Source organism: Thermomonas sp. (assembly GCF_047606765.1).
Lineage (GTDB): Bacteria > Pseudomonadota > Gammaproteobacteria > Xanthomonadales > Xanthomonadaceae > Thermomonas.
The window spans coordinates 1-56386 of the sequence record NZ_JASGED010000011.1; the positions used below are offsets into that span (position 1 = coordinate 1).

Below are 56386 nucleotides of genomic sequence, written 5' to 3' on the forward strand. Positions count from 1 at the left end.
CGACGCGCCCCTGCATTCAACGTCGTCATTCCGGCTTTCGCCGGAAAGACGAAACTAATGCCTCCGCCCACGGCGCGGGGCTTCCCAGCAGGAAACCCTGCGCATATTCGCAACCCAGTTCCATCAGGCGCTCGCGCTGGCGCTCGGTTTCCACGCCCTCGGCAATGATCTCGATGCCCAGGCTGCCGGCCAGCGCGATGATGGCGCGCACCACGGCCACGCTGCTGGCCTGTGCATCGCCATCCAGCCCGGACACGAAACTGCGGTCGATCTTCAGGCAGGCGATCGGGAAGCGGTGCAGGTAGGACAACGCCGAAAAGCCGGTGCCGAAATCGTCCAGCTGCGCCAGGATGCCGCGCGCACGCAGGGTGTTGAGGATTTCGCTGGTGCGCGGCGCATCGTCCAGCAGCGCCACTTCGGTGATCTCGATGCGCAGGCGCGAAGGCGATACCCCGACGGCATCCAGCAGGCCCAGCAGGCGGTGCGCGAAATCCGGCACGCGGAAATGGCGCGGCGACACGTTGATCGCCACGTAGCCCGTGTCCGGGTGGCGCGCCATGTCGGCCACCACGCGCGCGTACATCAGCCAGTCCACCTGTTCGATCAGGCCGCTGTCTTCGCCCACGTCCAGGAACTCGCCCGGTGCCAGCACGCCGCGTCGTTCATGCCGCCAGCGCAGCAAGGCCTCGCTGCCAACCTGCCCTCCATCGCCCAGCCGGACGATGGGCTGGTAGTACGGCTCGAATGCCTCGGCATGGATCGCGCGGCGCAGGTCGGACTCCATGTCGAGGGTGCGCGTGGCTTCCTCGCGCATGGCTTCGTCGAACATCGCGCAGCGGTCGCGGCCCTCGCCCTTGGCGCGGTACATCGCCGCGTCGGCATCGCGCAGCATCTCCTCGCCGCTGCCATAGCGCGGATGCCAGACCGCGATGCCGATGCTGGCCGTGGGAAACAGTTCGCGGCCGGCCACCCACACCGGCGCGCCCAGCGCGGCCAGTACCCGCCGCCCCAGTTCCATCGCCATCTGCGGGCCTTCCAGGTGTTCGGCGAGGATGGCGAACTCGTCGCCGCCCAGCCGCGACACCACGTCGCCACCGCGCACCGCACCAACGATGCGCCGCCCGGCCTCGATCAGCAGTTCATCGCCCACCGCGTGGCCCACGCTGTCGTTGACCAGCTTGAAGCGATCCAGGTCGAGGAACAGCACCGCGAAGCAGGTCTCCGGCCCACTGCGCGCCTGCGCAATGTCCCGGCCCAGCCGCTCCAGCAACTGCACGCGATTGGGCAAGCCGGTCAGCGCGTCGTGCATGGCCTGATGGGTGAGCTTGCGCTCGGCACTGGTGCGCTCGCCAATCTGTTCGACCAGTTCGGCATTGGCTTCGGCCAGTTCACGGGTGCGCTCGCGCACGCGCTGCTCCAGGCTGGCATGCGCCTGCACCAGCCGGTCCTGCGCCTGCTTGCGGGCCAGGCTGCTGCCGATGTGATACGCCACGAAGGTGAGCAGGTCCTGATCGCGCGAGGTAAACACGATGTCCGGCGAATAGCTCTGCACCGCGATCACGCCCACCACCTTGCCCTCGTGCAGCAGCGGCACGCCCAGCCAGCACTGCGCCAGCGAGCCGAAGGTGCGCACCTTGCCTTCGCGCTGCAGCGCATCGATGCGCGCGCGATCCGCCAGCAGCGGCGCACCGGTCGCCAGCACGTACTCGGTCAGGCCTCCGCCAAGCTTGCGCGACACGCGCGTGCTGTCGTACTCGTCCACCGAATACGGGAACTCCAGCATGCTGCCGTCGGCGGACAGCATCGCGATGTAGAAATTGTGCGCGTACAGCAGGCCCCCCACCACCCGGTGGATCTCGCCATAGAAGCGCTCCAGCGTTGCGCTGGTCATCGACAGCTCGGCGATGCTGAACAAGGCCCGCTGCAACTCCTGCGCGCGCTGGCGCTCCTGCACCTCGGCATGCAGGTTCTCGACGGCGTGCTGGAGTTCGGCGGTGCGTTCGGCCACGCGACGCTCCAGTTGCTCGTGCGCATCGTGCCGGTCCAGCGCAACCAGGATGTGCTGGGCGACGTAGGCCAGCAGGATGCGGTCGTCTTCGCTGTACAGGTCGTCATCGTGGTAGCCCTGCACCACGATCGCACCCACGACCTGGTCGCCACGCCGCATCGGCACGCCCAGCCAGTCGGCACTGTCCGGGCCGTTGAACATGCTCAGCGGGATGCCCAGGCGCGCGCGCAGCTTCGCCGACGGGCCGCGCATGGCCTCGCCGCTGCGCAGCAGGTACATGGTCAGGGTGTTCTCGCCATCATCGACCGGGATTTCCTGATCCGGGTCGTTCTTCCAGTCGTCACGCTGGTCAACGAAGTACAGGAAGCGCATCGTCTGCCGGTGCGCGTCGTACAGCGCGATGTAGAAGTTCTCGGCATACATCAGCTCGCCGACGATGGCGTGCAGCCGGCGCAGCATGTCCTGCAGCTCGCGGCCGCTGCCGGCAAGGTCGGCGATTTCGTACAGCGCCTGCTGCAGGCGTTCTGACCGGCGCAGCGATTCGATCCTGCGCCCGGCCAGTTCAAGCCGCACGGCGGCATCCGCCAGTTGCCGGGCAAACACCGGCCAGTGGCTTTCGATGCCGGCGGGCCACGGCTGCGGATGCGCCGCTTCAATCGCCAGTTGCGCGCCTTCGGGGCCGGCCCAGTGCAACCTGAATCGCGCAGGCACCGATGCCGGCAAGCCCATTTCGCCACCACAGCCAAGCCCCAGTTCCGGGTGGTGCCATTCCACCCGAACCTGCGCGCCCGCCGGCAGGCTGCGCCTCAGTGCCTCCGCCAGCCCGGCAAGGTCGAGCGCCTCCGTCGCCGGGTCGGCAACGGATTCTGCGGGCAGCGCTGGCAGCGGAACGCCATTCATCGTCGTCAGCATAGTGCCTTGAACGCAAACCGCACGCACGAACGGCAACCCCGTTCCCGGCCTGCATACGTTGGCATCGGCATGCGCATGGCCTGCCCCACCCCCTTTCCGCTGGCCGCGCCAGTCCGTAGGCTGGTGGCCGTGGACACCACGGTTGCCGACGACAGCGACGAAACCCTGATGCTTGCCTACGCGGCGGGCGATGCCGGGGCGTTCGCCGCGCTGTACGCGCGCCACCGGCAGAAGCTGTACCGCTACCTGCTGCGGCAGTTGCGCGACAACGCGCTGGCCGACGAGTGCTTCCAGGACGTGTGGCAGCGGGTGATTGCGGCGCGGGCAGGCTGGAAGCCGGAAGCCGGCTTCGCCACCTGGCTGTACACCATCGCCCACCACCGGCTGGGCGATCACTGGCGCAGCCTGAAACACCGTCCGTCGGCACCGCTCGATGCCGACGAGCGGCTGGCCCGCGTGGCCGACCCCGACACGCCCGAGCGCGTATTGTCGGAGTTCCAGCGCCGCCGCGAGTTGCAGCTTGCGCTGGACGACCTGCCCGAAGAACAACGCGAGGTGCTGCTGTTGCGGCTGGAACAGGAACTGACGCTGGAGGAAATCGGCGAAATCACCGGCGTGGGCCGCGAAACGGTCAAGTCACGCCTGCGCTATGCGATGGACAAACTGCGCGCGAGGTTGCCGGCATGAACCCGCACCCGCAGCAACCACTTGATGCCGAAGAGCGCGCACTGGCTGCCGCGCTGCCGCGCCTGCATGGCCGCGACCAGCCGGATAGCGCGCTGGACGCGCGCATCCTTGCCGCCGCACAGCAGGCCGTGCAGGCGAAGCCCAAGACCGCAGGCAAGCGGCGCAGCTGGATCGTGCCGATCAGCCTTGCGGCCTCGGTGACATTGGCCGTCGGCCTGACCTGGCAGTTGCAGCAACCCACCGCAGCACCCGAAGCGGCGCACGAGCAGGCCAGCTTGCATGAATTGCCTGTCGCAACCGTTGCCGCCATCGAACCTGCCGATGCTGCCGCCGCGCCTGCCATTGCACCGGCGGCTGCACCCGAAACGCTGCCCGCGCCGCGCGTGGCCGCAACGCCGGCAATTGCCGCCGCTGCGCAGACGCATGAAGCCGCGCCGCCTCCCGCACCACCGGCACCACCATCGCCCGCTGCTGCACCCGCCATCGCAATACCGCCACCTGCGCCACAGGTCGCCACCGCAACGGTCGCACGCGAGGACGCCATCGTGATGCAGCGCGCGAAGACCGCCGGCGCGCCGCCAGCGGAAAGCCTCGACCGGAGCGCCGCCAGCGCCAGCACGCAGTCCACCGCGAAGGCGCAGGCCACACGCGCCGAAGCCGCCAGCGTCACCGATGCGCCAGACGAAGACATCCCGCCCGCCACCATGGACAGCCCCGCCGCGCGCGATGCCTGGCTGCAGCGCATCCGCAGCTTGCAGCAACAGGGCGAACTCGACGCCGCCCGCGCCAGCCTGAGCGAGTTCCGCCGCCGTTATCCGGAAGCGAAGCTGCCGGATGACCTGCGCCCGCTGGAACAGCCCGCGCCCGAATCGGTGCCCTGAACCACAACGAGTACATCGACATGCGGAGCAAGCTCCGCATCTACCAACTTCGCCCCGCATCCGCCTTCGGCACCTTCCCCACAAGGGGGGAAGGAACAGCAAAAACACCACCACGCGAGATGGCGTGAACAACGGCTCACCGGCGCGCGACGCTAAAATGCGCGCATGAACTCCCCCGCCCCGGCGTCCAAGGCGCCGACACGCCCTCCATTGGGTTCCCTGCGCGCGCTGTGGCCCTTCGTCCGCCGCCATCTTGGCCTGTTCAGCGCATGGCTGGTCGCGCTGGCTTGTTCGTCCGCCGCCACCCTCAGCCTGCCGGTGGCGTTCCGGCAGATGATCGACCACGGCTTCAGCAGCGGTGCCAACATCGACCGCACCTCCGGCTTCGTGCTGGTGGTGATCGTGGCACTCGCATTGGCGACTGCCGCCCGCTATTTCTTCGTCACCCTGCTGGGCGAAAAGGTCGTCGCCGATCTGCGCAGCCGGCTGTACGCACACCTGCTGGGCCTCGACGCCGGTTTTTATGATCGCAGCCGCAGCGGCGAACTGGTCTCACGCCTGACTGCCGATGCCGAACTGCTGCGCAGCGTGATCGCCTCCAGCATGTCGGTGGCCCTGCGCAGCAGCGTGACCGTGATCGGCTCGCTGGTAATGCTGTTCATCACCAGCCCCAAGCTGGCGGCGTGGGCGCTGTTGGGCATCCCGCTGGCGGTTGCGCCCATCGTGATTGGCGCGCGGCGCATCCAGAAGGTTTCGCGCGCCAGCCAGGACCGCATCGCCGATGCCAATACCCTTGCCACCGAAGCACTCGGCGCGGTGCGCACGGTGCAGGCGCATTCGCGCGAGGCGCATGAGCGCGCTCGCTACGCGCTGGCGATGGACACCGCCGTTGCCACCGCGCGCAAGCGGATCGGTGCGCAGGCGCTGGTGACGGCGGTCGCCATCAGCCTGATCTTCGGCGCGGTGATCGTGGTGCTGTGGTCGGGCGCGCATGACGTGATCGCCGGTCGCATGAGTGCAGGCGCACTCGGCCAGTTCGTGATGTACGCGCTGATCGGCGGTGGCTCGGTGGGCGCGCTGGCCGAAGTCTGGAACGAACTGCAGCGCGCCGCCGGCGGCATGGGCCGCATCCACGAACTATTGGAGCAGCGCCCGGCCATCCTCGCGCCCACACAGCCGCGTGCATTGCCTGCGCCTGTGCGCGGCGAAATCGTGTTCGAGGACGTGAGCTTCCACTATCCGCAGCGCCCGGACACGCCGGCGCTCGCAAACTTCAGCCTGCGCGTGCAACCCGGCGAAACGGTGGCGCTGGTCGGGCCATCAGGTGCCGGCAAGAGCACGGTGCTTACGATGCTGCTGCGCTTCCACGACCCGCAGGCCGGGCGCATTTTGCTGGACGGCATCGACCTGCGCGAACTTGACCCGGCGCAGCTTCGCGAAGCCATCGCGCTGGTGCCGCAATCGCCCACCATCTTCGCCGCAAGTGCCATCGACAACATCCGCTACGGCAGGCTGGAAGCCAGCGACGAGGACGTGCGCAAGGCAGCGGAATCGGCCGAGGCCGACGACTTCCTCGATGCCCTGCCCGACGGCTTTGCGAGTGAACTCGGCGAACGCGGTGCGCGCCTGTCCGGTGGCCAGCAACAGCGCATCGCCATCGCCCGCGCCCTGCTCAAGGACGCGCCGGTGCTGCTGCTGGACGAGGCGACCTCCGCACTTGATGCGCAGAGCGAACGCGCGGTGCAGACCGCGCTGGAACACCTGATGGAAGGCCGCACCACGCTGGTGGTGGCGCATCGGCTTGCCACCGTGCTGCGCGCCGACCGCATCGTGGTGATGGATGCAGGCCGCATCGTTGCCGAAGGCACGCATGCGCAACTGCTGGCACAGGGCGGGCTGTACGCGGAACTCGCAAAGCTGCAGTTCCTCGACTGAGCATAAATGAGCATAAAAAACCCCGCGCGAGGCGGGGCTTGAAAGATTGCGGCGGTTGTCGCGACTCACTCGACCGGTTTGACCCCGGCGGCTTGCGCGCCCTTTGCGCCCTGCTGCACTTCATAGCTGACGCGCTGGCCTTCCTGCAGGCTGCGGAAGCCCTTGGAATCAATCGCGGAGAAATGCACGAAAACGTCTGCACTGCCGTCCTCGGGCGAGATGAAACCGAAGCCCTTGGCGTCGTTGAACCACTTCACGGTGCCGTACTGCATGGATGCGAGACCTCTTGCGGGAACGATTGCGGTGGCGTGCCGCACGCGGCACGGCGCGAGTATGCATCAAGCGCGGGGCCGCGCAATCCCCGTGCTCATTCCGTCTGGTTGGCGGGCGATGCCCGATGCAGCGCATCGACAAAGCCCGGCTCCAGCCGGTAGCGCCCGAACCAGCCCTGCTGGGTGCCGGACAGCACCCGCAGCATGTGTCCACTGGCAAATGGCAAGCGGCCCGCCGGCAGGAAAGCGGCATCACGCAGGCGGGCGATGCCGTCGTGGTGCGACTGGAACAGCGGCGTCAGCCAGCGGCTGTAGCGGTGATAAGCCGCCAGATGCGCGCGGCGCGCGGTTTCGTAAGCGGCAAAAGCATCGGTGGTCGATGTCGATTGCCCAAGCTGCTTCGCCAGTTCCAGCGCATCCACAAGCGCCATGTTCACGCCCTGCCCCAGTTGCGGGCTCATTGCATGCGCGGCGTCGCCCAGCAACACCGTGCGCCCGCGCCACCAGCGCTTCGGAATGGCATCGCGATAGGCCGCGCGCGCAAGGCAGGACACATCGAAGTCCTCGCCCATGCGCGCATGCGCCTCCGGCCACAGTGCCTGCAACTGCTGCATCCAGGCATCGCGGCCCGCCGTGCGCCAGTCACCGAAGCCGTTGACCGGCAAACTCCAGAAGAAACTCAGCCTGCGCACCGGATCACCGGGCATGCAGCCCACCGGCAGCATGCCGGCCATCTGCCGCGCCAGCAGGTAGCGCTGGCGCAGTTCGGTGGGCCATGACCAGTCGCCCTCGGGCAGCAGGCACCACAGCGCACCCCACGGATACGGTTTGTCGATGCGGCTTGCGGTCACCTGCGCACGCAATGCGGATGCCGAACCATCGGCAACCACCAGCACATCGAACGGGCCATGCCAGCGCCAGCGCGCATCGCGCAGGCGTCCGGCATCGCAATCCAGTTCCTCGACTGCATGATCGACATGCAACTGGATGCCGACCTGCGCGCCGATTGCCGCATGCAGCAATGCGAACAACGCACCACGCTGCATGCCGATGCCGGTCAGCCGTGCATCGAGGTCGGCATAGCGCATGTCCATGACCGCACGGCCACACGGCGTTTCGCCATACAGCCGCGCCACCGGTGCGCCGTGCGTGCGCACTGCATCCAGCAGGCCCAGCCGCCACAGCGCCTGCAAGCCGGTGGGTTGCAGCAGGAAGCCGGCACCGACCGGGCCGGGATTCGGCACGCGCTCGAAGACTTCGACTTCATGACCATCACGCGCCAGCGCCAGCGCAGCAGCCTGCCCGCCGCTGCCGTAGCCGACGATGGCAACGCGCAGGCGGCGCGTCATTCGCCCAGCATCGTCCGCAGGATGCGCGGCACGCCGTCCATCGCCGCCGCCACGTTGTCCAGCACGTCCTGCAGGGTGATGACTTCATCCACGTCCGGCCCTGCACCCGCCGCCCAGTTGGCGACGATGGCGAGACAGGCATAATCCAGTCCCAATTCGCGCGCGATGCCCGCTTCCGGCATGCCGGTCATGCCGACCAGATCGCAGCCGTCGCGGCGCATGCGCGCGATCTCTGCCTTCGTCTCAAGGCGCGGGCCCTGGGTTGCGCCGTAGCAGCCGCCATCGACCAGCGCCACGCCTGCGCGGGCGGCGGCATCGACGATGTCGCGCCGCAGCGTTTGCGTATAGGGATCGCCAAAATCGACGTGCAGCACATCGGTTCCCGGTTCTTCGCAAAGCGTCGAAACGCGGCCCCATGTGTAGTCGATGAGTTGATCCGGGCAGGCCAGCACGCGCGGGCCGAAGTCCGCCGTGATGCCGCCAACGGTGTTCAGCGCCAGCACGCGGTTTGCACCGATGCTTTTCAACGCGGCCAGGTTGGCGCGGTAGTTGATCTTGTGCGGCGGCAGCGAATGGCCTTCGCCATGACGGGCAAGGAAGGCGACACGATGGCCGGCAACCATGCCGATGCGGATCGGCCCGGACGGTGCGCCGTAGGGCGTGTCCGGTTGCCGGGTTTCGACATCGGCCAGTTCGCCGAGTGCATACACGCCGGTGCCGCCGATGACTGCGAGTTCAATGCTCATCTTTTGCTCTGCCCTTCGACCAACTTTCCATGCATGTCCGTGCCGGAAACACTTTGCCGGACTCTCGGCGACACGGATGTCGCCGAGAAGCCTACATGGACGTATTTACGGCGTGTCCGGCAAAGCGTTGCCGGCGATGGGCATGCACTCATCATTCCCCCAACGCATAAATCGCCGGCAGGTTGCGCCCCTGCTCGTGGTAATCCATGCCGTAGCCGAACACATAGGCATCCGGCACCTGCACGCCCACATGGTCGGCGCAGATGCCATCCACGCAGCGGTCGTGCAGCTTCTCTGCCAATACCGCGATGCGCACTTCGTCAGCGCCCTGGTCTTCGCACCAGTGCTTGACCGCCAGCAGGGTGTGGCCCTCATCGAGGATGTCATCGGCCAGCAGCACCTTGCGCCCGCGCATCGGCGTGGCCGGGCGATGCAGCCACGCAAGCCCGGAGCCACTGGTCTGGCCGCGATAGCGGGTGGCGTGCAGGTAGTCGAACTGAAGATCCAGCCCGCGCTCGCCCAATGCGAACGCCAGTTGCGCGGCAAACGGCAGGCCACCATTCATCACCGTGATGAACAGCGGCACTTCACCATCGGCATAAAGTGGGCGGATTTCATCCGCCATGCGCACGATCGCCGCTTCCAGCGCAGGCTTGTCGAACACCACATGCGCGGTAGCCAGCGCATCCGCCAGTTTCGGTGCTGTCATGCCACGTCTCCCACGTTGATGGCACCCGATTGCAACCCGGCATCCACCGCCGATTCGCGCACATGCCCAAGCCGCGCCTGCGCGGCATCGCGTCGCCCGTCGGCCAGCAGCGCATCCCAACCCAGCGCACCGCGCCCCATCAGGCCGGTCAGCGCCATGGTGTTGGCGCTGCGCCCTTCCATCGCGCGCAGCGCTTCTTCCACCATCTGCGGATGGCAGACCAGCACCACGTCGCAGCCGGCATCCAGATGTGCGTCGATGCGTGCCTTCACGCCACCAACCGAATGCGCGCCAGCCATGCCGATGTCGTCGGAGAACACCACGCCGCGAAAACCCATCTCGCCGCGCAGAATCTCGCCGATCCAGCGCGGCGAATAACCGGCAGGCTCCGGCGCGGTCTGCGGATAGATGATGTGCGCCATCATCACCGCGTCCGCACCGGCGGCGATGCCGGCCCGGAACGGAATCAGATCCGTGGCACGCATCGCATCCAGCGAACGGTCATCGACGGCCACGTCGAAATGGGTGTCTTCCGGGATCGAACCGTGGCCGGGGAAATGCTTGAGCGTCGCCGCCATGCCGGCTTCGTGCATGCCCTCGACATAGGCGCGTGCGAACGCGGCGACGATCTGCGGATCGTCCGAAAACGCACGATTGCCGATGGCGCGGTTGCCGCGCCCAAGATCGATCACCGGCGCGAAGCTCAGGTCGATGCCGGTGGCGCGGATTTCGCTGGCCATCAGCCATGCGTGTTCACGCGCCAGCGCCAGCGCGGCGTCGGCATCCTCGCGATACAGCGCATCAAACCCCTGCAACGCCGGCAGTACGGTATAGCCGTCGCGGAAGCGTTGCACGCGGCCACCTTCCTGATCGACGGAAATCAATTGCGGGCGCGGGGCGGCTTCGCGAATGGATTGGGTCAGCTCCGCCACTTGCGCACGGCTGGCGAAGTTGCGCGCAAACAGCACCACCCCGGCGCAGGCATCGTGTTGCAGCCAGTCGCGCTCCTGCGCGGTGAGTTGGTGCCCGGAAACGCCGATTTGCAGCATTTATTTTCCTTCGATCAGGTCAAGCGCCATGCGCTCGTCATCGCGCCATTGCGAATACGGGCGCGAGGCCAGCGCCAGATTGTAGTAGCGCGGCGCATCCGTGGCTTGCACGCCCGCCCATGCCGGCATGTCGAATGCTTCATCGGCACTGTCCAGTTCGATCTCGGCCACCACCAGCCCGGCGTTGTCGCCAAGGAACTCGTCCACTTCCCAGATGTGCCCGGCGTGTTCGACGTAATGGCGACGCTTGTCGATCAGCCCGCCCACCGCCAGTGCCAGCAGTGCGCGCGCATCGCTGACCGGGATCGGATATTCGAACTCCTGCCGGCTTGTACCCAACTCGCGCGACTTGATGTTGAGGAAGGCGGCATCGCCTTCGATGCGCACCCGCACCGAGGTGTTCATCGCGCCGCTGTCCACCATGCCGATGTCGTTGAGGTAGCCCTGCGCCATCGGCACCACCTTGTGCGCAGCGCTGCGCCAACCGTCGCCGGTGACGAGATATTTGCGTTCGATTTCGATTGCCACCAGTCGCCTCCGTGCCGTCATTGCGGCGAAAGCCGGAATCCAGCTTTTCAAGCTTGATCAAAGAAATTGATTCCGGCTTTCGCCGGAATGACGAGCGGGATCACGGCTCGAACACCGCGATGGATTCCACATGCGCGGTATGCGGGAACATGTCCATCACACCGGCCTCGCGCAGCGTCCAGCCTGCTTCATTGACCAGCCAGCCTGCATCGCGCGCCAGCGAGCCCGGATGGCAGCTCACATAGACGATCCGCTTCAAGCCTTTCAACGGCAATTGCTTCAGCACTTCGATGGCACCGGAACGCGCCGGGTCAAGCAGCAACTTGTCGAACCCGGCCTTCAGCCACGGTTGGCCAGCCAGATTCTGCGCGAGATCGGCAGCATGGAACTGCACATTGCCCATGCCGTTGTGCTCGGCGTTCAGGCGCGCACGTGCCACCAGACCTGTATCACCTTCGACACCAACCACTGCGCCATCGCCGGACGCGCGCGCCAGCGGCAGGGTGAAATTGCCAAGACCGCAGAACAGGTCGAGCACGCGCTCGCCCGGCTGCACGTCCAGCAGTTCCAGTGCGCGGGCGATCATCGCCTCATTGAGCTTCGCATTGACCTGGATGAAATCCAGCGGGCGGAACAGCAGTTCCACATCCCACTGCGGCAGGCGGAATGCCAACTTCGCAGGCTCGCCCGCAAGCGGATGCACCGAATCGATGCCGCCCGGTTGCAGATAAATCGTGAAGCCGTATTCCTCGCCGAATGCCGCCAGCTTCACGCGGTCGGCATCGGACAGCGCTTGCAGATGGCGAAATACCAACGCAGTGGCATCGTCCCCGGCAATGAACTCGATCTGCGGAATGTCACGGCGCGCATCCAGCGCATCCACCAGCGCGCCGAGCGCAGCGACCTTGAAGCCAAGCTGCGGCACCACGACATGGCATTCGCCGATGTCGGCGACGAAGCGTGGATCCTGCTCGCGGAAGCCGACCAGCGTCTTGTCCTTCTTCTCCACCCGCCGCACCGAGAACCGCCCCTTGCGCCGATAGCCCCATGCATCACCACGCAGCGGTGGCAGCACCGTGCCCGGCGCGACGTGGCCGATGCGTTGCAGATTGTCCAACAGCACCTGCTGCTTGTAGGCGATCTGCCGATCCTCGGCCAGATGCTGCAACACGCAGCCACCGCACACGCCGAAATGCGGGCAACGCGGCTGCACGCGATCCTTCGATGCTTCCAGCACCTCCAGGGTCCTGGCTTCGTCGAAATGCCTGGAGCGCGCGGTCTGCTGCGCCATCACCGCTTCGCCCGGCAGCGCGCCCGCCACGAACACGGCCTTGCCGGCATGCGCATGGCCTTCCGGCCAGCGGGCAACGCCGCGTCCGTCATGGCTCAGGTCATGGATGTCAAAACGCTTGGGAGATTGGTCGAGTCGGGCCACGTGGCGAAAGGCTGCGGGGTGGCCGCGTATTGTCGCAGATGCGCCACGCTTTCCCGCAAAGAACACCCCTCATCCGCCTTCGGCACCTTCTCCCCGCAAGCGGGGAGAAGGAAAAGATGGATTTCTTCCCGCTTGCGGGAGAAGGAAAAGATGGATGTCCTCCCGCTTGCGGGAGAAGGAAAGCTGGATTTCTTCCCGCTTGCGGGAGAAGGAAAAGATGGATGTCCTCCCGCTTGCGGGGAGAAGGGAACACATGCCTTATTTCTGCTTCCAGCTTCCGCCCTGCTCATACCACCAACCAGCACGCGCACTGGCGATCCACTGCTTGGCGAACACGTCGCGAATCTGGCTTTCCCATTCGGGATGCCCATTGGCCACCGCCACTTCGCGATACACCGCCTTGCGGTCGCGATTGTCGTCGGCCACGGCGGCGTTCATCGCCACGCGGTCCTTCAGTTCCAGCTTGCCGGCATCGCGCACGGTAATCAGACCGTCGCCGGTGAAGCCCAGTGCGCCGCTGTCGAAGCCCTTGCGCAAGGTCGCATTGAAGCGCGACTCCATCCGCGACTGGATGGCCTGAATAGCCGGCGTCTTGATGGTGATGTCCGGCGCGGACTGCGCCTGCGCGCTGCCGAAGCCCAGCAGCATCCACGGGTCGAATCCGCTGACATCAAAGTCGAAGCGCTTCTCAAGCCGAGCCATGCCGCCACCAGCGGGCGCGGGCTGCTCCTCGGTCTTGATGTTGACCTTGTCGGTCTCGTTGATGATTTTTTCGACGAACTCCTTCGCCGCTTCCTTGGCCTCGGCCGCGGGGAAATAGACGTTGATCGTCACGCATGCGCTGAGCAGCAGCGCCCCCACCACCGGCATTCCGAACCACTTGCTCATCGCATCGCTCCTGTTCGCGTCCTCAATCCACCACCGGGGCCACATCGCCCTTGCCGATCGACACCAGCCGTTCAACCAGCGTGGGCCAATCCACCATGCGGTTGTAGCCCACCACGGAAAGGCGCGGCACGCCGGCACCTTCAACGATAGTAAAGGCGTTGTTCGCTGAATGCAGGCCCGACATAGCACAAACCTCGTTCGCCAGTCGACAACCGATGCCGATGCGCTGGTAGCCGAAATCGTCGAACAGGCCGATCAGCCGCCCCTGCAGGCTGGTGATGAAGCTGGCGTCGCCCACGCTGCCGATGTTCTGCACCGCGCGCTGGCTGATCCGCTGCTTCACGCCGCGCTTGCCATCGGTGATGAAACGCGCGTTGAACGCGACCGGCGTCCAGTCCACCAGTCGCAGCCCTTCGATGCGCCCGTCCAGCCTGCCGGTGATGCTGCCGAAGCCCAGCACCTCGGTCAGCCGCAGCAGGTCCAAATCGTCGAAGGCGATGTCCGCGCTCAGGCTGGGCGCGGTGCCGAAGGGGCGTTCCAGCGCCAGCGAGGAGAACGCCACCCGGCCATCGAACAACTGCATCGACAGGCCACCATCGAACACGATGCGCTCATCCGCATAACGCGCATCGGGAATGCTGCCGCTCAGTCGCCCCTGGAACGCAGGCAGGCCCAGCGCCTGCGAGACACGCCCGAAATCCACATCGGCAAGCTGCAATCCAAAGCGGATGTCTGCACCGGCATCGCCACGCGGTGGTTTCAGGGTGAAATCGCGGAAACTCGCGCTGCCACCCATCAGCGGTACTGTCACATCGCCGGGAATGCGCAGCACGCCGTCCGCGCTTGCAAACGGCAATCGCGCCGCGCCGAACTCCAATCCATACAACTTGCCGCCACGCCATGTCAGTTCGCTGCGCACCGGCGCACCCGCCGAGTAGCGCACTTCGCCCTGCAAGCCTTCGAACACGAAGCGCTCGCCCGGATCGCGCAGATCAACACCGCGCATACGCGCTTCCATTTTCGAGAGCGCGCCATTCGTCACTTCGGCATGCAAATCCAGCGCGCCGTGCAGATCGACTTCGCCCAATCCGAACAGGCCCATCCAGCCGGACAGGTAGCGCGCCTTCAGTGGCGTCATGTCGCGGCTGCCTGCCTCCACCGCCAGCGCAGACAACGCGCCATCTTCCGCAAACTGCATGCGTGCCGTGGCCTGCAGCACATCGCCATCGCGCCATTCGATGCGCGGAAACGCCCAGCCGCTGCCTGCCTGCTTCGTTCCTTCGATGCGCAGGGTGACCGGCACTTCCGGCATTGCCACATAGGTATTGCCGGCAAGGAACTCGCCGCCCTGCAACGCGCCATCCACCGTGAGCGAGGTCAGCGCCGGCGTGCTGCGGTAGTCGATGCGCAAATCGCCGCCCATGTTTTCGCCGACGATGCTCGCGTCCGCAGTTTCAAGACTGGCACCGCGCAGACGCAGCGGGCCGTCGATGCGCAGGGGATGCGCCTTCGAGGTTTCCAGCGTGAGGCTCCCGTCCAGCGTGCCGGCCTTCAGCCGCGCAGCGGGCCATGCCTGCATGAGCAGCGCCTGCACCCAAACCAGCGGCACGGCGGTCAGGTCGAAGCGGGTCAGGCCGGGCGAGCCCGCATTGCGACGCAGCGCGAAACGCGCCTTGCCCTGCGACAACGAGGCTTGCGTGGTTGCGGCATCGAAACGCACCGCGAGTTGCAACGGCACGCCCTGCCCGGAGCGCAGCGGCCCATCGCACTGCCAGCCGCCATTCGCCACGCGCCGAAGCGGGCAGCGCCAATGCAGGTCGCGATAGCGATAACCAAGACCGGGCGCATCCACCCGCCCTGCCCAGATTTGCAATTCGCCGGACTCGGCATCCGCCTGCCAGTCCAGCCGCAGGCGCACCTGTTCCAACGTTGCGACGCCGGTTTCCATCCTGGCGATGCGTGCCTGCGCCGTGCGCGCATGCACGGGCGATGCGGCGAACATCGCCATCATGCACAGGCAAGCGGCTAACATCATCCGGAACGACATGCCGCCAGCATACAAAGCCGGAGCCGCACTGCGATGAACACTGCCCCGCTTCCCCGCATCCTGCTGGTGGAGGACGACCCGGTCAGCGCCGCCTTCCTGCGCGAGGCGATCGCCGCACTGCCGGCACAGCTGGACGCCGCCGCCAGCATCGCTGAAGCCGAAGCGCTGCTGCGCGCCTCGCGGCATGCGCTGCTGCTGGTTGATGCCAACCTGCCGGATGGTCGCGGCGAAACGCTGCTGCAACGTGCGCGCGATCTCGGCATCACTGCACCCGCGCTGGCGCATACCGCCGATGCCGGTGCTGCTGATGCATTGCGCGCTGCCGGTTTCCTCGATGTGCTGGTCAAGCCGCTGGGCGTGACCACACTGCATGCCGTGTTGCGCAAGCACTTGCCGTCACTGGCATGCGCGGACTGGGACGATGCTGCGGCACTGGCTGCGGTCGGTGGCCAGCAGGCGCATGTCGATGCGCTGCGCGGCCTGTTCCGGCAGGAACTGCCCGGTCAGTGCGCACGCATCGCGGCCGCGTTCGATGCGCGCGACCACGCCGCGATGCGTGCGGAACTGCATCGCCTTGCTGCCAGTTGCGGCTTCGTGGGCGCGGCGCGATTGGGTGAAACGGTGCGCGGATTGCTGGCCGCACCCGATGATGGCGATGCGCTGGGTGCCTTTCTGTCCGCAGTGGATGCCCTGCTCGCCTGAGATCAGGACGAGGTCGGCATCGACGACAACGGTATCGACAGCCGGCCCAATTCGCCCAGCATGTCCCATGACTTCAGGCCGCGCCCGCCAAGGTGGTGCAGCAACACCAAGCGCAGCGGCACGCGCAGGCTGGCAAGGTCGTCCGCTTCCGGCATCGCATCACCGGCCAATGCCAGCAGCGCGCGCCCGGTTGCGGCTTCGCGACGTTCGCCGGCACGTTCGCTGAGCAGCCGGCGCGGGCCGTGTTCGGGATCGAGGCGATAACGCGCCGCCGGGTCGATCTCCCCGCCATCGCCATCCATCGAAAATGCCAGCCCGAAACCCAGCGCATCCAGCAGGTCGCGCTCGAACCGGCGCAGCGTCCACGCCAGCGCCTCGCCCGCGCGCAGGCGTTCGCGGGCCTGCGCGTAGGCCATGTGCAGCTCCGGTTGCGGGGCCAGGCGCGGTGCCAGGCGCAGGCACAGTTCATTGAGGTAGAACGCCGCCATCGCCGCATCGCCATGCAGCAGCGGCGCGGCATCCACCGCCTCGGCAGCAGTGAGCTGGGCCAGCTCGCCCTTCTGCACGGCATCGAAACGGATCGATTGCAGCGGTTGCAGGGCGGCACGCAGCAGGTGCCGCTTCGGCCCCTGCACGCCGCGCGCCACCAGTCCGACGCGGCCATGCTCCGCGCTCAACACTTCCACCAACAGGCTGGTTTCGCGCCATGGGCGCGCATGCAGGATGAAAGCGGGTTCGGCTGTGTAGCGCATCTGCCGTCACTGTAGATGCGGAGCTTGCTCCGCATGCTTGTTCGCGGGTTGTGCCGAGCAAGCTTGGCACCTACGGATGCTCTGGATCAATCGTGATATCCGAGCGCGCGCAAGGCCGCTTCGTCATCACTCCAGCCCTCGCGCACGCGCACCCATGTCTGCAGGAAGACCTTGGCATCGAACAAGCGTTCCATCTGCTCGCGGGCGCGGCTACCGATCTCGCGCAGGCGTTCGCCGCCCTTGCCGATGACGATGGCCTTCTGGCCGTCGCGTTCCACCCAGATCACCGCGTCGATGCGGTACATCACGCCGGCCTTGGGCGAAGGTTCTTCCTCGAACCTCTCCACTTCCACCGTGGTCGAATACGGCAGTTCCTCGCCCAGCTGGCGCATCAACTGCTCGCGCACCAGCTCGCCGGCAAGGAAGCGCTGGCTCTTGTCGGTGATTTCATCCTCGCCATACATCGGCGCAGCTTCCGGCATCAGGCCAAGCAGGGTCTGCACCAGCGGTTCCAGCCCGCTGCGCTTGAGTGCGGACAGCGGATGCACGGCGGCGAACTCGCGGCCTTCGGTCACCTTGGCGATGAACGGCAACAGCACGGTCTTGTCCTTCTGCTTGTCCACCTGGTTCACCACCAGCACCACCGGCAGGCCGGCGTCGCGCAATGCATCGAAAGCAAGACCGTCTTCGTTGTCCCAGCGGCCCGCCTCGATCACCAGCAGCGCGGCATCCACGCCTTCCAGCGCACCGCGCGCGGCGCGGTTCATCATCCGGTTCATGGCCTTGCCGGAGCGCTTGCCCTGCTCGCCATGGATGCCGGGCGTATCGACCAGTTGCAATTGCCCACCGGGAAAGGTGGCGATGCCCAGCAGCCGGTGTCGCGTGGTCTGCGGGCGGTTGGAGGTGATGCTGATCTTGGCGCCTACCAGCGCGTTGACCAGGGTCGATTTGCCGACATTGGGGCGACCGATCACGGCGACAGCGCCGCTGCGTTGGGTTTGCGTGTTCATGCTTCGATGGCCTGCATTGCGGCCTCTGCCGCCTGTTGTTCGGCGGCGCGGCGCGAACTGCCTTCGCCGATGGTGACCAGCGCCGGCTCGGCCAGCGTGCAGCTGGCACGGAAGATGCGCGCATGGTCTTCGCCGCCCTCTTCCAGCACCGCATACACCGGCAGCGGCCTGGCGCGCGCCTGCAACCATTCCTGCAGGCGGGTCTTGGCGTCCTTGCCGACCTTGTTGGGCGGCGGCAGCGCGGCCAGCATCGCATCAAACCACGGCAGCACCACGGCACGGCAGGCGTCGAAGCCGGCATCAAGGTATATCGCCGCGACGACCGCCTCCACCGCATCGGCAAGGATGGAATCACGACGATGCCCACCGGTCTTCATCTCGCCCGGCCCCAGCACCAGATGCGTGCCCAGCTCGAGCGTGCGGGCGATGCCGGCCAGCGCGGATTCGCGCACCAGCTCGGCGCGGGCGCGGGTCAGCGCGCCTTCGTCGGCCTTGGGCCAGCGCAGATACAGGGCTTCGGCAACGAACTGGTTGACCAGCGCGTCGCCGAGGAACTCCAGCCGCTCGTTGTTGGGGCTGCCGGCGCTGCGATGGGTCAGCGCCTGCGCGAGCAGTGCCGGTTGCGCGAATGCATGGCCGGCAAATGCCCGCGCACTCACGGCTTCACTGTGCGCCTGCACCAGCCGCCAATGCCTGTTCGGCGCGGAACTTGCCAACCACGTCGAGATTGGCGATCAAGGGCTCGCGGCGCTCGTAGTCAACGACCAGGTTGTAGCCGCCATCGCCACCTTCGATCTTCAGCATCTCCGGCTTGATGGTGGCGACGTAATCGATCTGCAGGTGGCGCTTGAACGACTCGCGGATCTCCGCCTTCGAGACCGCGTCCTTCTGCTCGGCGATGCTCGCCAGCGTCTTCTTGACCGTGTAGTACTCGATGTACATCGGCACGATCTTCATGCCGCAGTAGGCGAACAGGATCACCACCGACAGCGTGATGAGGAACCCCAGCATGGTCATTCCGCGTTGCATGCGCTTCATTGGTGCATCCCCTTCTTGGTTGTGTTGCTCAAGGAATCCGGGTACCGATCCTGGATGTGTCCACCCAGTCATCGGCGTGCCGGTCGAAGTTCATCCAGATCAGGATCGCCTTGCCGCGCAGGTTGGCCTCCGGCAGGAACCCCCAGAACCGGCTGTCCTCGCTGTTGCCGCGGTTGTCGCCCATGACGAAATAATGCCCTTCCGGCACCGTCCAGTCACCCTCTGCGGCACTGTATCCGCGTTCCAGCACGTAATGCGGTCGCCCGGGCAGGCCTTCGGTCAGGCGTTCGGAGCCGGTGGCGTCCACACCCTGACCCACGCCGCTGTAGATGCCCTCCACCCGGTATGGCAGTGCCTGCCCGTTCACCGTGACCTTGTGGTCGTGGTAGCCGATGGTGTCGCCGGGCACGCCAATCACCCGCTTGATCCAGTCCTGGCGCGGCTGGTGCGGCGGACGGAACACCACCACGTCGCCGCGCGCGGGCTCGCCATTGGCAAGGAACTTCTTGTTGGTGATCGGCCAGCGCAAGCCATAGGCGAACTTGTTGACCAGGATGAAGTCGCCAATCAGCAAGGTCGGCATCATCGAACTGGACGGAATCCGGAACGGCTCGGCCACGAAGCTGCGCAGGCCCAGCACCAGCGCCAGGATCGGGAAGAAGGCCTTGGCGTAATCGACGACGACCGGCTCCTTCCCTTCGTCCAGCAGGCCGGCGGCTTGTGCGCGGCGCTTGGCGAAGAACAGCTTGTCCAGCAGCCAGACCAGGCCGGTGAATGCGGTCAGGACGACCAGGATTGTCTCGAACCACACCATCATGCCGCGTTCTCCATCGGTTTCAGCCCCTCTCCCTCCGGGGAGGGGTTGGGGTGAGGGTTCGGCACGGGAGTGATGCCGCATCGCTACGGCGTACCCTCATCCGGCCTTCGGCCACCTTCTCCCGAAGGGAGAAGGAAAAGCAGCTTACTTGCTGTCCACTTGCAACACCGCCAGGAATGCTTCCTGCGGAATCTCCACCCGCCCAACCTGCTTCATCCGCTTCTTGCCTTCCTTCTGCTTCTCCAGCAGCTTCTTCTTGCGGGTGGCATCGCCACCGTAGCACTTCGCCAGCACGTTCTTGCGCAGCGCCTTGACCGTGGTGCGGGCGATGATCTGCGCGCCGATGGCGGCCTGGATCGCCACGTCGAACATCTGCCGGGGGATCAGATCCTTCATCTTCTCGCACAGCTCGCGGCCACGGCGATCCGCGTGCGAACGATGGACGATGATCGACAGCGCATCCACGCGATCGCCGTTGATGAGGGTATCCACGCGCACGAACGGGCCGGCATCGAAACGCAGGAAGTGGTAGTCCAGCGAGGCATAGCCACGGCTCACCGACTTCAGCTTGTCGAAGAAGTCCAGCACCACTTCGGCCATCGGCAGTTCATAGCTGATCTGCACTTGGCTTGCCATGTAGGTGATGCCGATCTGCACGCCGCGCTTGTCCTCGCACAGCTTGATGATGTTGCCGATGTAGGTTTCCGGGGTGAGGATGTTGGCGCGGATGATCGGCTCGCGGATTTCCTGCACCATGTTGGCCGGCGGCAGCTTGGCCGGGTTGTCCATCGGCACGATGGCACCGTCGGTCTTGAGCACCTCGTAGATCACCGTTGGCGCGGTGGAAATCAGGTTCAGGTCGTACTCGCGCTCCAGCCGCTCCTGCACGATTTCCATGTGCAGCATGCCAAGGAAGCCACAGCGGAAGCCGAAGCCCATCGCTTCCGAGCTTTCCGGCTCGAAGCGCAGCGCGGCATCGTTCAGGCGCAGCTTTTCCAGCGCCTCGCGCAGCGCCGGATAGTCCTCGGCATCGACCGGGAACAGGCCAGCGAACACGCGCGGCTGCATTTCCTGGAAGCCGGGCAACGGCGCAGGCGCGGGATCGTTCGCCAGCGTCAGCGTGTCGCCCACCGGCGCGCCGTGAACGTCCTTGATGCTGGCGGTGATCCAGCCCACCTCGCCCGCGCGCAGTACCGGCAACACCTTGCGCTTGGGCGTGAACACGCCGACCGCGTCAACCTGATGCGCGCGGCCCGTGCTCATCACCAGCATCTTGTCGCCGGGTTTCAGCTCGCCCTGCATCACCCGCACCAGCGAGACCACGCCGAGGTAGTTGTCGAACCACGAATCGATGATGAGCGCCTGCAGCTTGTCGGTGTCGCGCGGCTGCGGTGGTGGGATGCGATGGACGATGGCTTCCAGCACGTCGCCGACGTTGAGGCCGGTCTTGGCGGAAATCGCCACCGCATCGGCGGCGTCGATGCCGATCACGGCCTCGATCTCTTCCTTGACCTTGTCGATGTCGGCGGTGGGCAGGTCGATCTTGTTCAGCACCGGCACCACTTCCAGCCCCTGCTCCACGGCGGTGTAGCAGTTGGCGACCGATTGCGCTTCCACGCCCTGCGCGGCATCGACCACCAGCAGCGCGCCTTCGCAGGCAGCAAGCGAGCGGCTGACTTCGTAGCTGAAGTCAACGTGGCCGGGGGTGTCGATGAAGTTCAGGAAGTAGGTATTGCCGTCCTTCGCCTTGTACGGCAGCGAGACGGACTGCGCCTTGATGGTGATGCCGCGCTCGCGCTCGATCGGGTTGGAGTCGAGCACCTGCGCTTCCATCTCGCGATCCTGCAGGCCACCGCACAACTGGATGATGCGGTCGGCCAGCGTCGATTTGCCGTGATCGACATGGGCGATGATGGAGAAGTTGCGGATGAACCGCATCGAGTCGTGCTGCATGGAGCGGGCCATCCAAAAGCGGCTGCGGGCTGCGACGGCAGCGGGTCGCGGCCAGTCGGGAATCAAGCCGTCCATTATCGCACAGCGCCGCCCGCGCCTTGTCCCGGCACGGGCGAACGCCGATGCAGACCGGCGGATCAGTCCTCCGCCGGGTTCACCGTGACGTACTGGGTGCCGCCGCCGCGACGGACAAGCAGCATCACCGGCTTGCCTGCGCCGGCTGCCTTCAAGCGGGCATCCAGCGCGGCAGCATTGCCCACATCAACACGGCCCACCGCCAGGATCACGTCGCCCGGGAGCAGCACCTCGCGCGCGGCCTGCCCTTCGATCCTCGCAACCAGCACGCCTTCGCCCGGCCGCAAGCCCAGCCGTTCGCGCTGCTGCGCGGTCAGGTCCTGGCCGATGATGCCCAGCGGGTTGCCCTTGGCTTCGGTGGGCGCGCGCGGTGCCTGCTCGCTTTCATCAGCGGAGGCAACGCCCTCGGTCAGCGCATCCAGTGTTGCGGTCAGGCTGCGCGGCTTGCCGTCGCGGATCACCTCCACCTGCACCTTGGTACCCGGCGCCATCGCGCCGATGATCGGCGGCAGGTCGCTGGAATCCTGGATGGCCTGTCCGTTGACACTGCGGATCACGTCCTGGCGCTGGATGCCGGCCTTGTCTGCCGGACTGCCCGGCTCTACCCGCGCCACCAGCGCACCGCGTGCATCGGGCAGGCCCAACGCCTGCGCATCATCGCGCGTCATCTGCTGGATCTGCACGCCCAACTGCCCGCGCGTCACCTTGCCGCTGGCCTTGAGCTGCTGCGCCGCGTTCATCGCCACATCGATCGGGATGGCGAAGCTCACGCCCATGTAGCCACCGGAATTGCTGAAAATCTGCGAATTGATGCCGACCACCTGCCCGCGCGTATCCAGCAGCGGGCCACCGGAATTGCCGCGATTGATCGCCACGTCGGTCTGGATGAACGGCACGTAGCGCTGGCCGGAATAGGGATTGGCGCGGCCCACCGCACTGACGATGCCGGCAGTGACCGAATGGTCGAAGCCAAACGGCGAACCGATCGCCACCACCCACTGGCCGGGCTTGATCGCGCTGGAATCGCCGATGCGCAAGACCGGCAGGCCGCTGGCGTCGATCTTCAGCAGGGCCACGTCGGATTGTTCGTCGCTGCCAATCACTTTCGCGGTGAACTCGCGGCGATCAGCCAGGCGAATGCGCACCGTGTCCGCGCCATCGACCACATGATGATTGGTGAGGATGTGGCCGTCGGCGGAAATGAGGAAGCCTGTCCCCTGCGAAACGCCACGCGGACGCGCTTCCGGCATGCCCGGCATCGGCGACATGCCGGGGCCGAAGAAGCGGCGGAAGAACTCGGGAATGTCCGCCTCATCCGGCAACTGCTGGCTGCGCTGCGCGGTCGAAGTGGATTTGCTGCCAATCTCGGCCTGCACGCTGACCACGGCTGGGCCAACCTGCTCCACCAGCCGGGTGAAATCAGGCAGTCCGGCCACCAGTTGCGGCGCGGGCGTGGTGGGTTGTGTCGCCAGCGGCGTCTGCGCATTGGCGGTGTTCTGGCCGCTGCAGGCAACAACGCCAACCACCGCCAGCGCGGCGGTCAGCAACAGGGGGCGCAGGGTGAATTGCTTGGGTGCAGGCATCTTCGACGAATCCTTGTTCGCGTGGATGGAAAGTGGATGCAGCGATGCGCGGCTCAGGGCTGATCGCTGCCGGACAGTTGTTCGGGCGTGGGCGATGCCGATGTGTCATCGTGTACTTCCGAAGCCGGATCGGCAGCCGGGGATTGCACAGGCGTGACCGGCGCTTGCAGCGGCGCATACACCGGCAGCCGATGCACGGGCTCGCCAAAGCCCACCGTCAAACCGTCATTGCTGTACTGCGGCAGCACCGAACGCGGCCACGGGCGGGTGGCGATTTCCGGCTGCGGCACCACGACCGGCAGCACGGCGACCGCATGGTCTGCAACCGCTACATCTGCAACCGCCACGGCCATGGGAGCGTGCGTGGCATCACGCGCAGCGCGGCGCGCGACACGCGGTGCAGGCGCAGATTGCCGCACGGTATTCGCCGCCAGTGTCTGTGGCGCAACATCGACCGCAGCGACCGTAACAGGCTGTGGCTGCGGCGCGGGCACATCAGCGATCACGGGCGTCGTGACCGGCGCTGCCGCGACGGTTGCAGCAACAGATGCGGGCGTTTCGTGCTGCGGCGTGCGCACGATCAACGCCACCATCGCCAGCGATGCGGCCATCGCCGCACCGCCACCCCAGCGCAGCCACTGCGGCATGCGCGATGCCTGCTGCGCCTGCGCCGGTGCTGCAACGGCATCGCCATGCAGGGCAGCGGACACGCGCGCTGCGAAATCCGCCGGCATGCGTCGCGTCGGTGCCAACCCGCGCATCACTTCGCCAGCGGTGCGCCAGCGTTCCCAGGATTCGGCCAATGAGGTGTCGTGTTGCAGGCGGCGCAGCAGGAAGCGGGTCTCATCCGGCGGCAGCGCGCCGTCCATCAGCGCAGACAGTTGTTCGCGACTGCTCAATTGGGTGAGGTCATTGGCCTGCAGATCGTTGTCGGTATTCATGGCTGTATGCCTGTCATGCGTGCGAGCGTTTCGGCAGATCGTCGTGGTCAAGCAAGGGCTTCATGCGGGCGTCGATGGCTTCGCGGGCGCGGAAGATGCGTGAACGCACCGTGCCCACCGGGCAGCCCATGCGTTCGGCGATCTCCTCGTAGCTCATGCCTTCCATTTCGCGGAAGGTGATCGCCTCGCGCAGTTCCTGTGGCAGGTCTTCGACCGCGCGCAACACGGTTTGTTCCAGTTGCTGGCGCATCAATTCGCGCTCGGGCGTGTCGTTGTCGCGCAGGCGCAGGCCGGATTCGAAGTGCTCGGCATCGTCGATGTCGATGTCATCGCCGGGTGGCCTGCGGTTGTGCGCCACCAGATGGTTCTTGGCGGTGTTCACCGCGATCCGGTGCAGCCAGGTGGAGAACTGCGCATCGCCACGAAAACCGCCGATGGCGCGATAGGCGCGGATGAAGGTCTCCTGCGCCACGTCCTGCACTTCCGCCCAGTCATGCACGTAGCGGGAAATCAGCGCACCGACCCGGTGCTGGTACTTGCGCACCAGCAGGTCGAAGGCCGTGTTGTCGCCGCGCTGCACGCGGGCGACAAGATCCTGATCCAGCGCTTGCGACACCCGATCCTCCGTCATTCGCGCCGTACCTCGGTTGCTCGGGCCCGGTCGCGTCCGGGCGTTATGACAGGGGCGGGCCGCGAAAGTTCCGTGCCGGCCCACCCGGCATGGTGCCGATTAGACACGTATTCAAGTTTTCGCGGGCTACGATAGCCGTCTCCCACCTGTATGGATGGCATGTACATGGCCGAATCGACCATCACCAGCTTCGACGGACTGCACCTGCGCCACTGGAAGGCCGAGCGCCGCGACGACGGCGTGCTGGTGCTTGTTTTCGACCGCGCCGACGCGCCGGTCAACGCCTTCTCGCAGGACGTGCTGATCGAACTTGGCGATGTGGTCGAACGCATCGCCATCGACCCGCCCAAGGGCGTGGTGCTCGCGTCCGGCAAGGCCAGCGGCTTCATCGCCGGGGCCGACCTCAAGGAGTTCCAGCAGTTCGACATAAAGGGCACGGTGGACGACGCCATCCGTCGCGGCCAGTCGGTGTTCCAGAAGCTGGCCGAACTGCCCTGCCCCACGGTGGCCGCGATCCACGGCTTCTGCATGGGCGGCGGCACCGAGATTTCGCTGGCCTGCCGCTACCGCGTTGCCAGCAGCGATGCGTCCACCCGCATCGGCCTGCCCGAGACGCAGCTTGGCATCTTCCCCGGCTGGGGCGGCAGCGCACGCCTGCCGCGTCTGGTGGGCGCACCGGCTGCGATGGACATGATGCTGACCGGGCGCGCACTGAGCGCGAAGGCTGCACGCGCCATCGGGCTGGTGGACAAGGTGGTGGAACCCGCCGTGTTGATCGATGCCGCGGCGACGCTGGCGCTGAAAGGCACGCAGCGCCCGTTCAAGCAGCGCGCACTCGGCTGGCTCACCAATACCTTCATCGCGCGCAAACTGCTAGCGCCGCAGATGGTCAAGCAGGTCGCACGCAAGGCGAAGAAAGACCACTACCCCGCGCCCTATGCACTGATTTCGACGTGGGAGCGCAGCGGCGGCAAGGGCATGCAAGGCAGGCTGGACGCCGAGCGCCGCGCGGTGGTCAAGCTGGCCGGCACGCCGACCGCGCGCAACCTCATCCGCATCTTCTTCCTGACCGAACGCCTGAAGGGGCTGGGCAAGGGCGAATCCGGCATCCAGCGCGTGCATGTGGTCGGCGCGGGCGTGATGGGCGGCGACATCGCCGCGTTCGCCGCCTACAAGGGCTTTACGGTGACCTTGCAGGACCGCGAGCAACGCTTTATCGACGGCGCATTGCAGCGCGCGCGGGCGCTGTTCGAGAAACGTGTGAAGGATGAAACCAGGCGTCCGGAAGTTGCCGCGCGGTTGAAGTCTGACCTCGACGGCACAGGCGTACCCGAGGCCGATCTGGTCATCGAAGCCATCATCGAGAACCCCGATGCCAAGCGCGACCTGTATCAGTCGGTGGAGCCGCGCCTGAAAACGGACGCACTGCTGACCACCAATACCTCGTCGATTCCGCTGGATGAACTGCGCGAACACATCGCCCGCCCGGCGCAGTTCGCCGGCCTGCACTACTTCAACCCAGTGGCGCAGATGCCGCTGGTGGAAATCATCCGCCACGACGGCATGGCCGCCGAGACCGAGCGCCGGCTGGCCGCGTTCTGCAAGGCGCTGGGCAAATTCCCGGTGCCGGTGGCCGGGACGCCCGGCTTCCTCGTGAACCGCGTGCTGTTCCCGTACATGCTGGAAGCCGCCACCGCCTATGCCGAGGGCATTCCCGGCGCAGCCATCGACAAGGCGGCGGTGAAGTTCGGCATGCCGATGGGGCCGATCGAGCTGATCGACACCGTGGGCCTGGACGTGGCCGCAGGCGTAAGCAAGGAACTGGCGCCTTTCCTCGGCCTTGACGTACCGGCGGCGCTGGCGACCGTCGAAAAAGACAAGCGCGGCAAGAAGGACGGCCAGGGCATCTACAAATGGGAGAACGGCAAAGCCGTGAAGCCCGAACTGCCCGCCGGCTACACCGCGCCCGACGATCTGGAAGACCGCCTGATCCTGCCCCTGCTCAACGAAGCCGTGGCCTGCCTGCACGACGGCGTGGTGGCCGATCCCGACCTGCTGGACGCCGGCGTGATCTTCGGTACCGGCTTCGCCCCATTCCGTGGCGGCCCGATCCAGCACATCCGCGCCACCGGTGCCGATGCGCTGCTGGAGCGGTTGAAGGCGCTGCAGGCGAAATACGGCGAACGCTTCGCACCGCGCGCGGGCTGGGACAACCCGGCGCTGCGCGAGCCGGCATAAGTCATCCGCCACCCGCATTCGTAGTTGCGGAGCTTGCTCCGCATGTTTTCTCCCTTCTCCCCGCGCGGCGGGGAGAAGGTGCCGAAGGCGGATGAGGGGTAATCGGCAACAGCGCCCTCACCCACCTTCGGCACCCTCTCCCGCAAGCGGGAGAGGGAAAAAGCACGGCGCGTCGAACTCCCGCAATAGGATCAAGCACAACTCGGCACCTGGGCTGCGCATCACATCGTCTGGGTCGGCTTGTCCGCGTTCAGGGTGCCGGCCAGCGTGGTTTCGATCTTGCTGCGCACTGCTTCGCCTTCGGCGGTCTCGGCGAACTGCACGCCGATGCCGGCGGTGCGGTTGCCCTGTGCGCCGGTCGGGGTGACCCAGCAGACCTTGCCGGCCACCGGCAGACGCTCGGAGGAATCCGGCAGGGTCAGCAGCAGGAAGACTTCGTCACCAAGGAAGTAGCGGCGCGCGGTCGGCACGAAGATCGCGCCGTGCCGGATGTACGGCATGTAGGCGTTGTAAAGCGAGGCCTTATCCTTGACCACCAGCGACAGGATGCCCTGTCGTGCGCCTCCGCCCATCGGACTGCTCATGCGTCTTTCCCCATCGGACTTACTGGTTTCGATACCACGTCATCAGTGATTCGGCCACCGCCAGATCGGCCCGCACCGTGCTGCGCAGCAGCTCGCGGGCGCGGTTGGCGGCGTCGAATCGCGCGGCCAGCCTGCGGGTTGCAGCCGCATCGGTCAAGCCCGCCGCCTCATGCAGGGCCAGTTCGGCCAGATGCTGGAGGCGTTCTGCGGCACGCCCGTCGGCCACCCAGCGCTGGGCGACCTCAATCGGCGTGCCCTGCGCACCCTGCAATGCCTGCGCGTCCTGCGCCACCGAGCGGCGCAGTTCCAGCCCGTCGCCTTGCAGCCAAGCATCGGCCAGACCGGGGTGTCCGCGTGCGGCGTCCAGCGCTTCCTCCGCCAGTGCCGGCGCATGCCCGCGTCCACGCAGCCAGTCCAGCGCTTCGGCGCGCGGCGGCAGGCGCAGCTCCAGCCGCTGACAGCGGCTGCGAATGGTCGCCGGCAGTCGCGCCGGGTTGGACGACAGCAACCACAGGTAACGGCCCGGCTGCGGCTCCTCCAGCGTTTTCAGCAGCGCGTTGAAGGCGTTCCAGTTGATCGCATCGACCGGATCGACGATCACCACCTGCGCGCCGCCAAGCTGGGCGGTCAGGCCCATCGACTCGGACAGACTGCGGATCTGCTCGATGACGATTTCACCGCGCGGCTTGCCGGTCTTCTGGTTGACCTCGTAGCCCAGCAGTTGCAGATCCGGATGCGCGCTATGCCCCCACGGATGCGACAGGCTGCCGTCCGGGCGCGTTTCCACCGGCTCGTACTGCGAACGCGCCGCGAACAGGGTGCAGCTTTTGCACACACCGCAGGCCTCGCCATCCGCACGCGGCGACAGGCACAGCACGCGCCGCGCCAGATGTTCCGCCATCGCCCGCTTGCCGATCAGCGGCGGGCCGACGATCAAGGTGGCATGGCCGAAGTGGCCGGCGGCGATGGCATCGGCGGCCTGCGCGCAGGCGCGCTGCTGCCACGGTGCGAGCGGTGGCAGGTTCATGCCTGCGCCTTCCTGTACTCGGCCAGCGCGGCCAGTGCCGATGCCGCAACGGTGGCCGCATCCGGACTGGCATCGATCACGCGGATGCGGTGCGGGCATTGCGCAGCGCGCGCGAGGAAGCCTGCGCGCACGCGCTCGAAGAAATCGTCGCGCTCGCGCTCGATGCGGTCGGGCGATGCGCCGCCAAGCAGGTCGCGCCCGCGCGTGCGTTCGCGCGCATGGGCAACGCCAAGGTCGAGCAGCAGGGTCAGGCCCGGCTCGATGCCCACCGCATGGCGCTCCAGTTCGGCGATGAATGCCATGTCCATGCCGCGTGCCGCACCCTGATAGGCGTAGCTGGAATCGGTGAAGCGGTCGCTGATGACCCACGCGCCGCATGCCAGCGCCGGCAGCACCACTTCCTGCACATGCTGCGCGCGCGCGGCGAACATCAGCAGCAGTTCGGCCTGCTGATGCACGGGCTCATCGCCCGCCACCAGCAGCAGATCGCGGATGCGCTCTGCCAGCGGCGTGCCCCCGGGTTCGCGGGTGCTGACCACATCAAAACCCTCGGCCAGCAGCGCATCGCGCAGCGCATGCAGCACCGTGCTCTTGCCCGCGCCCTCGCCGCCTTCGATGGTCAGCAGCCGTGGCTGGCGTTGCAGCATGCCCGTCACTTCGGCGTGGCTCCCTCGCGCTCGGCCTGCCGCTGCGTGCGGTAGCGTTGCACGTAGTCACGCACGGCGCTGTTGTGTTCGTCCAGCGAGCGACTGAACACATGCCGCCCGCTGCCATCGCCGACCGCGACGAAAAACAGCGCGTCGCCGCGCAACGGCTGGGTCGCCGCACGCAGCGCCGCCTTGCCCGGCATCGCAATCGGCGTGGGCGTCAGCCCGGCGCGGGTGTAGGTGTTGTACGGCGTGTCGGTGGTCAAGTCACTGCGACGTATGTTGCCGGCATAGGCCGCGCCCATGCCATAGATCACGGTGGGGTCGGTCTGCAGGCGCATGCCGGTTTCCAGCCTGCGCACGAACACGCCAGCAATCTGCGGGCGTTCCTCGGCGATGCCGGTTTCCTTCTCCACGATGGACGCCAGGATCAGCGCCTCGTCCTTCGTCTTCAGCGGCAGGCCATCCGCGCGCGATTCCCACGCGGCATCCAGCGCCTTCTCCATTGCCGCATGTGCGCGCTTGAGAATGTCGAGGTCGGTATCGCCCTTCGTCCAGGCATAGGTTTCCGGCAGGAAGCGCCCTTCAGGATGCTGGCCTGCATGGCCCAATGCCTGCATCAGCGCGGCATCGTCCATCGCCGCTGTTTGCTGCCCCAGCATCGGCACGTTCTTCAATGCCGCGCGCAGGTCGCGGATGTTCCAGCCTTCGACGATGGTGAACATGCGCCGCACCACCTTGCCGTCGCGCATCGCAAGCAGGAGCGTGCGCGGCGAGGTGTCCTGCGCCAGCGCGTATTCGCCCACCTGCAACTTGCCCGCGGCCTGTGTCTGCCGCGCCAGCACGCGCCAGTAGAAGGACTCGCCGGTAGCGACGCCCTGCGCCTGTAACTTGCCCAGCACCTTGCCCAGGTTGTCGCCACGCTCGACCACAAGACTGGCATCGGGCGCGATGCCGGCCAGTGGCGCATCGACGAACGCCTGATAACGCTGCCACTGCCATGCCGCAGCAGCCACGGCAAGCAAAAGCAGGAACATCACGAAGCGCAGGAATGCGCCGCCGGCAGCGCCACGCTTCATGCAGCCTCCACGGATTCGGAAAACATCGGGTACGCCATGGCCAGTCGCGCCTGCAGGTCGGTGATTGCCGAATGCGGCGACCATGCGCGCGCACCCAGCGTCGAGACCGGCAGGATACCGCGCACGGCGTTGCACAAGGCCAGTGCGTCGGCAGATTCGACCTCGCTCATCGACAGGTCGCGGGTTTCCGCCAGCCCATGCTCCAGCAGCCAGCCACGCAGCACGCCGGCCACACCGCAGCGTTCCAGCGGCGGCGTCAGCCAGCGGCCATCGCGATGAACAAGCAGATTCGCGGACGTCGCGGACACCACACGACCTTCGGCATCGCACATCAGGCCCTCATCGCAACCGGCGCGTTCGGCCTCGGCGCGGGCCAGCACCTGCTCCAGCCGGTTGCAGTGCTTGATCCCGGCCAATGCAGGCTGTGCGGCCAGACGGGTGTCGCAGGCATGCAGGCGCAGACCGGCAGGCGTCGATGCAGGCAGCGGATGCAGCGCCAGCATCCACACCGGCGGCGCCTCGGCAGGCGGCGCGTAGCCACGCCCGCCGTCGCCGCGCGTGAGCAGGAGTTTGAGGACGCCGGCATCAACGCCATGGATGACTGCTGCAATGCGCGCTTCGACGAAGGCCACATCCGGCAATGCGATCCCGAGCCGATCGGTGCCTTCGCGCAGGCGTGCGAGATGCCGTGACCACAGCGGCAACGCGCCACGATGCACGCGCATGGTTTCAAACACGCCGTCGCCGTAGTTCAGGCCGCGATTGGATGGCGCAATCGCATCAATGCGGCGGAGCCCCATGAAAACAGCGCACTGCAAGCCCCTCTCCCCTCGGGAGAGGGGTTGGGGTGAGGGTACGGAGACATCGTGATGTTCCGCCATCACCGAACCCTCTCCCCCGCCCCCTCTCCCGAAGGGAGAGGGGAGAAAAGCAACGCTGCATTCATGCCTCGACCCCCAATGCCCGCAACATCCCGCGCGCCTTGGCCCGCGTCTCGTCCAGCTCGCGCTGCGGGTCGGAGTCGATCACGATGCCCGCGCCGGTGCGGAAGCGCAACGCATCGCCTTCCACCTCCGCGCTGCGGATCAGGATGTTCAGATCCATGTCGCCATCGCGGCCCAGCCAGCCCATCGCGCCGGTGTAGGCACCGCGCCCCACGCCTTCCAGCGCCGCCACGATCTGCATGCAGCGCACCTTCGGGCAACCGGTAATCGTGCCGCCGGGAAACACGGCCGCGATCACCTGCCCCGGCGTCGTGTCATCGCGCAGGCTGCCGCGCACATTGCTGACGATGTGGTGGACGTGGGCATAGCTTTCCACCGTCATCAGTTCATCCACCTGCACGCTGCCGGCTCGGCATACGCGGCCAAGGTCGTTGCGCTCCAGATCGATCAGCATGACGTGTTCGGCGCGCTCCTTGGGATGACCGACCAGTTCACGGATGCGCGCGGCATCGTCATCCCCATCGAAACGCGGACGGGTGCCGGCAATCGGGCGTGTGGCGACTTCGCGCCCCTGCACCGCCACCAGCCGCTCAGGAGAAGCGCTGACCACGCTGCCATGCGATGTGCGGAAGATGCCGGCGAACGGCGCAGGGTTGTGCATGCGCAGGCGCTGGAACAACGCAGCGGGATCGACCGGCGCATCAAATGCCACATGCCAACCACGCGACAGGTTGACCTGGAACACGTCGCCAGCGGCGAGGTAGTCCAGCACCTTGGTCACGCCGTCCAGATAACGCTGCGGATCGTCCTCATCAATGCGCGCAGGCGTTGCCCATGTGGGCAGTGGCGCAAGCGCATTTGCACGTTCGATATCGTGTTCGATGCGCGCCAACCACTGGCCCTCCTCTTCCTCGGCCACCGCGATGCATTCGCCGCGCACGCGGTCGCGCAGGATCGTCGCCCGGCAACGCAGCGCCACTGCCACCGGCAAGCCGCCTTCGGCATCCGGCAGACGCAACACCGGCTCCACCTGCGCGGCGAGTTCGTAGCCCAGCAGCAGCGCCCAGCCGCCGCGGAACAGTGGCGCGGCATCGTCATGCTCGATGCGCGCGGCCCGCCAATGCGCATCGAGCACGTCGAGGAATGCGCCTTCCAGCACATTGCCGGATTGATCGCGCACCTCGCCGTCGCGATGCAGCGCGACGGCTTCGCCATCGTGTACCAGCAGCATGTCGCGCTGCCCATGCGCGCCGGTGGCGCTGGATTCCAGCAGGACTGGGTAGCGCGCCGGGTCGAGGCGGTGCAGGGACAGCAGGTCGAAGTTGGCGGGAAGCGGGTGGATCAGCACTTTTGATTCCCGTCATCCCGGCGAAAGCCGGGATCCAGTTTTTCCGATGTCTCCAGCAAAAGGCTGGATTCCGGCGTGCGCCGGAATGACGGCATGACTCAAATCCGCCTGAACACCAGCGTGCCGTTGGTGCCGCCGAAGCCGAAGCCGTTGGACACCGCCACGTCGATCTTCGCCTCGCGCGCCGTGTTTGGCACGTAATCCAGGTCGCAACCTTCGCCCGGATTTTCCAGGTTGATGGTCGGCGGAATGATGCCGGTCTGCAGCGCCTTGATCGTGTAGATCGCTTCCACGCCGCCGGCAGCGCCCAGCAGGTGGCCGGTCATCGATTTGGTGGAGCTGACCATCGTCTTGTGCGCGTGGTCGCCCAGCGCGCGCTTGATCGCCAGCGTTTCGGCAAGGTCGCCCAGCGGCGTGCTGGTGCCGTGCGCGTTGAGGTAGCCGACGTCGGTCGCGTTCACGCCGGCATCGCGCAGCGCCATCGCCATGCAGCGCGCGGGGCCTTCGCCGTTCTCGCTGGGCGCAGTCATGTGGAAGGCATCGGACGATGCGCCGAAGCCGGCCAGCTCGCAGTAAATGCGCGCGCCACGGGCCTTGGCGTGTTCGTATTCCTCCAGCACGAGGATGCCGGCGCCGTCGCCCAGCACGAAGCCGTCGCGCTGTGCATCCCACGGCCGCGAGGCGCGGGTCGGATCGTCGTTGCGGGTGCTCATCGCCTTCATCGCGCAGAAGCCGCCCATCGAGGTCGGCGAGCTGCCGCGTTCCGCGCCGCCGGCGAACATCACGTCGGCATCGCCGTGCTGGATCATGCGCATCGCCATGCCGATGCTGTGGTTGGCGGTGGCGCAGGCGGAGACGGCGGAGAACGTCGGCCCCTTGATGCCGGTCATCAGCGAAAGCTGGCCCGGCAGCATGTTGATGATGGTGCTGGGGATGTAGAACGGGCTGATCTTGCGCACCCCGCCCTCGTGCAGCTTGATCGCGGTTTCCTCGATGCCCCAGATGCCGCCGATGCCCGCGCCGATCAGCGCGCCGATGCGCTCGGCGTTGGCGTCGGTCACCTCCAGCCCGGCGTCGTCCTTCGCCATCAGCGAGGCGGCCATGCCGTAGTGGATGAAGTGGTCCATCTTCTTCGCATCCTTCGGATTCACCCAGCGGGTGATGTCGAAGTCGCGGATTTCGCCGGCGATGCGGGTTGGATAGGTGGACGCATCGAAACCCGTCACCGCACCGATGCCGGAACGGCCATTGACGATGCCGTCCCAGTTGCTGGGCAGGTCGTTGCCCAGCGGCGAGACGATGCCCATTCCCGTTACCACGACGCGACGCTTCGACATGACGATTCTCCGAAAACTGCGGTGACACAAACGCACGGGGCCGCGATCTGCGGCCCCTGCGGCACTACGGAATGGATCAGCGATGCGCCTTCATTTCGCAGTGCTTTTCCTGTTGAAAGTCCGGCCATGGATGGCCGGGCTTTTGTTCAGGGATGAACGTTATGACTTGACGTGGGCCTTGATGTAGTCGATAGCAGCCTGCACGGTGCTGATTTTCTCGGCTTCTTCGTCCGGGATCTCGCACTCGAATTCTTCTTCCAGCGCCATCACCAGCTCGACGGTGTCGAGCGAGTCCGCGCCGAGGTCGTCCACGAACGACGCGCTGGTGGTGACGTCTTCTTCCTTGACGCCCAGTTGTTCGACGACGATCTTCTTGACGCGCTCTTCGATGTTGCTCATGTTGCTCTGCTCCTCAGGGGGCTGTTATCGGGGTTAGTGTACGGGAAAGCGGGGCGGCGCAAGCGGCGACTCGACAATGCCGAGCACAGCAGGCCAGACCAAGGCACTCATGGCATGTACATGCCGCCATTGACGTGCAGGGTCTCGCCGGTGATGTAGCTGGCGGCGGGGCCGGCAAGGAAGGCCACCGCGCGGGCGATGTCGGCCGGTTCGCCGAGGCGACCCAGCGCGATCTGGCCCAGCATGGCTTCCTTGGCGGCTTCCGGCAGGTCGGCGGTCATGTCGGTGGCGATGAAACCGGGGGCCACCACATTCACGGTGACCCCGCGCGAGCCGATTTCCTTCGCCAGCGACTTGCTGAAGGCGATGATGCCGGCCTTGGCCGCGGCGTAATTGGCCTGCCCGGCATTGCCGGTGACGCCGATCACCGAGGCGATGTTGACGATGCGGCCCTTGCGCGCCTTCATCATCCCGCGCAGCACGGCCTTGGAGGCGCGATAGACGGAGGTCAGGTTGGTGTCGAGGATGGCCTGCCAGTCCTCGTCCTTCATCCGCATCAACAGGTTGTCGCGGGTGATGCCGGCATTGTTGACGAGGATGCCGATGCCGCCGAACTCCGACGACACGGCATCGATCAAGGCCTCGATGGCACCAGCCTCGTTGACGTTGAGGCGACGCCCGTGGCCACCCACGGCAGCGAGCCGATCGGCAATCGCCTGCGCGCCGGCATCACTGGTGGCGGTGCCGATCACGGTTGCGCCCTGCGCCGCCAGTTCATCGGCAATCGCCGCGCCAATCCCGCGCGATGCGCCAGTGACCAGTGCGACTTCGCCCTTCAACGGCCCGCTCTCAGACAACACGTTACTCATGCGTTCCATTCCTCGATGGCACCGGCGAACTCCGCCGGCGTGCCCAATGCGCGTGCATCGAGCGATTTGTCGATGCGCTTGACCAACCCGGCCAGCACCTTGCCCGGGCCGCATTCGCCGATGCGGGTGATGCCGCGCGCGGCCAGCGCCTGCACGCAACCCGTCCACTGCACCGGCAGGTAGAGCTGGCGCACCAGCGCGTCCTGAATGGCGGCGATACTGTCATGCACCTGCGCGTCCACGTTTTGCACCACCGGCAGCGACGGCTGCGACCAGTGCATGCCGGCCATCGCCTGCGCCAGCCGGTTGGCGGCTTCGCGCATCAGCGGCGTGTGCGAAGGCACGCTGACCGCCAGCTTGACCGCCTTGCGCACGCCCTTTTCCTGCAACAGGGCCAGCGCGCGATCCACCGCCGCAGCATCGCCGCCAATCACGATCTGCCCCGGCGAGTTGTAGTTGGCCGGCACGACGACTTGCGCGCCGGATGCCTCCACACACACGGCTTCAACCAGGGCATCTTCCGCGCCCAGCACGGCCGCCATCGCGCCGGTGCCGGCGGGCGCGGCGTCCTGCATCAACTGGCCACGGATGCGCACCAGATGCGCGCCATCCTTCAGCGACAGTGCGCCGGCTGCGACCAGCGCGGTGTATTCGCCCAGGCTGTGGCCGGCCAACACTGTCGGCTGCATGCCGCCCTGCGCCTGCCACAGCCGCCATACCGCAATGCCTGCGGCCAGCAACGCCGGCTGGGTGTATTCGGTGCGGCCCAACATGTCCTCCGGGCCGGCCTGCGCCAGCGCCCAAAGATCAACGCCGGCACCGTCCGAGGCTTCCTCGAAGGTGGCCTTGACCTGCGGATGCAGTTCGGAGAGTTCGGCCAGCATGCCGACCGATTGCGACCCCTGGCCGGGAAAGACCAGGGCAAGTTGTGCGGGATTGGTTTCGCTCACGCAGTCTGGAGGGCGGCAAGCGCCTGATTCATGGGGGTTTGCATGATACGAGCAATTGCTCTAGCGCGTCTGTACCGGGGCGTATTGGGCGCGCGATGCCTTGCTGGCATGGCCTTGTGCCGAGCAAGCTCGGCACCTACGGGACGCGAGCCGTATCCAATGTAGATGCGGAGCTTGCTCCGCATGCCGGCCACTGAAACCATCGCGAGCGCAGTTGGTTCCGATCAGTAGCGCAGCAGCGCCGAACCCCAGGTAAACCCGCCGCCGAACGCTTCCAGCAGCAGCAATTGGCCGCGTTGCACCTTGCCGGAGCGCACCGCTTCGTCCAGCGCCAGCGGCACCGAACCGGACGAGGTATTGCCATGCTTGTCCACGGTGACGATGACGCGATCCATCGGCATTTCCAGCCGCTTGGCGGTGGCTTCGATGATGCGCAGGTTGGCCTGGTGCGGAATCAGCCAGTCCAGTTGGCTGCGATCAAGGCCATTGGCTTCCAGCGTCTCCTCGACCACCGCATCCAGCGCCTTGACCGCGTGCTTGAATACCTCGTTGCCGCTCATGCGGATACGCACGCCGGCCTTGGGCTCATCGTCCTTGAAGCCCGAGGACACGCCCACCGGGCACCACAGCAGCTCCTTCTTGCCGCCATCGGCATGCATATGGGTGCTGATGATGCCGGTCTCTGCATCGGCCTTGAGCACCACCGCGCCGGCACCGTCGCCGAACAGCACGCAGGTGGTGCGGTCGTTCCAGTCCAGCATCCGGGTCAGGGTTTCCGCGCCGATCACCAGCGCGGTTTTCGCCGCGCCGGAACGGATGAACTTGTCGGCCACGGTCAGTGCATAGACGAAGCCGGAACAGGCGGCGTTGACGTCGAACGCCGGGCAACCGTCCGCACCCAGCCGATGCTGGATCAGGCAGGCGGTGGACGGGAAGATCAGGTCGGGCGTGGTGGTGCCGACCACGATCAGGTCGAGCTCCTTCGCATCGACGCCGGCGGCTTCCAGCGCACGCACGGCAGCGTGGTAGCCAAGGTCGCTGGTGGTTTCGCCTTCTGCCGCGAAATGCCGCTGGCGGATGCCGGTGCGGGTGGCGATCCACTCGTCGCTGGTTTCAATGCCGCGTGCGGCCAGGTCGTCATTGGTCAGCACCTGCGCGGGCAGGTAGCTGCCAGTGCCTGCGATGCGGGCGAAGATGCTGCCTTCGGTCTGGCTCATTGCGGCTGGAACTCCCGTGCGAATCCGTCAAGGGTAGCCGATCGGGCCGGATCAGCCGAAATACGGTTTCAGGGACGCACTATCCTGAAGCACACTCCCCGGAACTGGCTTTCCCAGAAACGCCAACGGCCGCGCCAATGGCGCGGCCGGGCGTGATGCGATGACGCGTGCCTTGCGGCCTGCGATCAATCCTCTTCGACCACCTGGGTCTTCGGCGCGATGACCTGCTTGCCGCGGTAGTAACCGTCAGCGGTCACATGGTGGCGCAGATGGGTCTCGCCGCTGGTCGGGTCGGTGGCCAGCTGCTTGGAGGAAAGGGCGTCGTGCGCGCGGCGCATGCCACGGCGGGACGGGGAAACGCGGGACTTCTGGACGGCCATGGGAACAACTCCAAATGAAATCGGTAACTGCCAACTCAGTGCGACATTGTCGCATCTATTCCTTCTTCCAACCCGCCAGTGCCGCAAACGGATTGGCTTGTGCGGTTTCCTCCACGGTGGGTGCGAAGTCGCGCTCGACCGCTTCGGCATCAGGCGCAACCGGCACCACCGGCAACGCCAGAATCAACTCGTCCTCCACCAGCGAGGCCGGCGACAGCATGCCGTCGGCTTCCACCGGCAGTGCCTCGTAATCCGGCGGCAGGGCCGCTTCATCGGCCTCGTCGCGGATCAGCCCCAGCCGCTGCACCAGCTGCACCGGTAGCAGGAAGCGACGCAGGCTGCTCTGGCATTCCAGCGGCAGCTCCGCCTCGATCCGCAGTTCGGCGAACGGCACCTTCAGCACGTCGGTTCCGAACGCGATGGTGTAGCGCACCTCACCTTCCGGATCGAACAGGCTGTCGCGCAGCCGGGTCATCGCCGCCAGCGGAATCCGGCCTTCGAATTCACGCCGCGCCGCGACCATGCGCCAGGCATCCACGCATTCGGGCACCCGGCTGGCTGGCTGGTCGGACATAAGCTGGAGAATGCTACGCGCACCACTTCTCCCTGTCAAATCAAGATGATGCACGGCATCCACGGTTTGCCCTGCTCGCCCGGCTCGCGCAGACTGCGGTGATGAAAACCGCGCTCCCCCTGATCCTCATCCTGCTTGCCTGTACCGGGCTGTGGCTGGCCTTTCGCACGCGCCGGCGCAGCCTTGGCCGGCAACGGGCGATCCACGAATTGCTGAACGCCGCCGACGCGCTGGAAGCCCGCCTGCGCACCGCACGCGGGGAAATCGAAGCAGTCGCAGGTGACCACGAAAACCCGGTGCGCGGGGCGATGCAGGATCTGTTGCGGCAACGCCTGTGGCTGCAGGAACACGCGCGGGACGCCAGCCTGGAGCAGTTGCATGGCGTGCGCGCCGGGCTGGACGCCGCCCGCGCCAGTTTGGAGACGCAGTTGCAGCGGATCGCGCAGGCCCGCGCCGGAGCCGCCTGAATGCCACGCCTGCTGCTGGCTTCGACCTCGCGCTACCGGCGCGAACTGCTGGAACGGCTGCGGCTGCCGTTCGACGTGGCCCGCCCGGAGGTGGATGAAACCCAGCAGCCCGGCGAAACGCCTGTCACGTTGGCCGCGCGACTGGCGCGGGCCAAGGCGCAGGCAGTGGCCACGCAGCATGCCGATGCGTGGGCGCTGGGTTCCGACCAGGTGGCCGAAGTCGAAGGCCGCGCGCTGGGCAAGCCCGGCACGCGCGACATGGCGATCGCGCAACTGCGCGCCATGTCCGGGCGCACGGTGCGCTTCCATACCGCGCTTTGCATCGCACATGCCGATGGCCGCGCGTTCGATGCCATCGACCTGACCGAGGTGCGCTTCCGCGCGCTTCACGATGCCGAAATCGAACGCTATGTCGATGCCGAGCAGCCGCTTGACTGCGCCGGCAGCTTCAAGTCGGAAGGACTGGGCATCACCCTGTTCGAGGCCATCGACAACCGCGACCCGACTGCGCTGATCGGACTGCCGCTGATCGCCACCTGCGCACTGCTGCGGCAAGCCGGGTTTCGCTTGCCCTAGCGCACCAGCAGAGGCTGCTCCGCCCAATCCTCGACGCTGCCATCGCCACCGGTGATGCGCAGGCCCAGCCAGTGCCGCCCCGGCGGCAGGCCGCTTGCATCCACCTCGGCGCGGAACTGCACCTGCGGCATGCGCGGGTCGCGCGAGGCACCGCGCAGGAAACCGCGTAACCACTGGTTGTCGCCGGCAAGCGCAGCGCGTGCGATCACGCGGCCATCCAGCGTCACATCGATGCGGCGCACACCCACCACATCCTTGACCGCCCAGCCCTGCACCACGAATCGCGCCGGCACCAGCGCACCGGCAGCGGGCGCATCGATATTTGCCAGCACAGGCGTCACGCACGGCCCATCGCTGCGCGTTGCCTGCAATGCAAACAGCAGGAAGCGCTGGCGACCACGGTCGATGTTCAATACCTGCGGCGCGGGCAGCGGCCCCACCTGCCGGCACAGTTGCTGGTAATACGGCAGCAATTCACTGAACTTCACGTTGCGCGCCGCCACCGCCAGCAGCATCGGCGCAGCGCGCGCGCCATCGTGCTGCAAGCCCCACAGCGCAAGCTGCGGGGCGCGGCCATGCTGGTGGTTGAGCGGATGATCGAGCACGGCGATGTCGGCATCGTCCAGTGCGAAGCCCAGCTCCGCGCCCAGCTTGAAATCACCGGCCAGCACCCGTGTTCCGGGCGGCATCGTGCGAAGCTGCGTGCGCACGGCATCAGCCAGTTCATTCCAGCCTGCGAAGTTGACCGGATGAAAGCCGCGCGCTGCCATCTGCACGCGCATGACCGGCGATGATGCAGCGGCATACCACGCCAGCACCGCTGCCAGAGCCAACCCTGCGCAGGCCCATGTGGCGATGCGCCAGCCACGCGACCAGCGCGCCAGCACTGCCGGCACCAGCGGCAGCAGTGCGAGATAACCCGGCAGCGGCCAGTGGAAGCTGACCCGCTCGCGGTCGGCGAAGAAACCCAGCGCGATGAAACCCAGCACGATCACCGCGCCACCGATGGCCAGATAGCGCGCCGCAGCACGCGCATCGCGCAGGCCACGCCACGCGGCAAGCGCCATCGCCGCCAGCAACAGCGGCGTGGCAAGCAGCAGTTGCACTGCACCCAGCCGCAGCCCTTCGCCGCCACTGAAACTCCATGGATGCCGATCCATCAACTGGAAGCGCAGGCCGGCATCGGCGTTGTGCAGGTTCCACAGCAGCAGCGGCAACCATGCGAGCGCACCGGCAACCACCGCGCCCCACACCAGCGGGCTGCACAGCGCGCGACGACCCTCGCGCAGCAGCAGCAAGGCGACCAGGCCCGCCGCAATCACCGCAGCGAAGCGGTAATGCGTCAACCCGCCGATCACCAATCCGGCAGCAAGTTCGGCTGCTGCAAAGGCATCGACCTTGCGCAACACACGCAACCCGGCATCGAGGCAAAGCACGCTTGCCAGCAGCATCGGCACGTCCGGCAGCGCCATCAACCCAAGGCTTCCGCTCAGCGGCAGCAGCAACGCCAGCGTGCCAGCCTGCCAGCCGCTGCGGGCATCGAACTCGCGCGCGGTCATCCGCACGATGAGCCACGGCACCAACATGCTGATGGCGATGAACGGCAGCCGCATCGCAAACGCACCCTGCCCCAGTGCATCGCCAACGCGCGCCAGCCACGCGGTCAGGCCGGGCAGGTCGGAATACGCCCATGCCAGGTGCCGGCCTTCCTGCCAGTAGAAGGCCTCATCGACGAACAGCGGCAGGCGCGCGGCATGCGCCAGCTTCAGCGCCAGCACCGCGACCCACAGGCCGATGAACCAGCGCCTTGCGGAGTTCACTTCCAATTCCATTTGTTGCCGTTCGTCCCGCATCCGCTTGCGACCTCGTTACACTGCCGATGACATCACCATCGAGGCACGCATGTCCGCACCCCCGGCAACCGACGCGATGCTACCCGAAGCCCTGCGCGATGCACTGCAAGCCTCGCAGGCACAGGTCAACCGGCTGGTGCTGGGCAAGCAGCAGCAGGTGCGGCTGGCCTTCGTTGCACTGCTGGCCGATGGCCACCTGCTGATCGAGGACTTGCCCGGCCTGGGCAAGACCACGCTGGCGCACGCGATGGCGGCCACGCTTGGGCTGGGCTTTGCCCGCGTGCAGTTCACCTCCGACCTGCTGCCGGCGGACATCCTCGGCGTGTCGGTCTATGAAGCACAGGCGCGGCGCTTCGAGTTTCATCCCGGCCCGGTGTTCACCCATGTGCTGCTGGCCGACGAGATCAACCGCGCGCCGCCGCGCACGCAAAGCGCGTTGCTGGAAGCGATGGCCGAGCGCCAGGTCACCATCGACGGCCAGACCCGCGCCCTGCCCGATCCGTTCTTCGTGATTGCAACGCAGAATCCCGTCGATCTGTCCGGCACCTATCCGCTGCCGGATTCGCAACTCGACCGTTTCCTGCTGCGGCTGGCGCTGGGTTATCCGGATGCGGATGCAGAGCGCGCACTGCTGGCTGGCGATGATCGCCGTGGCCTGATTGCGCAGGCCACGCCGTTGCTGGACACGCAACGCATCCTTGAACTGCGCCACGCGGCGGTGCAAGTGCATGCATCCGAACCATTGCTCGCCTACGTGCAGGCGCTGGCCGCACGCAGCCGCAGGCATCCGGGCGTGCGCGTGGGCCTGTCCCCCCGCGCCGGGCTTGCCCTGCTGCGGGCGGCGCGTGCGCATGCGCTGCTGCTGGGGCGCGGGCATGCGATCCCCGAAGACGTGCAGGCGCTGTTCCCGGCGGTGGCCGAGCATCGGCTGGTTGGCGAAGCGGACAACGCGGCATCGACATTGGCGAAGGAAATCCTGCACGCGGTGCCTGTCGATTGAAATGATCGAAGCATTGCGCCGCCGCATACGCGCATGGACGCGGCCACGCGGCCCGGAAACGCTGCCGGTGCGGCTGCTGCGCAACCGTATCTATGTGCTGCCCACCGCCACCGGGCTGTTCTTCGCGCTGCTGCTTGGCGCGATGCTGATGGGCGCGCTGAACTTCAACAACAATCCCGCGCTGCTGCTGGCACTGCTGCTGGCCGGTGCATCGCTTGCAAGTCTGATCGCCGCGCACATGCAGTTGTCCGGGCTGCGGGTGGTTGCCATCGCCGCCGACCCGATAGCGGCCGGCGAAGACCTGCGCCTGCGCATTGCGCTGGATGCTGGCGACGCGCGTGTGCGGCGCGGCCTGCGCATCGGCCATGACCACGGCAGCATCCACGCCACGCTCGACGCACAGGGCAGCACGGTGGAACTGCCGCTGCCCACACGTCGGCGCGGGCTGCTGCCGTTGCCGCGCATCGAACTTTCCACCGTGCAGCCGCTGGGGCTGGCACGCGCATGGGCCTATGCGTGGCCGGCGCAATCGGTGCTGGTGTATCCCGCGCCGGAAGCACAGGCACCGCCGCTGCCGGTGCCAGCGGGCGGGCAAGGCCATCCGCAGGTGACGCGCGCCGGCGACGACCCGCACCACCTGCGCGATTACCGCCCCGGCGATGCGCCGCGCACGGTGGCGTGGAAGGCATCCGCGCGCCGCGATCATCTGCTGGTGCGCGAATACGAACAGCAGCGCAGCGGCGAGCTGTTGCTCGATTGGCAGCACACCAGCGGCCTGCCCTACGAGCAACGCATCCGCCGGCTTGCGCGCTGGGTGGACGATGCCGAACGCCAGGGTCGCCGCTACGCATTGCAGTTGCCTGCAACGCCGCCGATCCCGATGGGGCTGGGTGCGCAGCATCGGCACCTCTGCCTGCGCGCACTGGCGCTGCTGCCCGGCGAGGCCGCGCATGACTGAAGCCAGGCCACGTTCGCCGGTGATGTCGCCCGCCGCACGCGCGCAGGCGCAAGTTGCGGCATCGGCCTGCCTGTTGCCACTGCTGTTGCAACTGCCGATGTCACTCGGCATCAGCTTCGGCATCGGTGCGGTGGTGGTTGCCGTTGCATCGTGGAAGAAACCCTTGCCAGCGCTGTTGCGCCTGCTGCTGGGGCTGGGTGGATTGCTGGCCGTGGCGACCGTGCTGCCCGGCATCGGGCGCGATACCGGCTGCGCGGTGCTGGCAACCATGCTGGCGCTCAAACCCGCGGAAACCACCAGCCTGCGCGATGGACGCAGCCTGGTCGGCTTCGGCCTGTTTGCGCCATTCGCCACCTTCCTGCTCGACCAGGGGCCGGTGAGCCTGCTGCTGGCACTGCTGGCCGTGTTGCTCACCCTGCTTGCACTGCAACGATTGGCAGCAGACGAAGCCGGCATCGGCAGCGAAGGCGACCGCCTGTTCGCATGGCCTGCCGCCACCGGTGTGCTGAAACTGGTCGCGCTGGGCCTGCCACTGGCACTGGCCGCGTTCTGGCTGTTCCCGCGCCTGCCCACGCCGCTGTGGGGGCTGCCGGAACGCGCCATCGCGACGCCCGGCCTGTCCGACAGCATGACGCCGGGTGGCTGGTTCGACATGCTGCTGGACGACAGCCCTGCCGCGCGCGTGCAGTTCTTCGGCCCGGCACCGCCGCCGCAACAGATGTACTGGCGCGGCCCGGTGCTGCTGGATTTCGATGGCCGCACCTGGACGCGCCCGCGCGGGATCGAGTTCTTCCCGGCGCCGCCGATGCAGCCGGCGAACGCAGGCTGGGATTACCAGATCGATCTGGAAGCCACCGAGAACCGCCAGCTCATCGCGCTGGATCTGCCCACCGAAATGCCGCAAGGCGCGAAGATCGTCAGCGACTTCAGCGTCTGGTCTGAAACGCCGCAATACAACGTCTCGCGCTGGCGGATGCGTTCGGCCCCGCCTGCGCAGGCGGACGTGCAGTTGCATCCTGCGCTGCGCGACCGCGCATTGCGGCTGCCGGCCGATTACAACCCGCGCACATTGGCGCTGGGCCGGCAATGGCGACGCGAAGCAGGGCGCGATGCCGAAGGACGCAGCGATGCCGCCATCGCCAACCGCGCGCTGGACATGATCCGCCGCGACTTCGCCTACACCCTCAACGTGCCGCTGGCAGGCCGCAACGAAATCGACGATTTCCTGTTCGACCGCCGCGAAGGCTATTGCGAGCATTTCAGCTCGGCCTTCGTGGTGCTGATGCGCGCCGCAAACATCCCGGCGCGCGTGGTCACCGGTTATGCAGGCGGGCATCGCAACCCGATCGGCGACTATTGGCTGGTGCGCAAGTCCGATGCACACGCATGGGCGGAAATCTGGCTGCCGAAACGCGGCTGGGTGCGCATCGACCCGACCGCCGCCGTTGCGCCAGAACGCATCTACGACACCATTGCCGACCGCCAGCCGGGGCGGATCGGCGGCTTCGCCGGACTGGTGCCGATGTTCAACGCCAGCGACTGGATGCGACGCGGCTGGAACGAGTTCGTGCTGGGCTTCAACGCGAAGCGGCAGGAAGACTTGTTGAAGCCGCTTGGCCTGGGTGCGCTGCAACCCTGGCATCTGGTGCTGCTGCTGGCTGCCGTTGCCGCGCTGGCGCTGGGCTGGATGGCATGGCTGCTGGCACGCGGCGAACGCCAGCGCGACCCGTTGCTGCGTGCATGGCATGCGCTGGATGCGCGCTATCGGCGGATCGGGCGCGGGCGCGCACCGCACGAAGCGGCGCAGGATTGGGCCATGCGCGTGGCGGCAGACAAACCACGTGCAGGCGAGCATCTGGCTTCACTTGCACTGCGTTTTTCGCAGGCGCGTTATGCACCACGCGGAGCCATCGAATCAGTGCAAGCGTTGCTGCGCGATTTGAAACAGCATCGCCCATAACGCGCATATGCGGAGCGCATTGCGTGGAGCAAGCTCCACGCCTACGGGTATGGGGCAGACATGGGGACATGTAGGTGCCGAGCTTGCTCGGCACAGCCGGAGCCAGTGTGATTACGGTGTACCGAACCGCCCCAGCGGCGCACCGGCCAGCAGATGCAGATGAATCTGGAAGACGGTCTGCCCGCCATCGCCATTGCAATTCATGACAACGCGGTAGCCGTCCTCGGCAAAGCCCTGCGCCTTCGCGTAACGCGCGGCGGCGGTGGCAAGGCGACCCACCACCACGGCGTCTGCATCGGGCACGTCATTGAGCGTGGCGAAATCGACCTTCGGCACGAACAGCACATGCACCGGCGCCTGCGGCGCGATGTCGCGGAACGCGATCAGGTGCTCGTCCTCGTACACCACGTCCGCCGGGATCTCGCGGCGCATGATCTTGTGGAAGATGGTCTCGCTCATGTCGTTCTCCTGTCGGTTCACCGCATTGTAGGAGCGCCCCATGGGCGCGACGCAATTTGCAGGAAACGTGTCACGGCCATGGGCCGCTCCCACAAGGGCCGCCTACAGGATTTCCGAGCGGCTGCCGAAGGCATGCTGCAAGGTGCCGCGATCCACGTATTCCAGTTCACCGCCCAGCGGCACGCCATGCGCCAACCGACTGGGATGCACGCCGCGCGCACGCGCGAGCTGCGCCAGATAGTGCGCAGTGGCCTCACCTTCGACAGTGGGATTGGTGGCGACGATCAGTTCGGTCACCTCGCCTTCTTCCAACCGCTGCGCGAGCTTGTCCAAACCAAGCTCACGCGGGCCGATGCCGTCCAGCGGACTCAGCCGTCCCTGCAACACGTAGTACAGGCCACGAAAACCCGTGGCCTGCTCGATGGCTAGTCGATCCGCCGGGCTTTCGACCACGCACAGCAGGTGCGCATCACGCGCGCCGCTGGCGCAGGTGGGGCATAGCGGGGTTTCACTGAAATCGCGGCAGCGCTCGCAATGGCCGATGTGTTCCATCGCCTGCGCAAGCGCATCGGACAAGCGCTTGCCGCCGTCACGCTGGCGCTCCAGCAGGTGGTAGGCCATCCGCTGCGCCGACTTCTGGCCGACACCGGGCAGCACCCGCAGCGCGTCAATGAGTTGTTCGAGGAGTGAGATGGTCATCGCATTTGATCGTCATTCCGGCTTTCGCCGGAATGACGGATCGCTGCATCAGAAAGGCAGCTTCATGCCCGGCGGAATCGGCATGCCCGCCGTTGCCGCCGCCATCTTCTCCTGCGACTGCGCGTTGATCCTGTTCACCGCGTCGTTGAACGCAGCGGCAATCAGGTCTTCCGCCATCTCGGGATCGGAAAAGACGCTGGGGTCGATGCGCACCTTGCGGCAGTCCATGCGACCGCCAAGGGTCACGCTGACCATGCCGCCGCCGGCATTGCCGGTGGCTTCCAGCGCGGCGACTTCTTCCTGCGCACGCTGCATGTTTTCCTGCAGCTTCTGCGCCTGCTGCATCAGTTGGGCGATGTTTCCACGCATGTTTCGTTCTTCCGTTGGATCAAATATTGAGGATCAGCCGTCGCCGAGCGGACGGATCGAATCCGGCACGATCTGTGCGCCATGCACCTGCACCAGCCGGCGAATGCCGGGATCATCGGCAAAACCGCGTTCGGCATCGGACTGGCGGCTGTCGCGCTCACGCGCGTTGCGCGTGCTGGCGGTTTCGCCACGCGGCTGGCCGGCCTCGAAGCGGATCTGCACGTCGCCGCCAAGCTGGCGACCGATGGCATCGCACAGTTGCAGGCGCAGGCTGGGCGAGTTCAGGTGTTCGTGTTCGGGCGTGAGTGCAAGCCGCAGCACGCCATCGCCATGGGCGACGAAGCCTGCATGTTCGGCCAGCAGTTTTGCAGGCCCGCGCAGGCCGCTTTGCGCCACCAGTTCCAGCCAGTGTTCGCTGTCGGTAACCAGCAGCGCACTGCTTGCTTGCGATGATGGCGCTGGCGATTCATTGCGCGGCGCAGGCGCTGGCTCCGGTGGACGCACGACCGGCGGCGCGGAACGCGGCGCTTCGACCACTTCCGGCAAAGTTTGCGCCAGCTCCGCACGCGCGCGTTCGGCGGCGGCACTGCGCCCCGGCGAAGGCATCGGTGCAGATGCTGTTTGTGGTTTGGGCACGGCCACTGGCTGCATCTGCGCGGCATCGGGCCGGAACGCCAGCATCCGCAGCAGGGTCATTTCGAAGCCGCTGCGCGGGCTGGGTGCATAGCCAAGATCACGGCGACCGTTCAGCGCCATCTGGTACCAGAGCTGCACCAGCTCCGGGCGCAGCTTTGCGGCCAACGCTTCGATGTCGATCACGTCACTCGCAGCTTCCACCGCCGGCACCAATTGCTTCACCTGGATGCGGTGCAGTGCATCGGCGATGGCATCCAGCACACTGCTCCAGTCCGGCGAAAAATCCGCAAGCTGCGCAGCTTCGTCCAGCAGGCGCGCGCCGTCATTGTCGGCCAGTGCATCCAGCAAGGCTTGCACGCGGTTGCGATCCACCGTGCCCAGCATCGCCGCCACTGCCGCGCCGTCCAGCCTGCCGCCTGTGTAGGCGATGGCCTGATCGAGCAGCGACAAGCCATCGCGCATGCTGCCGTCGGCGGCCTTCGCCAACTGCGCCACGGCATCCGCATCGGCATCGATGTTTTCCGCCGCGAGGATCTTCGTGATCTGCCCGCGAATCTGCGCCTCATCCAGCCGCTTCAGGTTGAACTGCAGGCAGCGGCTCAGCACCGTGACCAGCAGTTTTTCCGGGTCTGTGGTGGCGAACAGGAACTTGACGTGCTCCGGCGGCTCTTCCAGCGTCTTCAGCAGCGCATTGAACGCGGGCTTGGACAGCATGTGTACTTCGTCGATCAGATAGACCTTGTACTTGCCGCGCGAGGGCATGTACTGCGCGTTTTCGATCAACTCGCGGACGTTGTCCACGCCGGTGTTGGATGCAGCGTCGATTTCCAGCAGGTCGATGTAGCGGCCCGCATCGATGGCAAGGCATGTCTCGCACTCACCGCAGGGATCGGCGGAAGTGCCGCGCTCGCAGTTCAGCGACTTGGCGAAGATGCGCGCGATGGTGGTCTTGCCAACGCCGCGGGTGCCGGTGAACAGGAAGGCGTGGTGGACGCGCCCGGTTTCCAGCGCGTTGGTCAGGGCGCGCACGACGTGCTCCTGCCCGACCAGTTCGGCGAAACGCTTGGGACGCCACTTGCGGGCAAGCACGAGGTAGGACATGCCGCCATTGTGGCATGCGCCGGCGTTGCGCTTCGATGAATCCGCAACTCGCGATGACGCTTTTCAAGCCCCCTTGGTAAGGGGGCGCTCGCGCAGCGAGCGGGGGATCGGAAGCACATAGCGGGACCCACGATTTCGCGCAGCGGAAATCGTGGGCCGTTTAGGGCGAAGCCCTAAACGGGCGGCAGCCCCGCCGGCTGACCTCGGCGCCCGCGTCAGTCGATACCGTTGCTGCCTTCCGGCCCTGGCGGGGTTTTCGACCTAGCGTCGCGAGGGGCCGACGGGGCCACCATGGAGACTTGCATAGCGAGAAACTGGCGGAGAGAGGGGGATTCGAACCCCCGAAGCGCGGTTTAGACGCTTACACACTTTCCAGGCGTGCTCCTTCAACCACTCGGACACCTCTCCGCTGGAACCGGAAAACCGCGTCGCGGCGGCGTTCCGGGCCGCGCAGTTTACCGGCAGACCCGGTTTGGGACAAGGAAGCCCGTCCGGGTTCAGTAGCCGCGCTGCCAGGCCGCGTCGTAGGCCGCGCGCAGGCGGACGAAGTCGGCATCCACCTGTTCGATGCTGCGACTGCCGCGACGCTTGCGCAGCGAACGATGCAGGCGCTTGAGATTGGCCTCGCGCCAGCCGGTAGCGGGGATGCGCAGGCGTGAGCGGTCGAAGTCGATCATCCAGCCCTTGCCTTCGGCATCGAACAGGATGTTGTGGGCATTGAGGTCGGCGTGATCCAGCCCCGCGCGATGGAAGCGGGCAACGAGTTCGCCCGTTTGTTCCCACGGCGCGTCACCTTCCAGCGCAAGCGATGCCAACGGACGCACGCCGGGCAGGCGTTGCAACAAAATGGAAGCGGTGTAACGCAAACCCTCGCGCCGATAGCAGGCGGCGAATGGCAGCGGCACCGGCAATTTCTTCGCGCGCAGTTCGCGCAGCAGGCGGAACTCGGCGAAGCTGCGCACGCGGTTGATGCCACGCCAGAGGTGGCCTTCGCGGCTGAACTTCGCCATCCAGCCACCGCGCAGATAGTGGCGCAACACGGCTTCGCCGCCGCCCATGTCGATGAACCATGCGCCGCCGCGCCCGCCTTCCGACACCGGCTGCGCGGCCTCGCCCCAGTGCTTCGGGTTGAACCATGCCGGATCGGGCTGGCGCAGCTGGGTGCGGTCGAACAACACCGCGCCGTAGCCGCGTGCGTCGCGGAACGGCGTCAGGTGTTCATTTGCGTCGAAGCCGGCCATCCACGCGAGTCTAACCTCCGTGGCGTCGATGCTCTATCCTTCGTCCATGGTCAATGTCCTGTGCATCAAGTGGGGTGCCAAGTACGGCCCCGAATACGTCAACCGCCTGCGCTCGATGGTCAGGCGCAACCTGGCGCGCGAGCATCGTTTCGTCTGCCTGACCGATGACCGCAGCGGCATCGACCCGGACATCGAAGTCTTCGACATCCCCAAGGTCGGCATTGCCGATTTCGACGCGCAGGTGCCATGGGTGCGCGGGCATGGCTGGCTGAAGGTGACCAGCTTCGCCAATCCGTTGCATGACCTGACCGGCACCACCTTGTTCATCGATCTGGACGTGGTGATCGTGGATTCGCTGGACCGCTTCTTCGAGCCGCCGGGAGAGTTCTTGGTGATCCGCGAATGGGACAAGCGCGACGGCACTGGCAATACCTCGGTGTATCGCTTCGAAGCCGGCGCACACGCCGACCTGCTGGACATCCTGCGCCGCGACCAGCAGCGCATCCTGGGCGAAGTCCGCAACGAACAGGAATACGTCACCGGCACGCTGGGCGCGCAGGGCAAGCTGGGCTACTGGCCGGCGGAGTGGGTGCGCAGCTTCAAGCGCCACTGCATTCCCGCGCCGCTGGGCTGGTTTGGCACCCCGCGCATTCCACCGGGCGCGGCGGTAATCGCCTTCCACGGCCATCCGCACCCGGACGAAGCACTGGCGGGCCGCAGCGGCAAATGGTTCCGCAAGGTCAGGCCGACGCTCTGGATTGCCGAACACTGGCGCTGACCGCCTTGCCGCCGGCCCGCGCGGCCCGTATCATTCGCGGCCCGCTGCACCTAGTTGCAAACGGGGAGGTGGCAGAGTGGTTGAATGTACCTGACTCGAAATCAGGCAGGCGTTTATAGCGCCTCGGGGGTTCGAATCCCCCCCTCCCCGCCAGTTTGTGAAAGCGTTGGATGGTTCAGATCATGCGGGTTCCGCCCGCAGGTTTGGAAGGGGGATGAGAATCCCCGACGGGGGTTCGATAAGCCGCGCAAGCGGCTTGCACGGCGAAGCCGCCCGCAGGGCGTGGCGCGCAACGCCGAGTGAATCCCCCCTCCCCGCCAGATACGCAAAACGCCCCTTGTGGGCGTTTTTCGTATCTGGTTGGCAGGCGGCGGACGAGAACACCCGACGGGGGTTCGACAAATTCGTCTGGAACGAATTTGGACGACCGCAGGTCGCCCGAAGGGCACGGCACAGGATGTGCCGCGTCTATCCCCCCATCCGCTACACCCTCGGACTTTGCACCCGCGTCTATCCACCCCCATTCCATCATTTCCCGTCCGGGCCGGGATTTTCCGCCTCCGCTCGTCGTACAGTCCATCGGAACGACACGACGAAAGTCGCGTCCGCTCCAGCCCGCCCATTCCGTTAGCATCAGAGAGTCCCGGGACTTCCAGCAGCGCATGATCGAATTCGGACACCTGACCCACGTTGGCCTGCGGCGGGAGCTGAACGAGGACACCTATTACGGTGACAGCGAACTCGGGCTGTGGCTGGTCGCCGACGGCATGGGTGGCCACGAATACGGTGAGGTCGCAAGCGCGCTGGCGCGCGAGGCGATCGTGCGCGAGGTGCGCGCCGGCAACACGCTGGCCGATGCCATCCGCACCGCCGACGAGGAAATCATCCGCTGCTCGAAACGGCGCGGCGACAGCCTGCCGATGGGCACCACCGTGGTCGCGGCCAAGGTCAGCGGCAACCGCTTCGAGGTGGCATGGGTCGGCGACAGCCGCGTCTATCTGTGGCGCGACGGCGCGCTGACCCAGATTTCGCAGGATCACAGCTACGTGCAGGAACTGATCGCGCAGGGTGCGATCACCGCCGACCAGGCGCGCAGCCACCCGCATCGCAACGTGGTGACGCAGGCGCTGGGCGTGACCGATCCACAGCAGTTGAACGTGGAGACACTGGGCGGCGAGCTGCGCCCCGGCATGCAGCTGTTGCTGTGCAGTGACGGCCTGACCGAGGAAGTCGATGATCCCGGCATCGCCCGCGTGCTGGCGCATCAGGAATGCAGCGCGCAGGAATGCGTGGATGGGCTGGTGGCCGAAGCACTGGACGGCGGCGGTTCGGACAACGTGACCGTGGTGCTGATCCGGCGGCACTGAGGTGCATGCGCGGAGCAAGCTCCGCGCCTACAGCGACGGCATGTGCGTAGGTGCCGAGCTTGCTCGGCACGACACGAACGATCAACCGGCTTCCAGCTCCCGCCACAGGCAGCGCCCGGCCTTCTTCTGCAACACGTCCAGCCGCGCCGCGTGGGCCTGCGCTTCCTCGTCGTCGATGCGCACGCGCGGACGCAGCGAGGCATCGCCCACCGGCATCGCCACCACCGTTGTCGCACCCTTGGCGTCCGCCTGCTCGCCGCCGAAGCCGATCTCGCCCTGCCCCGAAGTCAGCGCGAGGTACACCTCCATCAGGATCTGGGCGTCGAGCAGCGCGCCGTGCAACTGGCGCTGAGAATTGTCCACGTCCAGCCGCTTGCACAGCGCATCCAGCGAATTGCGCTGGCCGGGGAAGCGCTCGCGCGCCAGCAGCAGGGTGTCTTCCACCGTGCATCGGTCGAGCAGCTTGCCGTAACCGTCCAGCCGCGCCAGCTCGGCATCGAGGAAGCCAACGTCGAACGCGGCGTTGTGGATCACCAGCTGCGCGCCATCGATGAAGGCGAGGAACTCGTCCACGATTTCGGGAAAGCGCGGCTTGTCGGCCAGGAACTCCAGGGTCAGGCCGGTGACTTCCTGCGCGCCGGGTTCGAACTCGCGGTCCGGGTGCAGATAGGTGTGGAAGGTGCGGCCGGTCGGGCGGCGCTCCAGCAGTTCCACGCAGCCGATTTCGACCACGCGGTTGCCCTTGCGCCATTCAAGGCCGGTGGTTTCGGTATCGAGAATGACCTGCCGCATCAGCTTGCCTGTTCCTTGATCTTGATGGCCTCGGCGCGAGCCAGCCCGTCCACGCGTTCGTTGTCCGGATCACCCGCGTGGCCCTTGACCCAGCGCCAGTCCACCGCATGCGGCGATGCCGCCGCGTGCAGGCGTTCCCACAGGTCGCGGTTCTTCACCGCGTCGCCGCCGGAGGTTTTCCAGCCGCGCCGCACCCAGTTGGCTAACCACTGACTGATGCCTTGGCGCACGTACTGCGAATCGGTGCTCAACACCACATTGCAGGGTTCGCGCAGCGCTTCCAGCGCGGCGATGGCGGCCATCAGTTCCATCCGGTTGTTGGTGGTATCCGGCTCGCCACCTGCCAATTCGCGTTCAACATCGCGCCAGCGCAGCAACGCCGCCCAGCCGCCCGGCCCGGGATTGCCCAGGCAGGCACCATCGGTATGGATTTCGATCTGCTTGCGCGCGCTCATGTAGCTTCCACCTGCCAGCCCAGCGCGCGCCGCCCGCGCATCGGCGTCAGCGGCAGCCGGCGCTTCTGCGCACGCAGCAGGAAGGCGGAGCGCAGCCCGGCACCATCCTGCAGGGCCGGATCGTGGCCGATGTCCCAGGTTGGCCCCAATCCCTGCGAGACCGTATCCGGTGCCAGCCCTGCCGTGCGCAGGCGTCGTCGCCAGGTCACCGGTTCGGAGACCGACAGCCCCTGCCCGCGCCAGCGCAGCCGGTATGGCGTCAGCGGATTCAGCGCCAGCAGCCATAGCCAGCCGCCGGGCAGCAGCACCCGCGCGCATTCGTCGAACAGCGCGGCCGGGTCGTCAAAGGCATCGGCCAAATGCTGGACGATGACCAAGCCGCATGACTCGCTGGCCAGCGGTAGCGGCAGGTCGCAGCGCAGATCGCCATCAAAGCCATCGCTGCCCGGATGCAGGCGCAACAGCGCGGCCTGATCCACGTCGCAGGCGATCTGCGCCGCCGACGGTGCCAGCCACAGCGCCGCCTGCCCCGGACGCTGCTGCAAGGCCACCCGCAGGCATTCGGCCTCGCTCGCGAGGATGGCCTGCCCGGCACGGCCCGCGAACCACGCATCGGCGGCAGCGGGGTCGGGTTGACGGCGGAAAGCAGGCAGCGGCATGTTCCGGATTCTGCGGGAAACCCTTCGACCCGTCACGACTGGACAAATGCGCCTGCACCCGCTTCCCGCCTTCGACGACAACTATGTCTGGCTGCTGCGCGACGATGCCGGCCGCGCGCTGGTGGTCGATCCCGGTGAGGCCTTGCCGGTGCTGGCGGCACTGGGCGATGCCGCGCCGCACGCGATCCTGCTCACCCACCATCACGGCGACCACGTCGGCGGCGTGCCGGAACTGCTGGCGCGCTGGCCTCAGACGCCGGTATTCGCGCCATTTGATGAGCGCATCGCCACCGCCTCGCAGCGGGTTGGTGATGGCGACGTGGTCGATGCCGGCCCGTGGCGTTTCAACGTGCTGGACATCCCCGGCCATACGCGCAGCCACATCGCATTCGTAGGGCACGGCCTGCTGTTTTGCGGCGACACCCTGTTCAGCCTTGGCTGCGGGCGGATGTTCGAAGGCAGGCCGGCGCAGATGCATGCCTCGTTAAAGCGGTTAGCCGCCCTGCCCGGCGACACGCGGGTCTGCTGCGGCCACGAATACACGCTGGAAAATGCGGCCTTCGCGCTGACCGTTGAACCCGGCAATCCCGCGCTGCAGGCCCGCCGCGACCAAGCCCGCGCGCAGCGCGACGCCGGCCAGCCCACGCTACCATCCCGGCTTGTCGATGAGCTCGCCTGCAACCCCTTCCTGCGCTGCCATCTGCCTGCCGTGCGCGCCGCCGCGCAGCGCCACGCGGGCCAGCCGCTGGCCGACGAAGCCGCCGTGTTCGGCACCTTGCGCACCTGGAAGGACGGCTTCCGCGCCTGAACGCCCGGCCGCACTGGTCGCAGGCTGCTGCGCAAGGCAAACTAGAGCGATTGCTCGACGCGCGCCCCACGCGCAATTTCAAGGAGACGACATGGGATTCCTGCAAGGCAAGCGCGCACTGGTCACCGGCATCGCCAGCCAGCGTTCCATCGCCACCGGCATCGCCGATGCCTTCCACCGCGAAGGTGCGGAACTGGCGCTGACCTACCAGAACGACAAGCTGAAGTCGCGCGTCGAGGACGCCGCCGCCGGCTACGGCAGCAAGATCGTGCTGCCGCTGGACGTGGCGGACGACGCCCAGATCGACGCCTGCTTCGATGCACTCGGCAAGCACTGGACGGACGGCTTCGACATCCTCGTCCACTGCATCGCCTTCGCCCCGCGCGAAGCGATCGAAGGCGATTTCCTCGACGGCATCAACCGCGAGCGCTACCACATCGCCCACGACATCAGCGCCTATTCGCTCGCCGCCATCGGCAAGGCCGCGCGCCCGCTGATGAAGGGCCGCAACGGCAGCATCCTCACCCTGTCCTACCTCGGTGCGGAGCGTGCGCTGGCGAACTACAACACGATGGGCGTGGCCAAGGCCTCGCTGGAAGCCACCGTGCGCTACATGGCGATGGCGCTTGGCCCGGAAGGCACCCGCGTCAACGCGATTTCCGCCGGCCCGATCCGCACGCTGGCTGCCTCCGGCGTTGCCAACTTCCGCAAGATGCTCAGCCAGTTCGAGGCAGTCGCGCCGCTGCGCAAGGCAGTGACCATCGAGGACGTGGGCAATGCCGCCGCGTTCCTGTGCTCCGATCTTGCGGGCGGCATCACCGGCGAAGTGACCTACGTGGATGCCGGCTACAACATCATGGGCATGAGCGGGATCGAGTAAGCCCGCACCCTCATCCGCCCCCCGCTTTCGCGGGGGCAGGCTCTGCGGGCACCTTCTCCCAAAGGGAGAAGGAAAAAAACGAAAACGCCCGGCATTGCCGGGCGTTTTCGTTTGCGGCGTCGGCAAGCGGCCTTACAGCCGGTCTTCCGCAACCTCGATCTTGTACTTCGCACGCGCCGCGCGCACGAAGGCCTGCTGCGCCTCGATGCCGTGAGCGGTGGCAAGCTGCTGGCGCAGCGAGTCGCGCTCCTGCGGAGTGACCTGGGCAAGGTCGCCATCGCGGGCGGCGCGCACGGCAAACACCATGTACTGGTCGCCCAGCCGCGCCTTCTTCACCGATGCCTTGTCCTGCTGCGGGCGCGGAACCGCGAAGAACGCCTCCACCGCCTGCGGCGACGGCACCGGGCTGCCACGGCGCACTTCGTTGAGATCGGCCAAGGCCAGCCCGGCCTCACCGGCGGCTGCGGCAAGCCCCTTGCTGCCTGCGGCCTGCACCAGCGCATCGGCTGCGGCCAACGCGGCCTTGTGCTGGCGCTCGGCACGGATCGAGGCGATCACTGATTCGCGCACGGTTGCCAGCGGCAGCGCGCGTTCCGGCTGGTGTTCCAGCACCCGGATCAGCACGGTGCGCTCCGGCCCCAGTTCGATCGGGTCACTGGCACCGCCCTGCTTGAGCAGGTCGTCGGAGAACGCGGCGCGCACCACCTTGCGGTCACTGGCAATGCCGGGGCCACCTGCACGCGAGAAGGCCGGCGTGGTCTGCACCTGCAAGCCAAGCGCCTGCGCC

General features: G+C 66.7%; 56 protein-coding genes, 2 tRNA genes and 2 other RNA genes (1 of these 60 cut by a window edge). 16 read left to right on the forward strand and 44 right to left on the reverse strand.

The genetic code is table 11. The features are described from left to right. Positions 1-25 precede the first annotated feature (25 nt). Positions 26-2908, reverse strand: coding sequence for an EAL domain-containing protein (locus QM612_RS01015; protein WP_415252037.1), 2883 nt, complete (start codon positions 2906-2908; stop codon positions 26-28). Positions 2909-2995: 87 nt separating this feature from the next. On the opposite strand from QM612_RS01015, the gene QM612_RS01020 reads away from it, so the two are divergent. The 3 genes from QM612_RS01020 to QM612_RS01030 all read left to right on the forward strand — a co-directional run bounded on the left by QM612_RS01020 (position 2996) and on the right by QM612_RS01030 (position 6423). After that, positions 2996-3607, forward strand: coding sequence for an RNA polymerase sigma factor (locus tag QM612_RS01020; protein WP_415252038.1), 612 nt, complete (start codon positions 2996-2998; stop codon positions 3605-3607). After that, positions 3604-4488: a hypothetical protein gene (locus QM612_RS01025; RefSeq protein ID WP_415252039.1), complete on the forward strand. Its 885-nt coding sequence runs from the start codon at positions 3604-3606 to the stop codon at positions 4486-4488. Before QM612_RS01020 ends, QM612_RS01025 begins: the two co-directional genes overlap by 4 nt. Positions 4489-4653: 165 nt before the next feature. Then, on the forward strand, positions 4654-6423 hold the full coding sequence (locus tag QM612_RS01030; protein WP_415252040.1) for an ABC transporter transmembrane domain-containing protein: 1770 nt from the start codon (positions 4654-4656) through the stop codon (positions 6421-6423). A gap of 65 nt (positions 6424-6488) precedes the next feature. On the opposite strand, the gene QM612_RS01035 is transcribed toward QM612_RS01030, so the two are convergent. From QM612_RS01035 to QM612_RS01075, 9 genes are all read right to left on the reverse strand, one after another. Next, on the reverse strand, positions 6489-6695 hold the full coding sequence (locus QM612_RS01035) for a cold-shock protein (RefSeq protein WP_415252041.1): 207 nt from the start codon (positions 6693-6695) through the stop codon (positions 6489-6491). A 95-nt stretch (positions 6696-6790) separates the two neighbouring features. Then, a complete protein-coding gene (locus QM612_RS01040) occupies positions 6791-8044 on the reverse strand; it encodes an FAD-dependent oxidoreductase (RefSeq protein ID WP_415252042.1) in 1254 nt (417 codons plus the stop codon). Beyond that, positions 8041-8790, reverse strand: coding sequence for an S-methyl-5'-thioinosine phosphorylase (locus QM612_RS01045; RefSeq protein ID WP_415252043.1), 750 nt, complete (start codon positions 8788-8790; stop codon positions 8041-8043). The genes QM612_RS01040 and QM612_RS01045 overlap by 4 nt, the downstream gene beginning before the upstream one ends. 151 nt (positions 8791-8941) lie before the next feature. Next, positions 8942-9499 (reverse strand): hypoxanthine-guanine phosphoribosyltransferase, encoded by a 558-nt coding sequence (locus tag QM612_RS01050; protein WP_415252044.1) that lies wholly within the window; start codon positions 9497-9499, stop codon positions 8942-8944. After that, a complete protein-coding gene (gene nagZ, locus QM612_RS01055) occupies positions 9496-10548 on the reverse strand; it encodes a beta-N-acetylhexosaminidase (RefSeq protein WP_415252045.1) in 1053 nt (350 codons plus the stop codon). Before nagZ ends, QM612_RS01050 begins: the two co-directional genes overlap by 4 nt. Next, positions 10549-11076, reverse strand: coding sequence for a CYTH domain-containing protein (locus QM612_RS01060; protein WP_415252046.1), 528 nt, complete (start codon positions 11074-11076; stop codon positions 10549-10551). Positions 11077-11176: 100 nt separating this feature from the next. Next, positions 11177-12511, reverse strand: coding sequence for a 23S rRNA (uracil(1939)-C(5))-methyltransferase RlmD (gene rlmD / locus QM612_RS01065; RefSeq protein WP_415252047.1), 1335 nt, complete (start codon positions 12509-12511; stop codon positions 11177-11179). A gap of 258 nt (positions 12512-12769) precedes the next feature. After that, positions 12770-13399, reverse strand: a complete 630-nt coding sequence (locus QM612_RS01070; RefSeq protein WP_415252048.1) for a YdbL family protein — start codon at positions 13397-13399, stop codon at positions 12770-12772. Positions 13400-13421: 22 nt separating this feature from the next. Continuing rightward, the gene (locus QM612_RS01075) at positions 13422-15407 is read right to left on the reverse strand and encodes a hypothetical protein (protein WP_415252049.1); all 1986 of its coding nucleotides are present in this window, start codon (positions 15405-15407) and stop codon (positions 13422-13424) included. 72 nt (positions 15408-15479) lie between these two features. Here QM612_RS01075 and QM612_RS01080 point away from each other — a divergent pair, with 72 nt between their 5' ends. Continuing rightward, entirely contained in the window at positions 15480-16148 is a 669-nt protein-coding gene (locus QM612_RS01080) for a response regulator (protein ID WP_415252050.1), read from the forward strand. Positions 16149-16150: 2 nt separating this feature from the next. On the opposite strand, the gene recO is transcribed toward QM612_RS01080, so the two are convergent. The 9 genes from recO to rpoE all read right to left on the reverse strand — a co-directional run bounded on the left by recO (position 16151) and on the right by rpoE (position 24948). After that, positions 16151-16900 carry a DNA repair protein RecO gene (gene recO / locus QM612_RS01085; RefSeq protein WP_415252051.1) on the reverse strand — a complete coding sequence of 250 codons (750 nt, stop codon included), beginning with the start codon at positions 16898-16900 and terminating at the stop codon, positions 16151-16153. An 86-nt stretch (positions 16901-16986) separates the two neighbouring features. Beyond that, positions 16987-17910, reverse strand: coding sequence for a GTPase Era (gene era / locus QM612_RS01090; RefSeq protein ID WP_415252052.1), 924 nt, complete (start codon positions 17908-17910; stop codon positions 16987-16989). Beyond that, the gene (rnc, locus tag QM612_RS01095; protein WP_415252053.1) at positions 17907-18569 is read right to left on the reverse strand and encodes a ribonuclease III; all 663 of its coding nucleotides are present in this window, start codon (positions 18567-18569) and stop codon (positions 17907-17909) included. The genes era and rnc overlap by 4 nt, the downstream gene beginning before the upstream one ends. Positions 18570-18573: 4 nt before the next feature. Further along, positions 18574-18948, reverse strand: coding sequence for a DUF4845 domain-containing protein (locus tag QM612_RS01100; protein WP_415252054.1), 375 nt, complete (start codon positions 18946-18948; stop codon positions 18574-18576). A gap of 28 nt (positions 18949-18976) precedes the next feature. Next, positions 18977-19762, reverse strand: coding sequence for a signal peptidase I (lepB, locus tag QM612_RS01105; protein ID WP_415252089.1), 786 nt, complete (start codon positions 19760-19762; stop codon positions 18977-18979). Between the two features lie 147 nt (positions 19763-19909). After that, a complete protein-coding gene (lepA, locus tag QM612_RS01110; RefSeq protein ID WP_415252055.1) occupies positions 19910-21703 on the reverse strand; it encodes a translation elongation factor 4 in 1794 nt (597 codons plus the stop codon). Between the two features lie 152 nt (positions 21704-21855). Then, a complete protein-coding gene (locus QM612_RS01115; protein WP_415252056.1) occupies positions 21856-23376 on the reverse strand; it encodes a DegQ family serine endoprotease in 1521 nt (506 codons plus the stop codon). Between the two features lie 53 nt (positions 23377-23429). Then, entirely contained in the window at positions 23430-24317 is an 888-nt protein-coding gene (locus QM612_RS01120; protein WP_415252057.1) for a sigma-E factor negative regulatory protein, read from the reverse strand. Between the two features lie 13 nt (positions 24318-24330). Then, positions 24331-24948 (reverse strand): RNA polymerase sigma factor RpoE, encoded by a 618-nt coding sequence (gene rpoE / locus QM612_RS01125; protein WP_415252058.1) that lies wholly within the window; start codon positions 24946-24948, stop codon positions 24331-24333. Between the two features lie 165 nt (positions 24949-25113). Here rpoE and QM612_RS01130 point away from each other — a divergent pair, with 165 nt between their 5' ends. Continuing rightward, positions 25114-27186, forward strand: a complete 2073-nt coding sequence (locus QM612_RS01130) for a 3-hydroxyacyl-CoA dehydrogenase NAD-binding domain-containing protein (RefSeq protein WP_415252059.1) — start codon at positions 25114-25116, stop codon at positions 27184-27186. A 221-nt stretch (positions 27187-27407) separates the two neighbouring features. Here the strand turns inward: QM612_RS01130 and QM612_RS01135 are convergent, their stop codons facing one another. The 13 genes from QM612_RS01135 to QM612_RS01195 form a co-directional block, all read right to left on the reverse strand. Continuing rightward, positions 27408-27758, reverse strand: coding sequence for a PilZ domain-containing protein (locus QM612_RS01135; protein WP_415252090.1), 351 nt, complete (start codon positions 27756-27758; stop codon positions 27408-27410). 31 nt (positions 27759-27789) lie between these two features. After that, the gene (locus QM612_RS01140) at positions 27790-28797 is read right to left on the reverse strand and encodes a DNA polymerase III subunit delta' (protein ID WP_415252060.1); all 1008 of its coding nucleotides are present in this window, start codon (positions 28795-28797) and stop codon (positions 27790-27792) included. Next, the gene (tmk, locus tag QM612_RS01145) at positions 28794-29453 is read right to left on the reverse strand and encodes a dTMP kinase (protein WP_415252061.1); all 660 of its coding nucleotides are present in this window, start codon (positions 29451-29453) and stop codon (positions 28794-28796) included. Before tmk ends, QM612_RS01140 begins: the two co-directional genes overlap by 4 nt. After that, a complete protein-coding gene (gene mltG / locus QM612_RS01150) occupies positions 29450-30523 on the reverse strand; it encodes an endolytic transglycosylase MltG (RefSeq protein ID WP_415252062.1) in 1074 nt (357 codons plus the stop codon). Before mltG ends, tmk begins: the two co-directional genes overlap by 4 nt. Beyond that, positions 30520-31323 carry an aminodeoxychorismate lyase gene (pabC, locus tag QM612_RS01155; RefSeq protein ID WP_415252063.1) on the reverse strand — a complete coding sequence of 268 codons (804 nt, stop codon included), beginning with the start codon at positions 31321-31323 and terminating at the stop codon, positions 30520-30522. Before pabC ends, mltG begins: the two co-directional genes overlap by 4 nt. A gap of 142 nt (positions 31324-31465) precedes the next feature. After that, the gene (locus QM612_RS01160) at positions 31466-32812 is read right to left on the reverse strand and encodes an aminodeoxychorismate synthase component I (protein WP_415252091.1); all 1347 of its coding nucleotides are present in this window, start codon (positions 32810-32812) and stop codon (positions 31466-31468) included. Between the two features lie 101 nt (positions 32813-32913). Beyond that, complete coding sequence (gene fabF / locus QM612_RS01165; protein WP_415252064.1) at positions 32914-34152, reverse strand: beta-ketoacyl-ACP synthase II; 1239 nt, start codon at positions 34150-34152, stop codon at positions 32914-32916. Positions 34153-34311: 159 nt separating this feature from the next. Then, positions 34312-34551, reverse strand: a complete 240-nt coding sequence (gene acpP / locus QM612_RS01170; RefSeq protein ID WP_415252065.1) for an acyl carrier protein — start codon at positions 34549-34551, stop codon at positions 34312-34314. A 107-nt stretch (positions 34552-34658) separates the two neighbouring features. Further along, positions 34659-35420, reverse strand: a complete 762-nt coding sequence (fabG, locus tag QM612_RS01175) for a 3-oxoacyl-ACP reductase FabG (protein ID WP_415252066.1) — start codon at positions 35418-35420, stop codon at positions 34659-34661. After that, a complete protein-coding gene (fabD, locus tag QM612_RS01180) occupies positions 35417-36370 on the reverse strand; it encodes an ACP S-malonyltransferase (RefSeq protein WP_415252067.1) in 954 nt (317 codons plus the stop codon). The genes fabG and fabD overlap by 4 nt, the downstream gene beginning before the upstream one ends. A 224-nt stretch (positions 36371-36594) precedes the next feature. Next, entirely contained in the window at positions 36595-37587 is a 993-nt protein-coding gene (locus QM612_RS01185) for a beta-ketoacyl-ACP synthase III (protein ID WP_415252068.1), read from the reverse strand. 185 nt (positions 37588-37772) lie between these two features. Then, on the reverse strand, positions 37773-37967 hold the full coding sequence (rpmF, locus tag QM612_RS01190) for a 50S ribosomal protein L32 (RefSeq protein WP_415252069.1): 195 nt from the start codon (positions 37965-37967) through the stop codon (positions 37773-37775). 55 nt (positions 37968-38022) lie between these two features. After that, positions 38023-38541, reverse strand: coding sequence for a YceD family protein (locus QM612_RS01195; RefSeq protein WP_415252070.1), 519 nt, complete (start codon positions 38539-38541; stop codon positions 38023-38025). 101 nt (positions 38542-38642) lie between these two features. Here QM612_RS01195 and QM612_RS01200 point away from each other — a divergent pair, with 101 nt between their 5' ends. Further along, positions 38643-39008, forward strand: a complete 366-nt coding sequence (locus QM612_RS01200; RefSeq protein ID WP_415252071.1) for a hypothetical protein — start codon at positions 38643-38645, stop codon at positions 39006-39008. After that, positions 39009-39584 (forward strand): Maf family protein, encoded by a 576-nt coding sequence (locus QM612_RS01205; RefSeq protein WP_415252072.1) that lies wholly within the window; start codon positions 39009-39011, stop codon positions 39582-39584. It begins immediately after the preceding gene. On the opposite strand, the gene QM612_RS01210 is transcribed toward QM612_RS01205, so the two are convergent. After that, on the reverse strand, positions 39581-41404 hold the full coding sequence (locus tag QM612_RS01210) for an ArnT family glycosyltransferase (protein ID WP_415252073.1): 1824 nt from the start codon (positions 41402-41404) through the stop codon (positions 39581-39583). The two genes, QM612_RS01205 and QM612_RS01210, sit on opposite strands and share 4 nt — an antisense overlap. An 82-nt stretch (positions 41405-41486) precedes the next feature. Here QM612_RS01210 and QM612_RS01215 point away from each other — a divergent pair, with 82 nt between their 5' ends. From QM612_RS01215 to QM612_RS01225, 3 genes are read left to right on the forward strand one after another with little or no spacing between them, the layout of a single operon-like run. Continuing rightward, positions 41487-42437, forward strand: coding sequence for an AAA family ATPase (locus QM612_RS01215; protein WP_415252092.1), 951 nt, complete (start codon positions 41487-41489; stop codon positions 42435-42437). A 1-nt stretch (position 42438) separates the two neighbouring features. Then, entirely contained in the window at positions 42439-43395 is a 957-nt protein-coding gene (locus QM612_RS01220; protein WP_415252074.1) for a DUF58 domain-containing protein, read from the forward strand. Further along, positions 43388-45355, forward strand: coding sequence for a transglutaminase TgpA family protein (locus QM612_RS01225; RefSeq protein WP_415252075.1), 1968 nt, complete (start codon positions 43388-43390; stop codon positions 45353-45355). The genes QM612_RS01220 and QM612_RS01225 overlap by 8 nt, the downstream gene beginning before the upstream one ends. 111 nt (positions 45356-45466) lie before the next feature. Here the strand turns inward: QM612_RS01225 and QM612_RS01230 are convergent, their stop codons facing one another. The 7 genes from QM612_RS01230 to QM612_RS01260 all read right to left on the reverse strand — a co-directional run bounded on the left by QM612_RS01230 (position 45467) and on the right by QM612_RS01260 (position 49860). After that, the gene (locus tag QM612_RS01230; RefSeq protein ID WP_415252076.1) at positions 45467-45814 is read right to left on the reverse strand and encodes a histidine triad nucleotide-binding protein; all 348 of its coding nucleotides are present in this window, start codon (positions 45812-45814) and stop codon (positions 45467-45469) included. A gap of 102 nt (positions 45815-45916) precedes the next feature. Further along, the gene (recR, locus tag QM612_RS01235) at positions 45917-46513 is read right to left on the reverse strand and encodes a recombination mediator RecR (RefSeq protein WP_415252077.1); all 597 of its coding nucleotides are present in this window, start codon (positions 46511-46513) and stop codon (positions 45917-45919) included. Between the two features lie 48 nt (positions 46514-46561). Continuing rightward, positions 46562-46882: a YbaB/EbfC family nucleoid-associated protein gene (locus tag QM612_RS01240; protein WP_415252078.1), complete on the reverse strand. Its 321-nt coding sequence runs from the start codon at positions 46880-46882 to the stop codon at positions 46562-46564. Positions 46883-46915: 33 nt separating this feature from the next. Then, positions 46916-48619, reverse strand: coding sequence for a DNA polymerase III subunit gamma/tau (gene dnaX, locus QM612_RS01245; protein WP_415252079.1), 1704 nt, complete (start codon positions 48617-48619; stop codon positions 46916-46918). A 187-nt stretch (positions 48620-48806) separates the two neighbouring features. Continuing rightward, an RNA gene (gene ffs / locus QM612_RS01250) (signal recognition particle sRNA small type) lies at positions 48807-48903 on the reverse strand. A gap of 31 nt (positions 48904-48934) precedes the next feature. Then, positions 48935-49027 (reverse strand) — tRNA-Ser (locus QM612_RS01255). Between the two features lie 89 nt (positions 49028-49116). Then, positions 49117-49860 (reverse strand): 3-deoxy-D-manno-octulosonic acid kinase, encoded by a 744-nt coding sequence (locus tag QM612_RS01260; protein WP_415252080.1) that lies wholly within the window; start codon positions 49858-49860, stop codon positions 49117-49119. Positions 49861-49906: 46 nt separating this feature from the next. On the opposite strand from QM612_RS01260, the gene QM612_RS01265 reads away from it, so the two are divergent. The 4 genes from QM612_RS01265 to QM612_RS01280 all read left to right on the forward strand — a co-directional run bounded on the left by QM612_RS01265 (position 49907) and on the right by QM612_RS01280 (position 52005). Next, a complete protein-coding gene (locus tag QM612_RS01265; RefSeq protein WP_415252081.1) occupies positions 49907-50638 on the forward strand; it encodes a hypothetical protein in 732 nt (243 codons plus the stop codon). A 62-nt stretch (positions 50639-50700) separates the two neighbouring features. Then, positions 50701-50791, forward strand: a tRNA-Ser gene (locus QM612_RS01270). Positions 50792-50832: 41 nt separating this feature from the next. Continuing rightward, positions 50833-50958: non-coding RNA, RtT sRNA (locus QM612_RS01275), on the forward strand. A 342-nt stretch (positions 50959-51300) separates the two neighbouring features. Continuing rightward, positions 51301-52005, forward strand: coding sequence for a PP2C family protein-serine/threonine phosphatase (locus QM612_RS01280; RefSeq protein ID WP_415252082.1), 705 nt, complete (start codon positions 51301-51303; stop codon positions 52003-52005). An 81-nt stretch (positions 52006-52086) separates the two neighbouring features. Here QM612_RS01280 and dnaQ read toward each other — a convergent pair whose 3' ends face one another. The 3 genes from dnaQ to QM612_RS01295 are packed head-to-tail and all read right to left on the reverse strand — an operon-like array spanning position 52087 to position 53911. After that, a complete protein-coding gene (gene dnaQ, locus QM612_RS01285; protein WP_415252083.1) occupies positions 52087-52797 on the reverse strand; it encodes a DNA polymerase III subunit epsilon in 711 nt (236 codons plus the stop codon). Further along, a complete protein-coding gene (gene rnhA, locus QM612_RS01290; protein WP_415252084.1) occupies positions 52797-53252 on the reverse strand; it encodes a ribonuclease HI in 456 nt (151 codons plus the stop codon). Before rnhA ends, dnaQ begins: the two co-directional genes overlap by 1 nt. Continuing rightward, the gene (locus tag QM612_RS01295) at positions 53249-53911 is read right to left on the reverse strand and encodes a methyltransferase domain-containing protein (RefSeq protein ID WP_415252085.1); all 663 of its coding nucleotides are present in this window, start codon (positions 53909-53911) and stop codon (positions 53249-53251) included. The genes rnhA and QM612_RS01295 overlap by 4 nt, the downstream gene beginning before the upstream one ends. A 46-nt stretch (positions 53912-53957) precedes the next feature. Between QM612_RS01295 and gloB the strand changes: the two genes are divergently transcribed. After that, positions 53958-54719 carry a hydroxyacylglutathione hydrolase gene (gene gloB / locus QM612_RS01300; protein WP_415252086.1) on the forward strand — a complete coding sequence of 254 codons (762 nt, stop codon included), beginning with the start codon at positions 53958-53960 and terminating at the stop codon, positions 54717-54719. A gap of 91 nt (positions 54720-54810) precedes the next feature. Continuing rightward, positions 54811-55599 (forward strand): enoyl-ACP reductase, encoded by a 789-nt coding sequence (locus QM612_RS01305; RefSeq protein ID WP_415252087.1) that lies wholly within the window; start codon positions 54811-54813, stop codon positions 55597-55599. Positions 55600-55731: 132 nt separating this feature from the next. On the opposite strand, the gene QM612_RS01310 is transcribed toward QM612_RS01305, so the two are convergent. Further along, a protein-coding gene (locus QM612_RS01310; protein WP_415252088.1) for a peptidyl-prolyl cis-trans isomerase crosses the window boundary here: on the reverse strand, positions 55732-56386 show its 3' portion. The gene runs 1313 nt beyond the window's last position; only the last 655 of its 1968 coding nucleotides appear in the window; the start codon falls outside the window, past its right edge — the gene reads right to left on this strand; it ends in the stop codon at positions 55732-55734.

Coding starts and splice junctions, on each gene's coding strand:
- QM612_RS01205 (WP_415252072.1), top strand. CDS start 39,009: ATGCCACGCCTGCTGCTGGCTTCGACCTCGCGCTACCGGCGCGAACTG.
- QM612_RS01195 (WP_415252070.1), bottom strand. CDS start 38,541: ATGTCCGACCAGCCAGCCAGCCGGGTGCCCGAATGCGTGGATGCCTGG.
- QM612_RS01260 (WP_415252080.1), bottom strand. CDS start 49,860: ATGGCCGGCTTCGACGCAAATGAACACCTGACGCCGTTCCGCGACGCA.
- QM612_RS01100 (WP_415252054.1), bottom strand. CDS start 18,948: ATGAAGCGCATGCAACGCGGAATGACCATGCTGGGGTTCCTCATCACG.
- QM612_RS01030 (WP_415252040.1), top strand. CDS start 4,654: ATGAACTCCCCCGCCCCGGCGTCCAAGGCGCCGACACGCCCTCCATTG.
- QM612_RS01265 (WP_415252081.1), top strand. CDS start 49,907: ATGGTCAATGTCCTGTGCATCAAGTGGGGTGCCAAGTACGGCCCCGAA.
- lepA (WP_415252055.1), bottom strand. CDS start 21,703: ATGCGGTTCATCCGCAACTTCTCCATCATCGCCCATGTCGATCACGGC.
- QM612_RS01140 (WP_415252060.1), bottom strand. CDS start 28,797: ATGAACCTGCCACCGCTCGCACCGTGGCAGCAGCGCGCCTGCGCGCAG.
- nagZ (WP_415252045.1), bottom strand. CDS start 10,548: ATGCTGCAAATCGGCGTTTCCGGGCACCAACTCACCGCGCAGGAGCGC.
- QM612_RS01200 (WP_415252071.1), top strand. CDS start 38,643: ATGAAAACCGCGCTCCCCCTGATCCTCATCCTGCTTGCCTGTACCGGG.
- QM612_RS01120 (WP_415252057.1), bottom strand. CDS start 24,317: ATGAATACCGACAACGATCTGCAGGCCAATGACCTCACCCAATTGAGC.
- QM612_RS01025 (WP_415252039.1), top strand. CDS start 3,604: ATGAACCCGCACCCGCAGCAACCACTTGATGCCGAAGAGCGCGCACTG.
- recO (WP_415252051.1), bottom strand. CDS start 16,900: ATGCGCTACACAGCCGAACCCGCTTTCATCCTGCATGCGCGCCCATGG.
- QM612_RS01305 (WP_415252087.1), top strand. CDS start 54,811: ATGGGATTCCTGCAAGGCAAGCGCGCACTGGTCACCGGCATCGCCAGC.
- recR (WP_415252077.1), bottom strand. CDS start 46,513: ATGACCATCTCACTCCTCGAACAACTCATTGACGCGCTGCGGGTGCTG.
- mltG (WP_415252062.1), bottom strand. CDS start 30,523: ATGAAGCGTGGCGCTGCCGGCGGCGCATTCCTGCGCTTCGTGATGTTC.
- acpP (WP_415252065.1), bottom strand. CDS start 34,551: ATGAGCAACATCGAAGAGCGCGTCAAGAAGATCGTCGTCGAACAACTG.
- pabC (WP_415252063.1), bottom strand. CDS start 31,323: ATGGGGCTCCGCCGCATTGATGCGATTGCGCCATCCAATCGCGGCCTG.
- QM612_RS01230 (WP_415252076.1), bottom strand. CDS start 45,814: ATGAGCGAGACCATCTTCCACAAGATCATGCGCCGCGAGATCCCGGCG.
- QM612_RS01070 (WP_415252048.1), bottom strand. CDS start 13,399: ATGAGCAAGTGGTTCGGAATGCCGGTGGTGGGGGCGCTGCTGCTCAGC.
- QM612_RS01115 (WP_415252056.1), bottom strand. CDS start 23,376: ATGCCTGCACCCAAGCAATTCACCCTGCGCCCCCTGTTGCTGACCGCC.
- lepB (WP_415252089.1), bottom strand. CDS start 19,762: ATGGTGTGGTTCGAGACAATCCTGGTCGTCCTGACCGCATTCACCGGC.
- QM612_RS01130 (WP_415252059.1), top strand. CDS start 25,114: ATGGCCGAATCGACCATCACCAGCTTCGACGGACTGCACCTGCGCCAC.
- dnaQ (WP_415252083.1), bottom strand. CDS start 52,797: ATGCGGCAGGTCATTCTCGATACCGAAACCACCGGCCTTGAATGGCGC.
- QM612_RS01020 (WP_415252038.1), top strand. CDS start 2,996: ATGGCCTGCCCCACCCCCTTTCCGCTGGCCGCGCCAGTCCGTAGGCTG.
- QM612_RS01035 (WP_415252041.1), bottom strand. CDS start 6,695: ATGCAGTACGGCACCGTGAAGTGGTTCAACGACGCCAAGGGCTTCGGT.
- era (WP_415252052.1), bottom strand. CDS start 17,910: ATGAACACGCAAACCCAACGCAGCGGCGCTGTCGCCGTGATCGGTCGC.
- rpoE (WP_415252058.1), bottom strand. CDS start 24,948: ATGACGGAGGATCGGGTGTCGCAAGCGCTGGATCAGGATCTTGTCGCC.
- fabG (WP_415252066.1), bottom strand. CDS start 35,420: ATGAGTAACGTGTTGTCTGAGAGCGGGCCGTTGAAGGGCGAAGTCGCA.
- QM612_RS01075 (WP_415252049.1), bottom strand. CDS start 15,407: ATGGCGATGTTCGCCGCATCGCCCGTGCATGCGCGCACGGCGCAGGCA.
- QM612_RS01280 (WP_415252082.1), top strand. CDS start 51,301: ATGATCGAATTCGGACACCTGACCCACGTTGGCCTGCGGCGGGAGCTG.
- QM612_RS01050 (WP_415252044.1), bottom strand. CDS start 9,499: ATGACAGCACCGAAACTGGCGGATGCGCTGGCTACCGCGCATGTGGTG.
- QM612_RS01215 (WP_415252092.1), top strand. CDS start 41,487: ATGTCCGCACCCCCGGCAACCGACGCGATGCTACCCGAAGCCCTGCGC.
- QM612_RS01040 (WP_415252042.1), bottom strand. CDS start 8,044: ATGACGCGCCGCCTGCGCGTTGCCATCGTCGGCTACGGCAGCGGCGGG.
- QM612_RS01135 (WP_415252090.1), bottom strand. CDS start 27,758: ATGGGCGGAGGCGCACGACAGGGCATCCTGTCGCTGGTGGTCAAGGAT.
- QM612_RS01185 (WP_415252068.1), bottom strand. CDS start 37,587: ATGAGCCAGACCGAAGGCAGCATCTTCGCCCGCATCGCAGGCACTGGC.
- QM612_RS01240 (WP_415252078.1), bottom strand. CDS start 46,882: ATGCGTGGAAACATCGCCCAACTGATGCAGCAGGCGCAGAAGCTGCAG.
- QM612_RS01295 (WP_415252085.1), bottom strand. CDS start 53,911: ATGCCGCTGCCTGCTTTCCGCCGTCAACCCGACCCCGCTGCCGCCGAT.
- QM612_RS01015 (WP_415252037.1), bottom strand. CDS start 2,908: ATGAATGGCGTTCCGCTGCCAGCGCTGCCCGCAGAATCCGTTGCCGAC.
- QM612_RS01220 (WP_415252074.1), top strand. CDS start 42,439: ATGATCGAAGCATTGCGCCGCCGCATACGCGCATGGACGCGGCCACGC.
- gloB (WP_415252086.1), top strand. CDS start 53,958: ATGCGCCTGCACCCGCTTCCCGCCTTCGACGACAACTATGTCTGGCTG.
- QM612_RS01225 (WP_415252075.1), top strand. CDS start 43,388: ATGACTGAAGCCAGGCCACGTTCGCCGGTGATGTCGCCCGCCGCACGC.
- QM612_RS01080 (WP_415252050.1), top strand. CDS start 15,480: ATGAACACTGCCCCGCTTCCCCGCATCCTGCTGGTGGAGGACGACCCG.
- fabF (WP_415252064.1), bottom strand. CDS start 34,152: ATGTCGAAGCGTCGCGTCGTGGTAACGGGAATGGGCATCGTCTCGCCG.
- QM612_RS01045 (WP_415252043.1), bottom strand. CDS start 8,790: ATGAGCATTGAACTCGCAGTCATCGGCGGCACCGGCGTGTATGCACTC.
- rpmF (WP_415252069.1), bottom strand. CDS start 37,967: ATGGCCGTCCAGAAGTCCCGCGTTTCCCCGTCCCGCCGTGGCATGCGC.
- dnaX (WP_415252079.1), bottom strand. CDS start 48,619: ATGTCCTACCTCGTGCTTGCCCGCAAGTGGCGTCCCAAGCGTTTCGCC.
- rnhA (WP_415252084.1), bottom strand. CDS start 53,252: ATGAGCGCGCGCAAGCAGATCGAAATCCATACCGATGGTGCCTGCCTG.